This window comes from Paludisphaera rhizosphaerae (assembly GCF_011065895.1).
In the GTDB taxonomy this organism is placed as follows: domain Bacteria; phylum Planctomycetota; class Planctomycetia; order Isosphaerales; family Isosphaeraceae; genus Paludisphaera; species Paludisphaera rhizosphaerae.
Window position 1 is genome coordinate 57,672 of sequence record NZ_JAALCR010000022.1, and the last position, 57,671, is coordinate 115,342.

The following is a 57,671-nucleotide window of genomic DNA, read 5'->3' on the forward strand; positions in this document are numbered from 1 at the left end:
CCAAAGGCGACTGAATGAACTCCAGGCGAGCCCGGTCCTGGCGACCGTCGATCGGCTTCGGCAGGCTCGCCGACGATACTTCCCCGAAACTCGCTTGCATGGCCGTTGTCTGAGACTTACGCTCCGTTTCGTTCGAACGGCGGCGACCGATGGACTACGCCCGGCCCTTGGTCGGGTGTCTCGGCGTTTCCAGAGCAAGGCCCGGAAGTCGCTGGGACTGACGCCTCCGCCTGCGCCACCGGTCGAGACCGCCCCGATCTCCGAGGACGCGCAGCCGCTTGCGACCACGCCCTTCGAGAGCCTCCCCTGGCGATGGACCGGCGAGGAGTCGCGCGACGGGACAGCACGAGCGCGGGCCTCTTTCAAGATCCTCTTGGTGTCACACTCGGCCTGCCGCACGGGGGCTCCGCTCTGCTTGCTGAGGCTGTGTGAGGAACTCTCGAAACTCCCCGACTTCGAGTGCTGGATGGTTCTCAAGACCGGCGGCGAGTTGGAGGACGAGTTTGCGAAGGTCGCCCCGACGCTCCACGTAGGTGACCTGGTCCATGCGGGCCTCTGCCCCTGGAGCGACACCCCGTGGGCGGTGGCGTCACGGTTTCGAGAGTACGCGCCGGACGGGATCGCCGTTTGCAATACGATGGCCGTGAGCCATTTTCACGAAGCCCTGGCCGCCGCCGGCGTTCCGGTTTTCTCCTGGATTCACGAGCTGCCGACGTTCATCGACATCCTCGGAGGCGACGAGGCCATCGCCCGAATCAAGGCGGCCAGTCGACGAACGATCGTCCCGGCCGACGTGGTTCGGGACTCGCTCGTCTCGGGATTCGGGATCGATCGTGAGCGGGTCCAGACGGTCCGTTACGGTCTCGACGCCCGGACGCCGGACGTCTCACGCGAGGAAGCGCGCCGAGCCGTGCGCGCTGAACTCGGACTCCCCGACGACGCCCGGATCGTCCTCGGCTGCGGAACGATCGACCTCCGCAAGGGCGCGGATGTCTTCGTGCAGGTCGGCGTGAAGTATCTCGCGGAGGCTGAGCCGGGAGAGAATACCTGGTTCGTGTGGTTCGGGAAGGTGGTCGACAAGAACTTCGCCCGCTGGATCCAGCACGACGCCGAAATCGTCGGGGTGGCGGATCGGGTCGTCTTCGCCGGCGTCCGCGAGGACCTCACGCCGTACCTCTGCGCGGCCGACCTCTTCCTGCTGACCTCGCGCGAAGACCCCTGTCCCTTCGCCAACCTCGAAGCGATGGAGGCGGCGCTCCCGGTCGTTGCGTTCGAGAATTCCGGCGGCGCGCCCGAGGTGCTCGGCGGCGGCGGCGTGGTCGTCCCGTACGTTGACGTGATCGCCATGGCTCAGGCGGTCCGCAAGCTCCTTTCCGATCCGAACGGCCTTCTGGAGATGGGGCGTCAGGGACGCGACCTCATCCGTGGGCAGTTCACCTGGCCTCGGTTCATGGGCGAGTTCCTGGGGATTCTTCAGTCCCACTTCGGCTATCGTCCGAGACCCGAACTCAAGGTGTCGGTGATCGTCCCGAACTACCGCCACGCCCCGTTCCTGGAGGAGCGACTCCGCAGCGTCTTCGATCAGACCGTACGGCCTCACGAGATCATCTTCCTGGACGACGCCTCACCCGACGACAGCGTCGAGGTGGCTCGTCGGCTCGCGCCCTTGGCGCCTGTCCCGATGCGGATCGTCGTGAATGAGAAGAACAGCGGCAGCACCTTCCGCCAGTGGCTCAAGGGAATGGAACTGGCGACCGGCGATCTAATCTGGTTCGCCGAATCCGACGACTCCGCGCATCCCCGGTTTCTCGAGAAGCTGATTCCAGAGTTCCACGACCCCGAGGTCGTGCTGGCCTATTCTCAGTCCGCGCTGATCGGCCCTCGGGGAGAGCGTTGGGCGTCTGATTTCCTGGGCCATACCGACGACCTCAACCCCGGCCGCTGGCGCTCCCGCTACAAGGCGAGCGGCGCTGAGGAGGCTGAAGTCGGGCTGAGTCAGAAGAACACGATTCCCAACGCCAGCGCCGTCCTCTTCCGCAAGCCCGCTCAGATCGATTTCGCCGAGGAACTCTCGGGGATGCGGTTCGCGGGCGACTGGTTGTTCTACGGCCTGATTCTCCGAGGCGGTAAGATCGCGTTCGTCCCGGAATCACTCAACCGCTATCGAAGACACGACCAGACGGTCTCGTTCGAGTCGCTCAAGGCGGACACCCACGCGGAAGAGACGCTCTACGCCAAGTTCCGCATTTTCGAGACGTTCGACGTCTCGTTGAATGCGATGACTCGCAGCCTCGGACAGACCCTATTCGAATACGACTTCCTGACCGAGAACTTCGGTCTCAAGCGTCCGCCGCTCTCCGCCAACGTTCGGGCTGCTGGTCCGCTGGCGAAGATCGTCGCCCGGATGCGTGGGAAGCTCGGCTCGCCCGAGGGCCAGAGAGTCCTGCTGGTGGCCGACGGCCGCGAGACGGGGACGGCCGCCGCCACGACCGCCGATCTGGCGAATGCCCTGGCCGTCGATCATCAGGTCTTCGTCTGCTGCGCCTGGCCGTCGCCTGCGAACGCCGCACTCGCATCGCTGCTGGACGACGGGGTAGCCCTCCTTGAGGGAACTCTGGGCGTTACTCCCTGGTCAGCCGCCCCCGAAGATCCTGTCGCGTCGGCCAGCCGCCTCCGCGAGACGATCCTTCAGGAACTCATCCGCATTCACCAGATCGAGGTGATCCACTCGCGCAGCGATTCGGCCGATCGGCTCGTCGCGCAGGTGGCCGCTGGTTTGAACGTCCCCTGGTTCGTTCATATGAATCCCGGTCGAGACGGCTGGATGAACGATTGGCCGGTCGCCGACCGGATCTCGGGCGTCTTCTACGAAGATCCGTCGGCCCTGTCGGTGTCTGAGACTCGGCCCGAGCTGGCCTCCAAACGTTGGATCCGCCTCCATCCAGCATTTGGAATGGAGACCTCGGCGTTCCCAGCTTCGCCGAAGATCATCCGCCGCGACGGCGAGTTTCTCGTCTATCTGATCGCCGACGACCCCGCGGAAGCCATGGCCGCTGTACGCATCGTCAATCGACTCGGTGCGGCCGAGCTCGGCGGGCGCCGCGTGCGACTCGTCATGACGGGGCCTCCGATCGAGGAGGCGGATCGTGCGACGGCCGTCGCGGTGCCGCATGGCGATCCTCGGGGGCTGATGAGCCAGTGCGATGCGGCTCTCGCGCCCCAGGCGAACCCTGGTCCTGAGGCCCTGGGGCTGGCCGCGCTGGCGTTCTCGTGCCGCTTGCCGATCATCGCTCCCGAAGGAGGGGTGATCCACGAGCTTGCCACGTTGGACGGGCTTACCGCTGGGATCGCCGCGAAATTGGACGGTCGTGCGAGCCTCGACGCCCACCGTATGGCCGCGGCCATCCTCCGGTATCTCGGAGACGCCGACCTGTACGATGCCCATTGCGACCTGGCCGGGGCCGTGTCCGACGCAAACTTCCGAATCGAGCGTGCGGCCGCCGTCTGCTCCGAGGCTTACGCGCACGCTCGCGATTTCGTGGTCTTCCGCCGCGATGGTCGACCGACGATCGCACCGCCCGAGCAGGCGCGAGGGGCCTCGCGAGGAACCGCCTGACAGGGGGGCCACGAAGTCGCCGCTGGCTCTCGAACGCTCGCTCTCGTAGTTTGAAAGACCGGGAGAGCGAGCGTTGGGGAACCGTCGATGCCTCGAATTCGATTCCGGTTGTGGTATCTGGCGATCGCCGTCGGTCTGGCGGCGATGGTCGCCGCCTTGATCCGGAACGAGCTTGACCACGACCGGAACGCCGTTCGGGATCCCGCCTGCCGCTCCCGTGCCCTTTCACTGTATTGCCAGTTGCTCGTGTACGTTAGGTCGCATGGTCGACCTCCGCCGCTGGTTGCGTTGGACGTTGAGGGAACCCCGGCCCATAGCTGGCGAGCACTCGTTTGGGCTGAGGGCCACCCGGAGTTTCTCGTCCATTACGACTTCCGCCTCCCCTGGAGGAGCGAGTCGAACCTTGGCGCGGCGACCTCGGCGGTCAGCGATTTCGCTTGCGAGAACTCGCAGGCGGTGCCGTTTCGGTACACCAACTTCGTCGCCCTCGTCGACGGTGGTCTTTCCTCGCTGGATTTCGTTGGCGCGGGGACGCCTGATGGCGAGGCTCGGATCGTCTTGATCGAGGCGCCTGATTCGAAGATTCGATGGACTGAGCCTCGGGACGTCAGTCCGGCGGATATCGCAAAGTTCTCGGACGTCGCCGAACCGGGCGGCTATGCCGTAGCGCTCTCCGACGGGACTGTGAAGCGATTCACTCGCGAAGAGATCCTGCAACGCTGGGCGCGGGCGAAGAGGGCGGCGGGCGCAACAAAAAACCCCAGCCGATGATCGGCCGGGGTTCGTTTGAGCTTGTCAAGAAGTGATTGGAATCAAGCTTCTTTCTTGACGACCCAGAGGTCCTGGTGATACCACCACTCGGCCTGGCGGTAGTCGACGATCGGAGCGCCGACGTTCTTGTAGACCGTGGGGATCACGTAGCTCGGCAGGCTGAGGGTCAGGCCGTACTCCGCCACGTCCAGGTCGTGCTGTTCGCTGCGAGCCTGGAACCAGAAGCCCTCCTCGTCGGCGTCGTCGACGGTGATCTGGAGGCCCTGGCAGCTCTTCACGCCGTGGGTGGTGAAGAGCAGGCATCCGCCGGGATTCAAAGCGCCGTAGAGGGCCTTGATCCATCGGCCGAAGGTCGTCTTCGGCATGTGCGAGAAGAATGAGAGCGCGAAGATCGCGTCGTACTTCTCGGGCGTCGTGAAGTCCTCGGGCGTGTGGGCTGACTGCAGCGCCTTGACGCCGATCTTGTTCGTGAGGAACTCGATCGCCTCGGGGTGGATGTCGCAGCTCGTCAGGTCGATCCGCGGGTTCTTCTTGAGGTGCCGCGAGACGCAGCCGTAGCCGGAGGCGAACTCCAGCAGCTTGACCTGCTTGTCGGCGCCGAAGTGCCGCGTGAAGTGGCCGTCGAGCTTCGAAGCCGAGCGGGCGCCGTCCTCGAAGTAGTACTTGGTGGCGTCCTCAAGGGACATCTCTGGGTGGGTGGCCACGAACCAGAAGATGTAGTCCTTGGGATGAACGGCGTCCGTCACCTGCTCCTTGTCGGCCCACTGCTTGTTGAAGCGGAGGGTCTCCTCAGAGAGGGCGCCGCCGTTGGGAGGCACCGGGACGCCGGGAGGCTTCGGCTTGGCCGCTTCGGCGAGCTGGGCCTCGCTCTTCACGCCGCCCACGTTCACGACGGTCGAGACCGCCTCGCCCTGCTTGGGGCGGAAGAGCATCGTGTACTGGCCCAGCGCGTTGCCGAGGCGGACCAGGCATTCCATCCCAGCGTCGTCGCACATCTCAACGAAGTAGTCCGGATCGATGTCGATGCGGACCTCGTCGCCCGAGTAACGGGTGCCCGGCGCGGGGTTGATGTGGATCGACGGAAGGAACATGCCGGCGGGGCTGAGGGCTCGCCGCACCTCGCGGAGGTAATGCCGCGCGTCATGCTCGAAGAGGTGGGTGAACAGCGAGATCCCGAACGCCAGGTCGACCGAACCGGTCGAGACCGGGAAGACCACCTCGCTCGGCTTGATCTTCCCCTCGGGGTTGTAGCAGGAGAGGAGGTCGAAGTGGTGGAATTCAAACTTCGGCCCGATCCGCGGCGAGAGCATCTGCTTGCAGAACTCGATGCTCTCTGGGATGACGTCGAACCCGACGTACTTCTTGAGGTGGGGGTGGTGGGCGAAGCAGCGGGCCATCTTGCCCGTTCCGCAGCCGATGTCCAGCATCACGGAGTTGGGCCGGAGCCAGCGGCTCAGCAGGATCTGCCAGGCGTCGCTGCTGAGGAGATAACCCGCCATCGTCGGGCTGCCCACCGACGCACGCCCGACCGAACCGGGGATCGGCGGGACGAAGTTCGCGACGTGCTCGCTCCCCAGGAAGAACGGCTCCGCCGATTCGAACATCGCCTGTTCCTTCTGGAACTGGGCGATCTGCATGTTCAGCCAGGAGATCTCCATCTCCAGGGCCTGGACTTTCGCGGAGGCCCCTGAGCCTTCGCCGGCAAGGCCGACGGGAGTCGTCTTGGGGAAGAACATGCTCAGGATGTTCCGGCGGGGCGGGGCGGTCGCATCGGGGGTCGCCATATGGGCTCTCTGCCTTTCTTGCTCGGGACCGGATGGGGCGGATGAGCGCCGCCCTGTCCCGATGTGCCGCGAAGTGGGAGGGCGGAATGGCGCGGGATTATAGTCTTGGGTCGGTATCCGGCAAGACGGGAATCGGCCCTGGCGAAGCCTCGCCGACCTGACTTGACCCCCGTGCGGGACTGCTGTAAACCTTCCACGACAGACCTCTTCGTCGATTTCTTTTTCGAAGGCTCCGCCAGGACGGCGGGGACCTCGAAACGCCAAGCCTTGATCTCACGGAGGAGATGATGTCCCAGGACCGTTCCGCCGACGTCATCGTGCCCGTCACGCTCGGCGGCCCCGCGATGCTGGGACGCCTCTGCGCGATCCTCGAATGCAGCGGACCGGCCTTGGGGCGGTTGCTGGTCGTTGACGACGGCTGCGGCGACCGTGTTCTCGCGCCCGGACTTGCGGAACTCGCCGAGGCCGACGGCCGGCTGCAGATCGTGCGCTGCCCCCGAGGCTTGACCTGGGCCGACTACGCCAATCGCGGCCTCACCGAACGGCGAGGCGACGTCGTCCTGCTGGCGCCTGATGCTCGACCCTTGCAACATTGGATTGAGCCGTTGGCTGAAGCGGCTCACTCCGAGGAGCGCGTCGCGCTCGCTTCACCGCTGACCAACGGCGATGGACTGGCGTTCGACGAGGCCGTCGACGAGGCCCGTCTCAGGAAAGTCGCCTCCGGGATGCCGGAGTTCCTTCCCGTCGCCCGCTCCGGTCTGACCGCCAACTTCCTCCGCGGCGACGTTCTTGACGCAGTAGGGCTTCTCGATGCGTCGATCGCGTCGCCTCGGGCGGCCCTCGACGACTGGCTGATGCGGGCCTGCGCCTTGGGCTTCTTCGCCAAACGCGCCTCCCGCTCGCTCGTGTTGCGAGACGTGCCTACACGAGATCGAGACGAGTCCGCGGACGAGGCGTCGATGGACGAGGTCTCGCTGTTGGATCGACATGTTTATCTGAAAGATCAGGTGCAACGGCACTCCGGGTCGCTCGACGCTTCAGTCGCCGCGCATGCGGCGGTGGTCGAATCCTCGGGGAGGATCAACGTCGCCGTCGACCTTCGCCATCTCCCGCTTGAGATGAACGGCACGAAGATGTACGCCTGGAGCCTCGTCCGCGCGCTGGCCGCCCGATCCGACGTCGATCTGACGTTGCTGGCCGTCCACCCGCTTCAGGCCGACGGTCTGGAAGGCCGGTTGGTTTCGCCCGACGAGTGGGCCGACGACGTCGCGATCATCCACAAGCCTGCCCAGATCTTCGACCGGACTCACGCCAAACTGCTCGTCGAATCGCGGGCCCACGTCGTGCTGACGTACCAGGATATGATCGCCTATCGAATGGCTCACGTCTTCGAAAACGAGGCGGCGCACAACGAGTATCGGCAAACGAGTCGTCTGACGCTGCTGGCCGTTCAGGCGATCCTCACGTACTCGGAGAACACGGCGCGGGAGGTTGAGGCCGAGTTCGGCGTCGATCGCGAGTTGATCCACCCGATCTTCCTCGGCGTGGACATCGACGATTTCTCGACCCCGGCCACTGAGGCGGAGACCGTTGAGACCCTGACGAACGTCGGGCTGCCGGGGCGGTTCTTTCTCTGTCTCGCGTCGGACTATCCACACAAGAACATCACCGGTCTGCTCGACGCTTACGCCTTGTTGAGACGCTGGTGGACCGACGGCGAGCCGCCGGCTCTGGCCCTCGTCGGTCGGGCGTCGCGGGTGGTCGCCGCGGCCGAGGACCGCTTCGGCGGACCGATTCCGGGCGTCCACGTTCTGGGGCCGGTCGGACACGACGAGCTTCGGGTACTGTACCAGGAGGCCGACGCCCTGGTCTTCCCCTCGCTCTACGAGGGGTTCGGTCTGCCGCCTCTGGAAGCAATGGCCGCGGGGACTCCTGTGATCGCCATGCCCTTCTCGTCGGTGCCTGAAGTCTGCGGCGACGCCGTGCTCTATTGCGGCGGACTCTCTCCGGTCGATTTGGCCAGGGCGATGCAGCGGTTGGCGGTCGACGACGAACTGCGTCGACATCTCCGCACCGAAGGACGACGTCGATCTCGCGAGCTCTCGTGGGAGAAGACGGCGGTGCAGACCGTCGAGGTCTATCGAAAGGTCCTGCTGAATCCGTCGAGCCGCTCGCTCCTCGCTCGCCGAAGTCTCAGCGAGGCCATCGCGCATTGGTCCCAACCGTACGTTCCCCCCGCCGCCGCTGCTGCCGTGCAGCCGAGCGAAGCGCCGGAGGACACGGCTGAGATCGAGGTCGCCGAGGAGATCGTTTCGGACGAGAATCTTCAACCCTGCGAGGACATGCTGGACTTGGAACCTTCGTCCCAGATTGAGGTTGACCCTGCGGCTGACCCCGAGGCCGGGTCGGCGTGCGAGGACGAGGTCGATCCCGCACCGATCCATGAAGAAGAACCTGAAACGGCGACGGCCTTGCCGGTCGCGGTCGAACCAGAGCCTGTAACGGTCTCTTCAACGGTCATGGTCGTTAGCGAAGCTCCCGCTCCCTATTTCGAGCCCGAGCCCCTCGGGATCGTCAACGCTTGCCAGGCTCTGAAGAGCGCCGTCCGTAGGCGGATTCGTCGCGATCTCGTTCGGTTCGCCGGCAGGCAGCGATCCCGGCTGGGTCGGGCCAAGCGTCTCACGATTCGATTCATCCAGGTGGTTCGAACCGACGGGCTCTCTGCCGCCGCGGGGAAGGCCGCCCGCAAGGTCAGGAACAAGGCCCGGCACGTCTCCCGCCGCTTTGCGCCGACGCGTCTCCGAGCCGAAGCCGGGTGCCCTTACTTCCAGCCGCCAACGATGCTGGAGCCCTACGAGGCCTGGCGACGAACCAACGGTCACTCGGATTTCCGCGCCGAGCGGCTTCGGGAGCAGGTCGCCCAGATCGGCCGCCCGGTCAAATTCTCGATCCTGGTCCCCGTCTACAACACTCCGGCGCACTTTCTCGCCGCGGCCGTAGAGAGCGTGCTGGCGCAGACCTACCAGCACTGGGAGCTGATTCTCGCGGACGACGCAAGCACGGATGCCGCGACGCTCGGCTATCTTGCCGGTGGGCTGCCGCGCGACCCGCGCGTGATCCTGGTGCGACGCCCCGTCAACGGCAACATCTCGGCCGCGACGAACACCGCCGCGGAGCACGCGACGGGTGATTTCGTCGTCCTCCTCGACCACGACGACGTGCTTGATCCCGAGGCCCTGTCACATTTCGCCCTTCGGATCGATCGCGAGCCGGAAGTCGACTTGCTCTACAGCGACGAAGACAAGCTGGGAGTCGATGGCGTCCGATTCGCCCCGCAATTCAAGCCCGACTGGTCGCCCGAACTGCTTCTGAACTTCTGCTATACCGGCCATCTGACTGCGGTCCGCGCCTCGGTCTATCGCGAGGTCGGCGGCATGCGATTGGGGTTTGAGGGCTCGCAGGACTTCGACTTCTGGCTGCGGGCCTCCGAACGGGCGCGCAAGATCGTGCACGTCCCTCAGGTCCTTTACCACTGGCGAGTTCTTCCGGGGTCCACAGCGGCCAGCGGGCATGAGAAGCCGCACAGCTTCGAGGCCGGCCGTCGCGCCGTCGAGGAGGCCTTCGCCCGTCGAGGCGCGGCCTGCCGCGTCGAGCAGCCGGGATGGGCGCTCGCTGCCGGATGTGGCATTTTCCAGCCCGTCATGCCTGACGACGGCCCCTCGGTCGCCATCGTGATTCCGACGAGGAATCAAAAGAGGCTGCTTCAGAACCTGCTCAAGTCGCTGCTCAAGACGACGTACCACAACTATCGCGTCTACATCATCGACAACGACAGCGACGATCCGGAGACGCTGGCCTTTCTGGCGAAGGTCCCGCATCAGGTTCTGCACATCCCCAACCTCGACGGCAAGTTCAACTACGCGGCCGTCCACAATACGGCCGTCGGCCGCATCGAGGAGGACCTGATCCTCTTCATGAACAACGACATCGAGGTCGTCGAGCCGCGCTGGCTGAGCCAGATGGTCGGTTGGTCGCGACTGCCCGGAATCGGTGCGGTAGGGGCTCGGTTGATGTACGCCGACCGCCGGATCCAGCACGCGGGCGTCACGCATGGCGTCCACGAAGGGATGGCGGGGCACACGTTCAAGCTGCTCCCCTGGTGGGACGGCGGGGAGATGGGGCTGGCTCGAGCGACGCGCGACTGCCTCGCCGTCACCGCGGCCTGCATGTTGACCCCTCGCCGGCTCTTTCAGGCGATGAACGGCTTCGACGAGGTCGACTTCGGGGTCGCGTTCAACGACGCCGATTACGGCTATCGTCTGCATGACGCCGGCTATCGCAGCGTCGTCTGCGCCGAGGCGGAACTGTTCCACCACGAGGGAGCGACGCGAGGCTTCGCCGACGACCCGCGCGAGGAAGCGAACTACCGCCGGATCCACGGTCGACGCCGCGATCCCTACGTCAGCCCGCACTACGACCCGATGGTCGAGGCGTTTACCATCAAGCCGACGGTCGTTCCCGTCGCCGATGCCGATCGGCCGGTGCGGGCGATGGCGTTCAGCCACAACCTGAACTGGGAGGGCGCCTCGCGGTTCGAGCTGGAATTGACCATCGGGCTGAAGCAGGCCGGCGCCATCGATCCCGTGGTGGTCAGCCCCGTCGATGGGCCTCTGCGATACGAATATGAGAAGGCCGGAGTTCCGCTCATCGTCGATCCGTCGCTAGTCTCGATCTTCGGCGGCCAGGCGGCCTATGAGGACTCGCGACGGCGCACCATTGACTTGCTCGCCCGCGAGGGGTGCCGCGTGGTCCACGCGAACACACTCCACGGCTTCTGGGCGGTCGACGCCGCCAGAGAGGCGGGACTGCCGTCGATCTGGAGCATCCACGAGAGCGAGGCCTGGCAGACCTACTTCGACCAGTTCCCGCGCGAGATCGCCACGACCGCCCTGGGCTGCATGGAGTCCCCCTACCGGGTCGTCTTCACGGCGAAGAGTTCCGCCGAGGTCTGGAAGGAACTCGACACGCGGCGCAACTTCGGACTCGTCCGTTACGCCCTCAACATCGAGCGGTTCCACGCCGAACTCGACGGCCACCCTCGCGACGAGGCTCGGGCCGAGTTGGGGCTGGCGGATGACGACGTCTGCTTCCTGCTGCTGGGGACTGTCTGCGATCGGAAGGGCCAGCACGACCTGGTCCACGCTTTCCGAGCCCTCTCGGCCGACGCGGCGACGAAGGTCCGTTGCGTCGTCGTCGGAGCGCGGGACAGCCTTGAGTACAGCCGAGAGTTGAAGCGTCTGGCCGGCATGCTCCCCGAGGATCGGCGATCGCGATTCCAGATCGTTGACGAGACCGGAGCGACCGCCGTTTACTGGCAGGCGGCCGACGTCTTCTGCTGCACGTCGCGCGTTGAGAGTTATCCCCATGTGATTCTGGAGGCTCTCGGCCGCGGTCTACCGATCATCACGACCCCCGTGTTCGGCATTCCGGAGCAGGTCCGCCCAAACGTCAACGGGTTGTTCTACGAGCCCGGGGACTTCCGCCTCTTCGCCCGACACCTGGAAGCTCTGGCCCGTGAACCGGTTCGTCGCCGGGCGATGGCCTCGGCGTCTTCCTGGATCCTGCGAGCCTTGCCGAGCCACAGCGACATGATTGAGCAGTACAGCGGGCTCTTCCGGGCCGCGGCTGAGAGTGCTCCGGACCGGCGGCTGGTAGCCGCCGCGCCGAGTGGACCGACGACCTTGGGCTCCCGCATCTTCCACGGTCCGCATGATCGGGCGAAGCAGGGGCACGCGGTCGGGGCGCGCTATCGTCGGTCGATCGCCCTGGAGGGCTGACGTCTCGCCTTGCGTCCCGCCGTTTCGACGAGGCAAGTTTCCATGAGCGAGATTCCGGCCCCGATGCAGGCGAAACGCCGTCGGTTGAGCCAACGGCACCTGGTCGGCGAGGGCGTCGAAATCGGCGCCCTCCACCACCCGATCGAACTGTCTCGACGAGCGCGAGTTCGCTACGTCGATCGGATGGATGCGACAGCGCTTCGCGCCCACTACTCCGAGTTGGCCGACTACGAATTCGTCCCCGTCGACATCATCGACGACGGAGAGCGTCTGGACACGCTGCCGGACGAGTCGCTCGATTTCCTGGTCGCCAACCATTTCCTGGAACACGCTGAGAACCCGCTAGGAACGATGCGTAGGCATCTGAGCAAGCTTCGCCCGGGCGGGACGCTCTTCTACGGGGTGCCGAACAAGGATTTCAGCTTCGATCGACCACGGCCGCTCACAACCTTCGAACACCTGGCCCGGGACGATGCAGCAGGCCCGGAGGTCTCACGCTCCGAACACTTTCGAGAATGGACGCGCGTCATCGAGCGCGTCGACGGCGCTGAGGCCGTCGAGGCCCGCGCCCGTCTGCTGGAGAGCATCGGCTACAGCATCCACTTCCACGTGTGGGACGCAGCCAGCTTCGCCGACTTCCTCGATCGAGCCTGCGAACATCTCGAGGGCTCGTTCGAGATCCGGGAGTTCTCGCTCAACGATATGGAGCTGATCGCGGTGCTCGGGCGGACCGAGACGGACGCCATCGTCGAACCGTCGCGGTCGCGTCGACGGGCCTCCCGGCCCATGCTCAACCTGGCTTCGAGGCTGGGACATCTACGGGCGCGCCTGGTCGCTCGCTGAGCCTCGCCGCTTGACTCAGAAATGCAAGACGCCGGCCTCCTCGGCTGTGGATTCCGAGGCAGCCGGCGTCTTGCGTATCCATCAATCGAAACGCGCTCAGGAGGAGATGGTGCGGTCGTCTCGTTCAGTCGAGACCTCGGTCTGAGCGACGATCGAGGGGGCGGGCACGGCTGGCTCGCTGGGGTCGAGGCGTTCGCGCTTGCGACCGATGCGGAGCCAGGTCGGCCGATGCGGGGACGAATTCGCATCGGCCGCGGCGTCGGCTTGGCTTGCGGCGGCGGCGCCATCGACGGCGATGTTGACGATCAGCAGGAGGAAGAGGACGAGGCTGGAGGCCAGCGCGGCAGCGGCCGTGATCGTGGAAAGAAACCAGGGCTGGAGGGTCGAGATCCGTTGCAAGGCCTCCATCCCGGTTCGTCCGCCCGAGTAGACCGGCGGCATCTGGATCCACCAGGTCGTCTGCTCGGCGACGATGCTGAGGCCCACGATCATCGTCACGAACCCGACGGCCGCGAAGCGAGACCATCCCATCGCCCCCACGCCGGCGAGGAGGCAGAGCCAGGGAATCGCGGGCGCTGCGTACCATGGACCCGTCGTCGTGATCCCCCAGGCCATGGCCGACTGCAAGGCGTGGTAGAGCAATGCCGCGAAGAAACCGGCGACGACCCCCAGGCAAAGGACCGGGGTCGCGACTGAGTCGACGGTGAGAACCTCACGGCCGAGCTTGATCCCAAACCGCTCCAGTCCTCGACGCCCCAGGTACGTGCCCGCGGCCAGAACCAGGCCCCAGGCCGCTAATTCCACGCAGTAGCGGTGGTAGGTCGCGATGTCCGCGATCGGGAGGACCCACGACCAGTTCCCCTGAATGAAAACGCCCTCGCCGAACAGCCAGCGGGCGTACACCAGCGGGTGGAATTCACTGTAGGCCTTGTACAGATCGTGAAGTCCCCGTCCCTTGGCGCGGTTCTCGATGGCCTCCTGCATCGGAGTGGCCATACCGTAGACGCTGAAGTTGTGCGCAAGGTCGGGGCCCATCAGACAGGCGATCACGCAGGCGATCGCCGCCGCCGATCCGGACGCGACGCCCCAGGAGGGCCGCGTCCGCACCACGCCGATCAGCCATGCCAGTCCCAGCGCCGGGAGAAGTGCGAAATTCGTGGCTTTCATCACGATGGCCAGGCCGGTCAAGAGCGCGGCGAGAGCCGCCTGGCGGACCAACCTGCGGCTGTCGATCGCCATGGAGAGCATCGCCGCCACGGCGGCCACGGAGAAGAGCAGACCGGCCGCGTCATTGGAAACGCGGATCGCGTTCATTACTAGCAGCGGCTGGACCCCGATCATCAGGGCGATCCAGCCGGCCGTGCGGCGATCCGGGACTCGTTGAGCGACCACTCCGAGCGCGATCCAGACGGCCCCCGCGACGAACGCGAGGTTCAGGAGTCGCACCCCGGCGACCGAGGATCGGAGATTGTCCAGGCCGCCGAGGGCCCTGAACAACGGCCCGACCATGATGTAGTACCACCAGGAATGCTGAGCCTGGTAGAGCCGCACGCCGTGATTGGCCGGCACATGCGCCGCGTCGACGCGGCCCTTCTCACGGTCGGGGTTCCAGTACGACTCGTAGGAATGCGGCTTGATCGGCTGGGGGAATTGAACGCGCGCCGATTCGGGCTGGGGGAAATCGCGGTGGATGGCTGCGATCAGGTCGGCGGGAACCTGCGTCTGATTCAAAATCGCCCGCTGACCGGTATCGTGGATGTATCCGATGTAGGCGACGTGCTGATACTCGTCCCAGCCCTCGAACGGCGGGGTCTGGGTGAGTCCCACGACGCCTCGCGCAAGAACCAGCCCGACGACGATGAGGCGCAATCGATTCGAGAGGGACGGACTTCGGAGGTTCCTGGGGGTTTCCACCGTTGATTCCATGACCCGATATGCCTCCTGCACGCGTTTCCTGGCGACTTCCTGTCGCTACGGGCGGATCAACGCCTATTCACCGAATAACCATCGGCATCGGCGCCACGATACTCCAGTCACGCCGTCCCTTTCGAGGAGGGGGGCACGCGGTTTCGTGCTCAAAAGGCCATTTCTCTCGGGCTGTATCGATCGGCCTGGCCGTCGTCTCGATCGCCGAACTCGAGGGCGTTCTATTAGTAATGCAAACGTCCTGGTTCTGGAATCGAGAATCCCCGCGATCAGAGCGGTCGTTCAGCCACTTGGGCTCGAGCACGTACTAGGGTTGAATTGGGTCTCACGAATATGAATTTGATTGACTGACGCTGTTCCGATTGCGAGCAGTCACGGTATCGTGGTGGCTTCGCGGGATCTTGAGGACGACGCCTCCTCCTGATCCAGGTCGAGTGGGCCTGCGGGCCTGAAGCGGTACGGCGTCGCGATGCAAATCGCATTTTGGAGGAAGCAGCATGATTGGCTCCGAATTGGGCAACTGCGGTTTGCGTCCGGTGGGTGGGAAGCGGCGACGGCGGAGAGTCACGCCTCATCTGGAACCCATGGAAGGGCGGCTCTGCCTGTCTGGACTGACTCCTGGGCTCGGAGTCGCCACACCGGTCAACGGCTCGCTGATGTTCGTGATCGACAGTGACGCCAACGGCAGTTCGGACATCTCGCGGCCGTACGGAAGCGACACCGACATCCCGATCTTCGGCGACTTCACCGGCTCGACGCTGACGAACATCGGGATCTATCGTCCGTCAACCGGAACGTGGGCGATCGACACCAAGAACAACGGCTCCGTGGGCCTGGTCGTCTCGTTCGGGGGACCGAACTGGAAGCCGGTGACCGGCGACATCAACGGCGACGGCCGGACCGACCTGGGGCTCTACGATCCAAACACGGGAACGTGGGCCTTCTGCACCGACCTGAGCGGCCGCGTCAATCTGTCGTTCCATTACGGCGGGAGTCGCGGCGACGTTCCGCTGCTGGCCGACTTCAATCACGACGGATTCGACGATCCCGTGATTTACAACGGCGGCAACTGGCTTGTGGATACGAACTCGGACCGGGTCCCCGATCAGACCTATCGCTTCGGCGGCGCGAGCCTCGCCCCCGCCGGCGCTACGCCGCTGGCCTTCGACCTGTACGGCACGCACGACCCGGTTCTTGCTCTGGTCGCCCCCCAGTCGAACGGCCAACTCAACTGGTACATCAACCCGAGCCGCGACGGCAAGAACTACCAGACCTATCGACTCGGCCTGAACGGAAGCACTCCGTACACTGGCTACTTCTCGACGGCGAATTCTCTGTTCGTCAACTCTGCAACGGGGGCGGACGTGGCGGGGGCGGGGTCTTACGGGGCTCCGTTCAAGACCATCACCGCCGCTGTCAACGCCGCGACGCCCGGAACGACGATCCGACTGGCGTCGGGCGGCTATTCCGAGAACGTCATCCTCAACGCCAAGTCGAACCTGAAGATCGTCGGGACCGGGATGTACTCGACGGTCGTCTCCCCGGCGAGCAAGGACGCCTTTCTCGTTTACATGTCGTCGAACATCCACTTCGACGACCTCTGGCTCCGTTCCGCGGGGACCGACGGTCGCGGCATCGTTGCGCTGGGGTCGTCTGTCGTGACGAACCTCATCCGGACCAACGACACTCGCTGGATCGGCCTGCTGGCCGGCGGCGCCAATGGGCAGGTCACGACGGTGACCTCGCGCTACAGCCGGTTCGACGGAATTCAGACGATCTCCGGGGTTTATCTCGACGACGCCGCGATCGGCAGTTTCTACGGGATCTCGGCCTCTGAGATCGGCTTCGCCACGGACTACACCGGCGACGGTGCGGGGCTCGTCGTTCAGGGAACGTCCGTCGCCCGGGTCGACAGGTCGACGTTCTACCACAACCGGGACTGCGGCGTGACGGCCAACACCGGTGGACGGTTGGAGATGAGCAACTCCTACTCCGGGAATCACATCCAGGGGTTCGGCGCGAGCCTGTTCAACAACTCGACCGGCATCTTCAATAACGACACGTTCGCCAACAACGGCGTGACCTTCGGGGCGGTCGGCGGGATGAACGGGATCGAGTTCGCTTACAACTTCACGGGTTGGGGCTTCGTCGCCAACAGCCGCTTCCTGAACAACACGGCGAACGGCGTCTTCATCGAGAGCGCTCCCAACCAGATCCAGATCGTCAACAACTACTTTTCGGGCAACTGGGCTGGAGTCACCGTGTTTGCGGATCAACCCCAGGACATCAACGTCCTGGTGAAGGGGAATACGTTCGCCACGCCGGCGGACGCGACCTATGAGACGTTCGGCGTCACGGCCATCGGGAGCAAGGCCCACATGGTCCTGGGCGGTTCGGGGGCGGACCAGAACACCTTCGACGGCTTCTGGGACTACCGCTTCGTCGGCCTCAACCACGTGGGAGGGTTGCAGAACAAGGAGTTGGGCTGCCCAGACATCACGGTCCTTGGCAACGTCTTCCGGCGCAAGGGGCAGACGATTTCCACCAGCCTCGCCGTTGCTCCCTGCTGATTCTCGCGAGGTCGGCGGGCGGGGATTTACGCCCGCCGGCCTCGGACGATCGCGCGGACGCATTCAATCCGAATCGAAGGCTTCTGACCAGGCGCCACCCGGAATCCGCGCGCGTCCAGGCCGGCCAGCAGGACCTCGCGAACGCTGTCCTTGGATTCGCTTGGCGAGCCGCGATCGAACCACTCGTCGAAGTCCAACTCGAACTCTTCCTCGACGCAGCGGATTTCGGTCAGCCCGGCGGCGGCGAAAAGGTCGACGAGTTGACCGCCGGTCAGGTTGCGCGTGTGGGTGCGGTCGCGGGCGACTTCCAACTCCTGATGCTTTCTGGCACGGGCCGGATCGGGGCTGCAAAGGTGGTCGCAGAGAACGACGAAGCCCCCGGGCCGGACCAACTCGATCTGACGTGCGAGGAAGGCTCGCGGGTCCAGCACATGGTGCAGGACGTATCGCGAGTAGGCTCCGTCGAACGGGCCCAGGGCGGCGATTTCGGGCGAGTGGATTGAAGCCTGGACGAATCGCGCAGCATCCCCAAAAGGGGCGCAGCGAGCTTGCGCCCGCTCGATCATGACAGGGGAGAGGTCGGCGCCGACGACCTGGAAGCCGGCCTTGAGAAAAGCCTCGGCGACAAGGCCTGGTCCGCAGCCTGCATCGAGCAGGCGCGAGCCGGGCGGGAAATCGGCGGCTCGGACGAGGCGTTCGAGAGCGGCTGGATCGCTCTGGACGGGGGCTTTCTCGAACTTGGCCGCCTGATCGTTGAAGGCTCCGGCCAGGTCTTCGTCGTGTCGTTCGCCCATGGGTTTCGCTTTCGTACTCGGAGACTTCCATCGTCTGGCCGGCTCACTCGTCGGCCGACTCTTCCTTGATCCGGCGATAGGTTGCGCGGGCGACGTCGTAGGCCTGCGCGGCCGCCTCCTTCTCGCTCTCGCGAATCGCCGGGGACTTCTGCTTCCAGCACTGGTCGACCGACTTGAGGCACCATTCGGCCGACTTCTTCGAGGCCCGAATCGGCTTGTCGCCGACCAGAACGAAGACTGGGTTCGTGTGCGACGAGGGGAAGATCCGGGCGGCGATCCAACTGGATTTCGTGATCGGGGCCTCAAGCTCCAGGTCCTGGACCGATCCGTCAGCCTCGATCTCGCGACGAGCCACCGGCTGACCGTTGACGATGATCTCGACGGGAACCCTACGCGAGCCGCCCACCCGGGCGCGCTCGACGTGCCAGTACGGCTGCGACTCCAGCGGTTTGCTTCGGATCGATTCCGTTTCCAGCGTCGGCGTCGGAGCGAGCATCGCGGCGGCTTTCACGCGAACCTTGACAGCCCCCGGCTGCGGAAGGTTCAACTCGCTCCCGTCCTCGCCGACGTTTCGACCGCCGACTTGAAAGTCGACGAGGTGGCTGTGACCGTCGGAGACGTAAGACCGGCCTTCCTTGAGCTTCTGACACCAGGCGTCGAAGTCGAGCTTGCCATCGAGTTTCACGTAGACGCGACCCAGGCCGACGCGTTCGCCGTAGATGCAGGGGAAGTCGGTCTCGCCGCTGATCCGCGTCCGATATCCGCAGTTGAGCGTGTGATACCAGACGTTCAATTCCCAGGGAATCGGTGTGTCGACAGTCGAGATGAAGTCGACCGCGTCGTGAACAACGTCGACGACGTATTCATTGGCGCCGACTCCGTCATACGGCGGAATCTCGTCGTTCGGGATCGCGTTCGACCGTGTTTTCATGCCCCAGCCGCTGTGAGAGAAACCGACGACTCCGCCTTGTTCCTTGCCCCACTTCAGCACGGGGAGATCCCAACTCGGCCATTCCTCGATCCGGGTGGTCCCTGGGTAGTCGTCTTCCTTCAGCCGAAGGAGGCAGAGGTGGCCGGCGTGCGACGAGGGGAAGCCCGACACCTCCACGTCGTATCGCATCAGGTTCTCGGCCGTCGAGAGCTTGTGGACCTTGCCGTCGAAGAATGCTTTCTGGGCGTACCAGCAAGGCCCCCAGCTCAGGACGCAACCGACGTCCAGATCCTCGCCCAGGATGTGCCGCCACATGTCGTCGGGGGTGACGCCCTCGGTCGGGCTCTCGTAATGGGCGCAACCGGCGGCGTGAACGTGGTGGTCGCCGGAATACCACTTCATGGCGGCCAGATTGATCCAACGTTCCAGCTTGAACCCTTCGTGATGCCTCGTCCCTTTCGGCACAACGATCGTCTTCGAAGCGACTCGATACTCCGGTCCTCGGCCGAACTCGACCTGATATTCGCCGGGAGGGAGGAGAACGGTTTCGCCGTCGGCTCGATAGATCTGGGGGTGGAAGAAGAAGTCGGGCGCCAGCCGCCGGCTGGGGGAGGGATAGACGCGGCCCAGGCGGTCGCGGAAGAGAAACGTTCCCGTCGTGGGACGGCCGTCCCAGTCGCGAACTTCAAGCGTCACGGCGACGGCCGGCTCGACGCTGAAGAGGATGTCGACGTCGCTCCTGAACCCGAGGTCCTGCGATCCCTGGCCGACGCTGAAGGTCAGCTTGGCCTCGCGCCGGCCTTCGTCCCGAGCGGCGATCTGGACGATTCGATATTCGAGCGGCAGACCGGAGAGCCTGCGCACCATCGGCCGATCGTCGTACATGGCGACGTCGCACCATCGCTGAAGGACGTCGGCCTTGCCGATGCTCGGTTTGGGCTCGGATGCGTTGGTGGATCGTTTGAAGATCGGCCCGGCGTTGGGGCTCTCCACGACCAGCGGGGCCGTCACGCCGGCCTCGTTGTGTACCTTGACGAGGAAGACGCTCCAGCCGTTCTGGATCAGCTTTGGCTCCGCCGGGCCGGGGGCGGATTTGACGCGGCTCTCCGGGTTGATCTCCACGCCGACGAGGCAGCGAGCGTCGAGAATCTGCTGGATCGCCTTGACCGCCGCTGGACCTCCGGTCGAGTCGACGGCGGCGTCCAACTTCGCCTGCTCGTCGACCGTGAGCGGCTGGCCGAGAAGCTTGAGCGACTGGGCGATGCGTCTCGCCTGGGCGCCGAGGGGCTGGAACTCCACCTCCTGGACGATCGGGAGATCGTCGGCGCGCGCTCCCAAAGGGGCCATCCCAATGGTTCCAAGGGCCGCGGCGAGGAGTGTTTGAACAACGAGGCTCGCGCGTGGGTTCATGGTAGGCGGGCTCGACGAGTACGTCGGGAATCGTTCATGCGACGCCGAGGTCGATTCTGTCGCATCCCGAAACCAGCCGCAACCAGTCGGCGAGACGGCTCGCCGGGCGTCGCCGATTCGCCTTGAGCGGGGAGGGGGCTGCCGCTATCGTGTGCGGGCCGTTTCGGGCTGCTTTCTCTGGCCACGGAGGGCCGATCGCGTGAAACGCCAACGCGGATTCCAGGGCGACCGTCTGCGTCGTCTCTTGCAGAGCGGATTCAAGAAGCCGGCCGTCGCCGGCCGTTCGCCCCATATCGAGGTCCCAGGCGCATCGCGATCGCATCTGAATCACCCATCCGAGAACCGTCGGGAAGACTCCCGCGCGCGGGTCGTCGCGACGCTGGAACGCTGGGCGCGCTTGAAGGCGTATCTCCCGGAAGAGCTGATCCGTCACGGGCTCGTCGCCATGAGGGCGAATCGCGAGGCCCTTGGCGCCGCAGTTCAGTTCGGTGACGGCTGTCAACGGGCCTGCATCTTCGCCTGCGAACACTTTGAAGTCCTCGTCGCCTGCCGGACCTCGGGGCAGGGGGGGCCGATCCACGATCACGGCGGGTCGATCTGCGGCCTGCTTGTCGTCGAGGGGACGGCCACGGAGATCGTCTTCGAGGAGACGGGGGCCGGGCTGCTTTCTCCTTCGCGGTCTCACAACATCCCCGAGGGAGCGGTATCAGTCTCACGAAACGGCGATGTCCACATGCTCGCCAACTTGCAATCTGAGGGGACGCCGCTCATCACGCTTCACGTCTGCTCGCCGCCTCTGACCGCCCGTCATCGATTCCGGCTTGGGGAGACGGCCTTCAGCGGACTTGACGAGGTTGTAGACGAACAGACCTCCACTCGAAGTCTCTCGATCTGAGAAACGCCACATGCTCTGAGTCTTCAATCGGAAAGCTTACGAGTCCTCCACCTCCAAAGGGGCCACCCGATGAGTCGCAACCTCCGACAGCACGGGTTCACGCTGATCGAGCTTCTCGTCACAGTCTCGATCATCGGCCTGCTGATCGGGTTGATTCTGCCGGCCGTGCAGATGGCTCGTGAGTCAGCCCGAAGGCTGCGGTGCTCTAACAATTTGCGACAGATCGGGCTCGGATTCGCCGGCTATTCCACGGTCCACGATGCACTCCCGCCGACGTTCGGAGGGCTGGGCTTCTCGTCGTTTGCAGCGACCTTGCCGTTCGTGGAAGGCGTGACGCTGTATGCGTCAGTGAACTATGCGTTGATGCAAGACAGCCGTGCCAACGGAACGGCGACTTATTCCCTGGTCGATATCCTGCTCTGCCCCTCGGATCCTCCGATGAGTCGCATGGGGTGGACGAATTACGCGGCAAACATCGGGTGGAAACGCCAGGATATCCAGCGATGTAATGGGCTATTCGTCCTCTTCACAGAACCACTCGTTCGGTCGGCGTCGGTCCTGGATGGATTGTCGAATACGGCGATGGTCTCGGAATGGGTCTGTGGCCAGGGAGGTGTGATCGGTGTCGGCGATCGCCTCGGCTCGGCATACGACATCGAAGCTGACTTTTGGAGACCGGGACAGTTCGAGGCGGCGATGAAAGCCTGCAACAACCTCAAACTGGGGGAGCCGTTACCTCACGCTGGAAAAGGAAGACCTTGGTTGAACGGCTCACCAGGCTTCAGCGCCTACTCTCACAACCTGGGCATCAACTTTCCGAGTTGTATCCATACGGAGAATCCATCCTCCTCATGGACCGCCGGTAGTCGGCACGGTTCGGGGGCGAACGTCCTATCGGGCGACGGCCACGTCGCTTTTCTGAAATCCTCCATGGCTCTCCCGGTCTGGCGAGCCTTGGGCACTCGCGATGGTGGCGAATTGGTGGGGACTTTTGAGTGAATTACTCCCCATCGCCTTGCCATGCGGAGCTTGGAGCACGGCTGGAATCAAACTGTCCTTGCAGGCCTTGGGCGATTCGCTTATCGTTCCGGGCCGATTGGAGACGGCGGCCGTCGATCTCCGACGCGTTCGTCGCTCTGGCCAGGAAGGCCGGGGAAGGGCCGAGCCCTGCGGGCGCTCGGGAGGGATTCCGATGAAATGCCGATGGTTCCGCCGGCTGCTCTTGATCCTGCCCGGGATCGCGGTGGCGCCGGTCCTGCTCTGGTGTCTGATCGTCCTGCTGGCCCCCACCAACTGGGCTCGCAAGCAGGTCGTTGCGGCGTTGGAGCGGTCGAGTGGACGAGCCGTCGACCTCGATCGCCTCACCGTCTGTTTCAGCGGCGGCCTCGACCTGACCAATCTCCGGATCGGCGCTCCTGGTTCTCAGGACGATCCCTGGCTTGAAGCCGGCAACCTCCATCTGGACGTCGGCGTTTTTCAGATCCTCTGCGGCCGATTCGACGCGACGGCCCTCGACATCGACGGACTCCGCCTTCGGATCCGTCGACGCGCGGACGGGACCTTCGAACTCGCCGATCTCGTCCGCGCTCGAGGAGCTTTAAACGCGACCGACACTCAGACTTGCTCGGGCCCGACGAACCTGCAGATCCACGTCAGCCACGCCGAGATCCACCTGATCGACGAACCCACGCAGGGGGACGTCGTCCTGAAGGGGGTCGACGGCGAGGGGACCTGGGAAGAAGGCCGCACGATCACCGGAACCATGACCGGCATGGTCAATCAGGGTGAGTTCCGCTTCTCGGGCTCGCTCAACCGCATTCCGGGCCGGCCGAGTTTTGAGGGGCAAATCTTCGCGGATCGCGTGGTCCTCGACGACGGAATGGCGTTCCTCCGCTACCTTGTCCCCGTCCTGGCCGGGTCGAACTTCCGGGTCGGCGGCGACATGACCATGGAGATGTATCTCCGAGGCGACGGAGAGACGCGCGAGATGCTCCGTCAAACGCTCGTCGGCGACGGCCGGATCATGATCGACCCCATTCAACTCGACGGCAGCGAACTCTTCGCCGAGGTCGAGAAATCCGTGCCGATGCCGGTCAAGAACCGCGGAGGATCGCTCCGGACCGAGTTCACCGTCAAGGAGGGGCGGATCACCACCAATCGGCTCTCCCTCAACGTGGCCAAGGCTCCCCTGGTGGTCACCGGCTGGACCGATTTCGACGGCCGGCTCGACTACAGGATGAGCCTCGAAGGACTGGCCGAGCGAGTCCCCGACCGCGCCCGACGGTTGCTCGCCGACCTGGACCTGGACGTTGAGGCCCTCAGCGGCCTGCGACTCAGCGGAACGGTCGACGACCTGAACGTCAGCGTTCTGGGCCGGGGTGCAGACGCCGTTTCCCCGGTCGACGGTTTCCTTGCTCCTCCCGATAAACAACGGCTCAAAATGCTCGGCCGGGAGATCCGAGACAAGATCCTTCGTTGACGACGGTCCTCCCGGTCGTGCGTCCTGCACCGCCCACCCCTCCCACTCCCCCTCGATTCGCCTGATGCGCCGCCCCGCACCGTCCCGATCTGTTCGAGGCCGAAACCTCGCTCGGGGCGATGGTGTTTGATTGCATGTGTTTGGTTCTTGATTCAGGCGGCAACGGAACATACAATCAGGAGGTTCGGGCCTCGGTTCTCGAGGCGCGAGTATCCAAGGAGGAGCCGACGGTGCCGAGGCGAGCTTGGATCGGGCTGTTGTGTTTCTGGCCGGGCCTGCCGCAAATCTGGACCGGGCAGGAGGTTTTCGGGCTGCTGCTCGCCGGCTTCTTCGCCGCGACGATCAATCTGGCAGTCGTCGCGCGATGGGTCTGGGTCGAGGCTTTCGCCCCCGGTTGGGCTGATTTCTTTGCGGTCACGGCGATCTTGACGTGGTCGGCGGCCTTCGTCTATACGACCTGGTGGGTCTGGCTTTGCCATCCCGATCGCCACCGCGCCGAGATCGAGAAACTCTATCGAGAGGCCCTGGATCTCTATCTGCAAGGCAAGTGGAACGAGTCCCGGCGGCGGATCGAGCGGATCCTGGCGTTGGACGAGACCGACGTCGACGCTTTAATGCACCTGGGGGCGATCCACGTCCGAACTCACCGTCCCGATCTGGCGCGACGGGCGTATCGTCAGTGCCTGGAGCAGGACGGAGGGGCCAAGTGGCGGTGGGAGGTCGAACGATCGCTGGCAGCACTGGAGCGACCTCACTCCTGAGAGATCAGTCGGCTCTTTGGATCGCCGCGGCGAGAGGCTCGCGACCCCCGAGGAGACCCGGCGGGACGCGAGCCGCCGTCGTTTCAGGAAGGGGCGGCGAATCTCAAAACTAATCGGTCGGGGCGGTCGTATTGAACGAATCGCGGCGTCGGGGTGTACAATGCTAGGCAAGAGAAGGCTCGTCGCCTAGGCGGGAGGATCGGCCCGTCGCCGCTATGAACGTCGGATCGGAGTAGACCGCATGTTTGAACGCTTCACCGATCGTGCCCGGAAGGTGATGCAGCTGGCCAATCAAGAGGCCCAGCGCTTCAACCACGAGTACGTCGGCACGGAACACGTCCTGCTGGGGCTGATCAAGGAAGGCAGCGGAGTCGCCGCCAACGTCTTGCGGAACCTTGACGTCGATCTCCGGAAGATCCGCAACGAGGTCGAGAAGATCGTCCAGGCCGGTCCCGAGATGGTCACGATGGGGAAGCTCCCCCAGACCCCCCGGGCCAAGAAGGTCATCGAATACGCGATCGAAGAAGCTCGCAACCTGAACCACAACTACGTCGGCACCGAACACCTTCTACTCGGCCTGTTGCGCGAGCAGGAAGGGGTGGCGGCCCAGGTCCTGATGAACCTGAACCTGAAGCTCGAAGAAGTGCGCGAGGAGGTGCTGAACTTGCTCGGTCACGGGATGGACGCTGGCGGCGAAGGTGGTGAGCGCGGCGCCGCAGCAAAAGGCAATAAGTCCAAGACCCCGGCCTTGGACTCCTTCGGACGCGACCTGACCGATCTGGCTCGGCAATCCAAGCTCGACCCGGTCATCGGCCGCCAGAATGAAATCGAGCGCGTGATCCAGGTGCTCTCGCGCCGCACCAAGAACAACCCGGTCCTCCTCGGCGAGGCGGGCGTCGGCAAGACGGCGATCGTCGAGGGCCTGGCCCAACTCATCGTCGACGGCGGCGTCCCCGAGTTGCTGCGCGACCGGCGGATCGTGGTGCTCGACCTGGCGATGATGGTCGCCGGCACGAAGTACCGCGGCCAGTTCGAGGAGCGCATCAAGGCGGTCATGAACGAGGTCCGCCGCGCCAAGAACACCATCCTGTTCATCGATGAGCTGCATACGCTCGTCGGCGCGGGCGGGGCGGAGGGGGCCATCGACGCCTCCAACGTCCTCAAGCCGGCCCTGGCGCGCGGCGAGGTCCAGTGCATCGGCGCCACCACCCTCGACGAGTACCGCAAGTACATCGAGAAGGACGGCGCTCTGGAACGTCGGTTCCAGATGATCATGGTGGAGCCCCCCAGCAAGAGCGAGGCTCTGGAGATCCTCCGCGGCCTCCGCGACCGCTACGAGGCCCACCACCGCGTTCAGATCACCGACGACGCGCTCGAGGCGTCCGTCGAGCTGTCCGACCGCTACATCACCGGCCGCTGCCTGCCGGACAAGGCCATCGACGTGGTCGACGAGGCGGGTGCCCGCGTCCGACTCAAGGCCATGACCCGGCCCCCGGATCTGAAGGAGCTCGACGAGCAGATCGAGCGCCTCAACCAGGACAAGGAAGAGGCCGTCGCCAACCAGGACTTCGAGCGGGCCGCCGCGCTCCGCGACCAGGCCGACAAGCTCAAGAAGAAGAAGGAGACGATCACCCGCGAGTGGCGCGAGCGCTCACGAGAGATCGACGGCACGGTCGACGAGGAGGTGATCGCCGAGGTCGTCTCCAAGATGACCGGGATCCCTCTCACCCGCCTGGAGACCGAGGAAACGGCTCGTCTGCTCCGGATGGAAGAGGAGATCCAGAAGAAGGTCATCTCCCAGACCGAGGCCATCAAGCGGATCAGCGAGGCCGTCCGCCGCAGTCGCGCCGGGCTCAAGGATCCCAAGCGGCCGATCGGCAGCTTCGTCTTCGCCGGCCCCACGGGCGTCGGCAAGACGCACCTGGCCAAGGCCCTGGCCGAGTTCATGTTCGGCGACGCCGACGCGTTGATCCAGATCGACATGTCGGAGTACATGGAGAAGCACAACGTCTCGCGGCTGATCGGCGCCCCTCCGGGCTACGTCGGCTACGAGGAAGGCGGCCAGCTCACCGAGAAGATCCGCCGCCGTCCCTACGCCGTGGTCCTGCTCGACGAAATCGAGAAGGCCCACCCGGACGTCTACAACATGCTCCTCCAGATCATGGAGGAAGGTCGGCTGACCGACAGCTTCGGTCGCAACGTCGACTTCAAGAACACTATCATCATCATGACGACCAACGCCGGCGCCGAAGTCACCGCCAGCACGAACCTCTTCGGGTTCGAGCGCGGCCGCGACGAGGCCCACTCCTACGAGGAGATGAAGGAACGGCTCAAGGTCGCCATCGAGAAGTACTTCCGGCCTGAGTTCCTCAACCGTCTGGACGACGTCATCGTCTTCCACTCGTTGACCCAGGCCGACCTGAAGCGGATCGTCGACATCGAGCTGGCCAAGATCCGGGGCCGCATGGCCGAACGGGGTCTGGAACTGGCCCTGACCGACGCTGCCAAGGAACTGATCATCGCCAAGGGCTACAACCCCGACTACGGCGCCCGCCCGCTTCGCCGTGCGATCGAGAACATGATCGAGAACCCCATGGCCGAAGAAGTCCTCCGGGGCACCTTCGCCGGTAAGGATCTCATCACGGTCGACGTCGAGGGCGATAACGAGAGCAAGAAGCTCAAGTTCACCGCCAGCAAGAAGGGCGACGAGGCCAAGGGCCCGGCGCTGGCTGCGGTCGGCGGCGACGCCTGATCGTCGGCTCCAGGTTTAAGACCGCAAGTGGGGAGGGCTCCGGTCCTCCCCACTTCGTTTCGAAGCGAGGGACGTCGGGAGACGCCTGATGGGCCGCGACCAGAGTCCTCCATCGCTCTGCATCGTGACGCCGACCTTCGAGCGTCGCACGCTGCTGAAGCGGTTCCTGAAACAACTCCCGAAGCAAGAGTTCCAGGACTGGAAACTGGTCGTCGTCCATGACGGGCCGAACGGCCGGATCAAGTCGCTCGTCGGTCGCTTCGAGGCCTCCGATCCGCGGATCGTCTTCGTGGAGACGCCCGACTGGAACAACGACTATGGGGCGACGCCCAGGCTGGTCGGCGTGCAGGAGGCGAGGGCTCGCTTCGCACCCGACTACATCCTGTTCTGGGACGACGACAACTCGTTTGAGCCCGACGCCCTATGTCGCATTCGGGACTCGCTGGTCGCCCACGATTACCCCGAGGTCCTCATCGTCTCCGTGGACTACCGCGGCCGTGAGATGCTGCCGCCGGAGGGCGTCTCGGGCTATCACCTCAAGATCGGCCAGGTCGACATGGCCTGCATCATTGTTCGGACCTGGCTGGCGCAGGCGGGCTACGAGGCGGTCGTCCAGGCGAAGTGGGACAATCCCGGTCGCGACCTATTCGTCCAGGACTGGATGCTCCTGGCCCACGTCCGGGAGCGTGTCCCGACGCCTCGGATCGTCGTGGATCGAAGCATCAAGGTAGGGACGATGGACGGTCTGCGCCGACTCCATACGTGGCGACGACGATGGGGGCTTCCGTCCCTGGGCCTGACGAGCCAACGTTGGTTTCGAAGGCTGACCGAGGGCGTGTTCTGACTCGCCGGCCCTGGATTTCGGCTCACTCTTCGTAGAGGTCGCCGATGCACGAGTCGACGGCGTCGGGAACCAGAGCCTTCGCCGGTTCCTCGTGGTGAACCTTGCCGTTTGCGGACGGTTCCGGCTTGAGGGCTGGTACGTGCTTCGGCTTCTTCGGCGGCGGAGCGTCGTTCCAGAGCTTGTCGGCGACGACCACGAAGGCCGGCACCAGGATCGGCCGGACGAGGAAGGTGTCCAGCAGGATGCCCAGGCCCAGCGAAAAGCCCAGTTCGCGCAGCGAGGTCAGGCTGCCGGTCAGCATCGAGCCGAACGTGCCCGCCATGATGAGGCCGCACGAGCTGATGATCCCGCCAGTGTGAGCCACAGCCCGGCGCGTCCCTTCGACGACGCCGTGCTTGGCTTCCTCCTCGATCACACGCGCCATGAGGAGGATATTGTAGTCCTCTCCCACGGCCACCAGGATCACGAACAGGAAGAAGCCGACCGTCCAGTCCAGCCCCGCCCAGGGTTCAGGGCCGTGGTGCAGGTTCTTGAAGACCAGCTCGGTGATCCCCAGCGACGCCAGGTAGCCCAGAACGACCGTGAAAATCAGGTAGAGGCACGTTCCCGGTCGCTTCAGCAGGGCGACCAGGATCACGTACACGCCGAAAGTCACCAGGAAGTACATCCGGTGCTCGTCGCCCGTCGTGACCCGCATGAGGTCATTCACCGCCGATGTGGAGCCGGCCAGGCCGACGCCCACCGCGCCGTGGATCGGCCCCTCGGGCTTGCTGGCGGCGTCGAGCGTCTCCTCGATCCGGGCGAGCGCTTCCAGACTGGCCCGCGAGAACGGGTCGGATGAGAAGACCACGTCGAACCGACTGATATGGTTCTGGTCCTTCGGCTCGGCCGGCTTGACGCTGATGTAACGGCCCTCGGCCGCCGCGTGGAGCGCCTTGTCGGCCATCCGCTGGAGGAAGTTCATCTCCGAGGCCGGCGGCGAAGGCCTGCCGAGCGGCTGCGTCAGCGAGCGGACCTCGGCGACGCCCGGAACGGCCAGCAGCCGCTTCGTCATCTCCGCGACCTTGTCGCGGCCTTCGGGCGATCGGAAGTCGAGCTTCGGATTCTCCACCACCGCGATCGTCGGGCTCAACTCCCCGACCGCGAAGTATCGCCGGATGACCGAGGCTCCGATGACGCTCGGCCGATCGGGCGCGAGGTCGGCAAGCTGGCTGTAGTTCGACGTCGTCTGGGCGCCGATGACGGCCAGCGGCACCAGAGCGGCGAGGCTCACGAAGAGAATCCATAGCGGGTGGCGGACGACCAGGCTCGACACCGCCACCCAGAACCCCGTCATCGGGGTTTCATTCAGGCTCTCCTGCTCGCGGTCAGCCCCGGGAGTGTGATGGGGGGGCTTGAACGGCCAGAAAATCGCGCCGCCGAGCCAGGAAAGCATCATCGGTGCGAGCGTCAGGGCGGCCAGCAGGGCGATCGTCAGGCTGAGTGCGATGGCCGGGCCGGTGTAGCGGATCTTGGCGAAGCTGGAGAAGATGAGCATCCCCAGCCCGATCACAACGGTCCCCGCGCTCGCGACAAGTGCGCCGCCGACCTGTTCGATCGACTCGCGGAGTGCGTCACGGCGCGAGCGGCCTCGGGCCAATTCCTCGCGGTACCGGGCGATCAGGAAGAGGCAGTAGTCGGTCCCTGCTCCGAAGAGGACGACCACCACGAAGACCCTGGTGATGTTGATGACCTGAAAGCTCAGCCAGGGAGCCTCCCAGCGTGTCGCCAGGTCCGACGAGACGGCCGCCAGGGAGGCGATCGCCTTCATGGAGACGACGACCGAGAAGGCGATCGTCACCAGCGGCACCATGGCGAGCAGCGGGGAGCGGTAGACGACCAGCAGAATGGCGACCACCAGGACGATGGTGGCGACGGTCGTGGCGTCGATGCTCTCCTGGGCCGCTCGGTTCATGTCGTGGCCGACGACCGCGGAGCCAGAGACGGATCGGACCAGGCCCTCAGGGAGGGGCGGCTGCTTGGCGAGGTACTCCAGAATCTGGTCGACGGCGATTCGGGTTCGCCGCGAAAGGTAGGTGCCGTTGAGCGAGGCGATGGAGAGGACGGCCTGCCCCTTGCCGTCCTTCGCCGTGCCGATCAGCCGCTGACCGATGACCGGCGAGCGGTGGGTGTCCAGCTTCTTGACCCCCAGCGTCGGCTCGGCCTCGCTCCATTTGTAGAAGTCGGCCGCGAACTTCTCGACGAAGGCGAGGTCGTCAGGACTGAGCGCGGCGTCCTTCCGTTCGTGGATGAAAACGACCTGTGAACTCGCCGCGTCGCGCGGGAAGCCGCGCTCCATCAGGTCCTGGCCGACGACGCTGGGATATTCGCGGGGGAAGAACCGGACGTCGTCGTCCTTGGTCACGTTCTCCCATCGCGGTGCGTAAAGAAACAGCAGCGTCGTCGCTGAAATCCAGAGCAGCAGCACGATCCAGGATCGACGCTGAACCAGTCCGGCGAGAAAAGAGAACATATTCGGATCGTGTTCCCGTATAGGATCCGGGGACGTTCATCCTGAACTGGTCCGCCGGTTGGCGTCCGGCCGATCCCAAGTCATCCAGCAGCAAGCATTTTGGTTGAGAGGGATGAGTCTAGTCGATCCCCATCGCCCTGTCAAAGCGTAACGCAAACCCTGGGCCTGGGCGAGCCCCTCGCCTGGCGGTCCATCGGAAGAGATCGGACGATCCGGACGTCGGGTTGGCCTGAAACTTGCCGTGACGCGTATTATCCTTTAGAAGATTCCAAGCGGGCCGTCGATCCGGCCCGGAAATGGTGTCCTGAGGAAACCTGCCTTGTCGCCCTCAACGCTCCGAGAACTCAGCATCAACTGGACGGGCCGGCTGGCCCACTTCAACACGCATCGAAATGATGAGCATCTGAACGCGCTGTACGAAGAGTGCCTCCGTTTCGTCGGCCTGCACCTAGAGAACGACCTGTCCCGGTCCGACTACTGGTCGCGGAGGCCGCTGGACCGACGCCTGGCAGTGCTCCTCTACCTGGTCGATCAGGGTGTGGTTGAAATGGCCGCGAAGCACGGCCGTCACCAGTTCATTCCGACGACCGACGCCGAAGCGTGGGTCGCCTCCAACCCGGCCATGCGTCCCTTTTCCAAGGCGACGCTCGAGCTGATCGCGGCCCTCCGGCATTACGCCGCCCGGCTTTCCCGGCCGCGCAAGTCCTCGTCCTAACCTGGACGTCGACGACGTTTGGGGCCCCGAGATCCAACCTCCGGGCCCCGCGAGATCCTTCTCCAGGCTCCCCACTCACCCCGTACCGGCGAGGGTGCCGCAGGCGGCCTGGATGTCCTTCCCGCCCGAATAGCGGCGGACGATCGGCTGGCCGACGTGGCGTGTGAGTGCGTCGCGGAAGGATTGCAGCTCGTCAGCGCCTGGAGGCGAGTAGCGGCCGGTGGGGTCGGTGACCTCGATGAGGTCGACGCGGACGGGCGTATCGCCGATCAGTTCGCCCAGGGCTCGGGCGTCGTCCTCGCCGACGTTCACGCCGCTGATGCAGACGTACGCCAGCGTGACGCGGGTCCGCCGCGCCAGGGCGTACCTGCGCGCGGCGGCGACAACCTCGGCGACCGGCCACCGGGCGGCGACGGGGACTAACTCGCGACGTTTCTCGTCGGTCGCGGCACCCAGGCTGACGGCCAGACGGTAGCGACGGCCTTCGCGGGTGTAGCGGTCGATCTCCGGAACGAGGCCCACGGTGCTGATCGTGATCGCCTTGGCGGCGACCGAGCCGGCCGAGGAGCATCGCATGAGGTCGGCGGCCGTCATGACGTTGTCGTAGTTCAGGAAGGGCTCCCCCATCCCCATGAAGACGGCCCCCGTCACCCGGCGGCCCTGGGAATGGACCACGTCGCGGGCCTGGAGGAACTGGTCGATGATCTCCCATGTCTTGAGGTTGCGCCGAGTGGTCATGCGGGCCGTCGCGCAGAAGGTGCAGCCCATCGCGCAACCTACCTGCGAGGACAGGCAGAGGCTGACCGCCCCCTCCTTGTGCAGCGGGATCAGGACCGTCTCAAGAGCCAGGTCTTCGGCCGTCCGGAATCGGAGCTTCTGGAATCCGTCGCCCGGCGAAACGACCGAGGCGTCGAGTCGAAGCCGGGGCAGGGGGAGGGGCCCGATCGACTCGGCCAGGCGTTTGGGGATCTGAGACTCAGCCATCCAGCGGTCAGGTTCCAGCACCCCGCGGCGGAAGATCGCCGAGAGCAACTTCCGCACGACCACGGCGTCGCAGCCGCGTGCTGCGGCCCACGTCTCCAGTTCACCCGGCCCTACATCTCTCGGATCGATCGTCACGTCCACCACTTGCTTTCCTCGACGGCGGTCCCTGGTGCGTTCTCGCCCCAGGATATCAGAGTGGGACCCCTCCGCAGAATTCCACCTTGCACCAGCCGAGACGTCCGCCAAAGAAATCCAATAGGGAGTAACATCCAGGTAAGGAGAGTGAGCGTGCGGGCTTGGCTCCTGCTTTTCGAACTGAGTGATGGACGACGCTTGTGCGCCAGCGAAAAATGGTCAATCGAAGCCAATCCTCCAGCAACGCCGGGCGATCGGCCGAGGGGAACTCGGCGGATTGGTATGGGCTTGTTAAGTTGTTTTGTGAAAAAGCCTTGTGTTTCGTGGGTGAAGGGCGTCCCAGGGCCTCGGAGGCTCCGGTCGGTCGAACGAAAGGCGTGCGAACGAACCCGAGCAGACCCAGTCCGCTTCAATATCGCGATCAGGCCGGCGAACATCCAAGATGAGGCGTCCGGCGTCGAAATCCAGATTTCGATGGTGTTGAAAATTCCTTAGATTCTCGAACAAACCAACGGGATGAACGCGGCGTAGGAATTGAGATTCGCAAGCGATCAAGCCGGCCGTCGAGGGGATGAGACGTCGTCCTGGAGCGGTCCGGATCGGAATGGACGAGGGGGTTCAACGGGACCCTCTCAGGGCCGTCGTCGGTCCCACCATGGACATCGAAGAGGAGAGATTCGAGTATGAAGCGAAATCCAGTCGCCTGGGCGGCTTTGGTCGTTTCTTCCGCCGCTCTGGTTAGCTCGACGGGCGTACTGCGGCCGATGCCCGCCGCCCCCAAAGTTGCGCCCGAGAGCCAGAAGGTTGCCGAGGCGCTTTCCCAGGCCTATGAGGCCGTGGCCGAGTTCGTGAAGCCGTCGGCCGTGCAGATCAGCGTCAAGAAAAGCTCCGCCGGGCCGAACGTGCGGAACTTCCAATTTCCGTTCCCTGGCGGGCCGAACGGTCCTCGCGGCCGGAACCCGCAGGGTCAGCCCGACATGAAGGACTTCGAAGAGATGCTTCGGAAGTTCTTCGGTCCCGACGGACTGCCGGAGAGGAACCAGTTCGGCGGCCCCACGCCTGGCACGGGGGTCGGCTCGGGCTTCGTGTATGACGACAAGGGCCACATCCTGACGAACAACCACGTGGTCGAAGGGGCGGACAAGATCGTCGTCACCTTCCACGATGGGATCGAGGTTCCCGCGACCGTCGTTGGGCGTGATGAAAAGTCGGACGTGGCGGTCATCAAGGTTGAGACCAGCAACTATCCCGCCCTGCCTCGCGGCGACAGCGGCAAGCTGAAGGTCGGCGACCTGGTCATGGCTGTGGGCTCGCCCTTCGAGCTGAGCCAGACCTTCACCACGGGCATCATCTCGGCCACCGACCGGAACAACGTCCGGATCAACGACTACGAGTCGTTCCTCCAGACCGACGCGGCCATCAACCCGGGCAACTCGGGCGGGCCGCTGGTGAACATGGCGGGCGAGGTGATCGGCGTCAATTCGGCGATCGTCACCGGCGGCCGCGGCAACGACGGCATCGGCTTTGCGATCCCGATCGACATGGCCGCCAACGTCGCCGACCAGCTCATCAAGTCCGGCAAGGTCAGCCGGTCGCGGATCGGCGTCCAGATGGAGCCGCTGACCCCGGTCCTGGCCAAACAGCTTGGCCTGGAAGACGGCGTCAAAGGGATTCTCGTGAGCCTGGTCGCTGACGGCTCTCCCGCCGAGAAGGCCGGGCTGAAGCAGGGCGACGTGATCGTGAGCTTCGGCGGCGAGAAGCTTGACGGCAGCCTCCCGGTGTTCCGCCTCAAGGTGGCCGCCAGCGCCGTCGGCAAGGGGGTCGATATCGACTACTACCGCGAGGGCCAACGCAAGACGACGACCATCGTCCCGGTGGCCGAAGACAAGGTGGTGTTCGACATCGAGCAGAATGCCCAGAAGGAAGGTCGGGAATCCGAGAAGAAGGAGCCCGCGTCAACGGCCGTCGCCGACTTCGGCCTGGAAGTCCAGCCTCTGACCGCTGAGCTCGCCGAGTCGCTCGGCCTGCCCAAGGATCAGAAGGGCCTGCTGGTCGCCGCCGTGAAGGAGAACAGCACGGCCGAGGCCGAGGGAATCCAGGAAGGCGATGTCATCACCAAGGTCCTCCGCGACAAGCGTGTTCAGCCGATCGGCGACGTCCGCGCGTTCCAGGACCTGGCCTCCAAGAGCGAGGTTCTGTCGTTCTACGTTCACTCCGCCAAGTCGGGCAGCCGCTTCGTCTCGCTGACGAAGGCCGCCCTCCCGGCCGGCAAGTGATCCACCTACCGCCGCCCTCCTCGGGCGGCGGCTCTCAAAACGACGAACGGCCGCGCCGAGTGAACTCGGCGCGGCCGTTCGTCATCTATGGTGATCCAGAGTGACCGGGTCCGTGGGGTCAATCGGGTGGGCGGCTACGAAGTCGGTGGGTCGTCCTGGTGGTAGAACGAGTTATCGACCTGCAACCCTTCACGAATCACTCAAACCAATTGGGCCGATTGGATTCAAGCCGGTCGCTCGGACGGCCGAAACTCGTCCGGTCGTCCGACGCCTGCGGGTCGGCGAGACAGATCCGCGTGGGCCGTTGGATTGGATCTGCCCGTTCGCGAGGTTCTGTTGTATTGTAGTCGATAGAGGGGGGCCGGGCGCGTCCGCGAGGGGTCGTCCCGGCGGTGGCCAGCTCAGGGAACACGAAGAAAAGACACCCACCGGCGGTCAGGACGGGCGATGCGACTTCGTCGCCGTGGCCGACGCGTGTCGAGGATGAAGGTCGCGATGAACGATCCGACGACGAACACCGGATCCGAAGAACACGAGTCGACCGAACGCTACGATATCGAGGTCGCGCCCCGGGTCCGGAACCTGCCGCCGTACCTCTTCGGCAAGATCAACGAGCTGAAGTATCGGAAGCGCACCGCCGGGGACGACGTCATCGACCTGGGCATGGGCAACCCGACCGACCCCCCCGAACAGTGGGTCGTCGATAAGCTCTGCGAGGCCGCCCAGGATTCGCGGAACCACCGCTACAGCGTCGCCACGGGGATCTACAACCTCCGTCGCGAGGTCGCTGCGAAGTACGAGCGGCGGTTCGGCGTGAAGCTCGACCCCGACCAGGAGGTCGTGGCGACGATCGGCTCGAAGGAAGGGTTCAGCCACATGTGCCTGGCCCTGCTCGGGCCTGGCGACACCGCGCTGGTCCCCGCGCCCACCTTCCCGATCCACAGCCACGCCGTCGCGCTGGCCTCGGCCAACGCCATCTCGCTGGACGTCCGCGACCAGCAGGCGTTCCTGACAAACATCGCCCGGGTGTGCGACAGCCTGCTCCCCCGGCCCAAGATCCTGGTGCTGAACTACCCCCACAATCCCTCGTCGGCGGTCGTCGAGCCGGCCTTCTTCGAGGAGATCGTGGCGCTGGCGAAGAAGTACCGCTTCTTCGTGATCCACGACTTCGCCTACGGCGACATCGGCTTCGACGGCTACCAGCCGCCGAGCTTCCTGTCGGTGAAGGGGGCGACGAAGGTCGGCTGCGAATTCACGACCATGTCCAAGGGCTACAACATGGCCGGCTGGCGGGTCGGCTTCGCGGCCGGCAACCGCGATATGCTCGGCGCTCTCAAGGCGATCAAGGGCTACTACGACTACGGCATCTTCCAGGCCGTGCAGGTTGCCGCGATCGTCGCCCTTCGCCACGGCGAGGAAGGGCGGGCCGCGCAGGTCGCCGAGTATCAGGAGCGCCGCGACGTCATGGTCCGCGGCCTTCGGCGACTAGGATGGGAAGTCGAGCCGCCCAAGGCCGGCATGTTCGTCTGGGCGAACATGCCTGAGCCCTGGAGGAGCCAGATGGGCTCGATCGACTTCGCCATGAAGCTGCTGGAGGAGGCGAACGTCGCCGTCAGCCCCGGCCGGGGCTTCGGCGAGGCCGGAGAGGGCTGTCTGCGGCTGGCTCTCGTCGAAAACTCCCACCGTCTCCGCCAGGCGATCCGCCAGATCGGCCGCTGCCTGCGGGTCGAGCCCGCCGTCAGCTAAGCCGATCTTCGGTCCGACCCAGGCCGGGACGCTCAGGCGTCCCGGTTCCGGCCCTGCGGGGCAGAGGGCGGGTTGTCGTGGTGGGCCTGCTGGTTCGAGACGCCAGCCCCCTTGGGGGGCGGCACCTGGTCCAGTCGACCGAAGATCATCCGCCCTGCGCTGGTCTGCAGGACGCTGGTGACGGTCAGCCGCACGTTTTCGCCCAGGTGGTAGGCCCCCTGTTCGGCCACGACCATCGTCCCGTCGTCGAGATAGCCGACGCCCTGGCCTGACTCTTCGCCCCGCTTGATGAGCTTAACGCCCAGATTCTCGCCCGGCAGGACGATGGGCTTCATCGCGTTGGCCAGGTCATTGAGGTTGATGACGTCCACTCCCTGGAGTCGGGCGATCTTGTTGAGGTTGTAGTCGTTGGTGACGACCTTGCCTCCGAGATGCTTCGCGAGGATCACCAGCCGCTGATCGACCTCGCGGACTCCGGCCAGTTCGGGGATCTCGGCGTCATCGATGCGGACCTCCACGCCGGGCGACTTCTGGAGTCGATTCAGGATGTCCAGCCCGCGCCGGCCGCGGTTGCGTCGGAGCTTGTCGGAGCTGTCGGCGATCCCCTGCAGCTCCTGAAGGACGAACCGGGGGACGACCATCGGCTGGTCAATGACTTTGGTTTCAGCCACGTCGGCGATCCGCCCGTCGATCACGACCGAGGTGTCCAGCACCAACGGCCGCGCTCCCTTGACCTCCTTCGAGAACTCGACGTAAGGGATGACGAATCGGAAGTCGTCCTTGGTCTGCAACAGGGTCGAGATGCAGATGTAGGTGATGAAGACCATGATCACGCTGGAAACCACTGGGTGGATCAGCGGGTTGAGAGACTGGTGCATCGCCGGCTGGAGGGCGTCGTTGATGAGGTTGCTCAGGAAGATGCCGACGATGACCCCGAAATATATGGCGGAAATCGTCTGGATCTTCTTGCGGGGGGTCAGCAGGTCGCCGATGACGAAGGCGATCGCCGCCAGCATCAGACCGACGAAGAAGACCGCCGGCTTTCCCAACTCATTCTCGCCGACGACTCCAGCCAGCTTTGAACCGACGGCTGCGACGACGAGGATGAATGCGATCCGGATGAATACAAGCAACATGGGAGGATGACCTCTGGCGAATCGGAGCGGGTATGAATCGGTTCGGGGATCAACGACACAAGATAAGGCCGTTGCGATAAAAAGCTAGATGGAGGAATTGTTTCAGGGGCGAGCGCCGGAGGCAAGGTCCGCCTCGATCTCTCTTCGCAGGCGTTCGTGGAAGGACGAGAGGCTTTCGGTGATCACCTTGGTCTCGCCGAGGATCGGCATGAAGTTCACGTCGCCGTCCCAACGCGGGACGATGTGCCAGTGGAGATGGCCGGGGAGCCCTGCGCCGGCCGCGCGACCCTGGTTCAGGCCGATGTTGTAGCCGTGGGGCCGCATCATCCGGTCCAGGATGGTGGTCATCCACCGGATCGTCTCGATCGGTTGGGTAAGCTCTCGGCCCTCAAGCTCGGCGAGGGTCGCCTTGTGCGCGGTGGGGGCGATCAGAAGGTGCCCATTGTTGTAGGGGTAGCGGTTGAGGACGACGACGGTCTCATCCCCCCTCCAGGCGATCAGGTTCTCGGCGTCTCGGTCCTGAGCCAAGCCCGCGCAGAGAAAGCAGGCCGGAGCGTCGGTCGCGCGGACCTCCCCCGTCACATATTGCGCACGCCAGGGCGCCCAGATTCGGTCGAGCAAGTTCGGCGAACCTCGGCCGACCGCCGCGTCGCGATTCGAGCCGCGAGGCGCAGTGTCGGCACGGACGAGATATTTGTGGGGAGCGAGCGGACGGTTCGCACAGGTGTCGCGTCCGGGGGAGACTCGCGCAGCCGTACCTCGATCATAACACCCAGCCGGTCGCCTCTCCAATCCGCCCTCGGAAATCGAGAGACGAAATGACCAAGGCGAGCGAGGTCTAAAGAATCCCTCGCTCCCAGAAGGGAGTGCAACGGGCCCAGACTCGTCCGGCGATATGGTCGACTTCGACCAGGACGAACTGTGAACGCATCTCGCCGGGACGGACGTTGGAGCCCGGGTCGATCAAGACATGATTGCTGGGAACGCGGAACTCCCAGCGTCGCCCGCCGGCGGGAATCTTGACGACGGCCTCGTTCTCATCCACGAGGCAATGCTTCCCGTCGTACACAACCAGTTGGCCGGGCACGGCGACGACTCTGACGGCGCTCTGAATTTCGGGCGTCGAACCATCCAGCCAGACCCACTGGCCGGGTGCTGGAAGGCGATCCTTGTAAGCGAGGCGATTGACCAGATACGACCCGTCTTGAGGATCGGGTCCATAGCTGGGCCAGGCGATCAAGGTCAGCGTCCCGAAAATCGGCGCGTGCAAGGCTAGGCTGAGTCCGCCCCCGGTGACAGCCAGAACCGGCGTGGGGGTGAGGCCCGAAAACGGGTTCTGCCGGACCGCGTCCACCCAACTGAAGGCCTGAAAGAAGATCGAAGCGAGGAGGAAGAACCACGTCGCCGGATTTCCCCAAAGCAGCAGGACGGTCGCCATCGACGCCAGATACAGGCCCGCCATCACGGCTCCGCGCGTCCGCCGGCCGCCCGTCCATTGCGGGTAACCCGGGAAGAGAAAGCTCAGCCTCGGCACGTTCGGGGAGAAGGCCGGGAAGACGCCGGACCCGCCGGCGGCTTTGCTGGAATGGACGGCGTTTACGGACTTCATGCAAGTCGCCTGGAATCTGCCTCAGGTGGGGGGGGAGCGATCGAGCGAGGGGTGAAGAGGGCCATGTCGAAACCCCGCTTGAGAGGGGGCTCGCGTCCTCTCAATCGCCGTCATCTTGCGCCAAGGGAGCAATCAAGTAAAGAGTACACTGATTCACCCAAATCTCTTCCTTAAATCCCCCTTAAATCCAACGGATCGGTCCTGATTTCTACTCCGATTTCCTTGAGAGAGGACGGGAAGTCGAAACAAAGTCTTTCGTCGCACTGGGCCCGGCGCATATACTAGTTGTGGCGAGTCGGATGTGCCTTGACGGCTTCTGGACGATTGTTAGGATGGTTCGTCCTGGACGCTCGCGAGCCTTCCCCTGGATCGATCCCGATCCCGCATCAAGCCGCCGCCGGCCTTCCTGCTTGATGCGACCGCTTTCCCACGGCTGGACGACGACCCGTTTCTGGAACGGCGGGTCGCGCGGCTCCCTTCTCGATGAGATCAGCGTGCGGTTCCTACAGTCGCGGGGATGGCGTTCCACCCTCCCAGCGCCCGTTGAGATGTAATCGGACCATGGAAAACCTGAGAAACCTGCGGAACATCGGCATCTCGGCCCACATCGATTCGGGCAAGACCACGCTGACCGAGCGGATGCTGTACTACACCGGCCGCACCCACGTGATCAAGGAGGTCAAGGGTGAAGGCGCGGTCATGGACCACATGGAGCTGGAGAAGGAGCGGGGGATCACCATCACCTCCGCCGCGACCACGGTCCGCTGGAACGAGAACGAGATCAACATCATCGACACGCCCGGCCACGTCGACTTCACCGTCGAGGTCGAGCGTTCGCTCCGCGTGCTCGACGGGGCGGTCCTGGTCCTTTGCGCCGTGGCCGGCGTGCAGTCCCAGTCGATCACCGTCGACCGCCAGATGAAGCGGTACAACGTCCCGCGGATCGCGTTCATCAACAAGATGGACCGCACCGGCGCCAATCCGGCCAACGTCATCAGCCAGCTGGAATCCAAGCTCGGGCTGACCACGCTGCCGCTCCAGATCCCGATGGGCGCCGAGTCGAATTTCCAGGGGATGATCGACCTGATCGAACGCAGGGCGATCTACTTCGACGGCGAGAAGGGCGAGGACGTCCGCTACGAGGAGATCCCCGCTGAGTTCGCCGACGAGGCCGCTCGCGCCCGTCAGGGGATGCTCGAGGCGCTCTCGATGGTCTCCGACGAGATCATGGAGCTGCTGCTGGAAGAGCAGGAAATCCCGATCGACCTCATCCACAAGACGATCCGCGAAGGGACGATCGCCCAGCAGCTTTGCCCGGTGATGGTCGGCACGGCTTACCGCAACAAGGGCATCCAGCCCTTGCTAGACGCCGTCTGCCGCTACCTCCCGAGCCCGCTCGACCGCGAAGTCTTCGCCAAGGACAACGACAACGGGATGGCCGAAGTCCCGCTCGCGCCCGATCCTGAAGCCCCGCTCGTCGCCATGGCGTTCAAGCTGGTCGAGGAAGCGTTCGGCCAGGTCACGTACATGCGGATCTATCAGGGAACGCTCCAGAAGGGAACGTTCTACTACAACTCGCGTCAGAAGAAGCGGGCCCGCATCAGCCGCATCCTTCGGGTCCACGCCGACCAGAAGGAAGACATCGACGCCGCGACGGCCGGCGATATCGTCGCCGTCATGGGTCTTGAGTGCGCCACCGGCGACACGTACTGCGCTGAGGGGACGAACCTCTCACTCGAAAGCATTTACGCCGCCGAGCCGGTCATCGACCTCTCGATCCAGCCGAACAAGCGGGCCGACTACGACAAGCTGTCGAAGGCCCTCAACCGGTTCATGCGCGAGGACCCGACCTTCCGCGTTCACGTCGATCCGGAAACCAGCGAGACGATCATCTCCGGGATGGGCGAGCTCCATCTGGAGATCTACGTCGAGCGAATCCGTCGCGAGTACAAGGTTGAGTGCACCGTCGGCATGCCGAAGGTGAGCTATCGCGAGGCCCCGACCCGCGAGACCGCGTTCAACTACAAGCACAAGAAGCAGACCGGCGGCTCGGGCCAGTACGCCCACGTCGTCGGCAAGCTCGTGCCGCTCGATCCCGAGGCTCCCGAGCCGTTCGTCTTCGAGAACAAGGTCACCGGCGGCCGCATCCCGACCGAGTACATCCCCTCGGTCGAGAAGGGCTTCCGCGAGTCCATGCACAAGGGCCCCGTCGCCGGCTACGAGGTCATGGGCGTTCAAATGGTCCTGGAGGACGGCTCGTACCACGACGTCGACTCCTCGACGATGGCCTTCGAAATCGCCGCCCGCGACTGCTTCCGTGAGACGTTCCGCAAGGCCGACCCGGTCCTTCTCGAGCCGATCATGCTCGTCGAGGTCGAGGTCCCGACCGAGTTCCAGGGGCCGGTCACTGGCGCCATCTCCTCCAAGCGAGGCGTCATTCTCGGCACCGAGAGCCGCTCGGGCTACACCGTCATCTCCGCCGAGGTTCCCCTCAGCGAGATGTTCGGTTACTCGAACGACCTCCGCAGCATGACCCAGGGGAAGGGGGGCTTCTCCATGGAGTTCCTCAAGTACCAGAAGCTCCCCTCGCGGTTCCAGGAAGAGATCGTCAAGCGGGTCCAGGCCGAGGCCAAGGCCACCGCGAAGGCCTGATTTTCACTTCCTCAAAGTAGCTCGATGATAAAAAAAGGCCGCCGGGTCACCGGCGGCCTTTTTGTTTATTCAGGTGCAAGATATCGCCGAGTCATGCTGTAAATGACTTAATATTGGTTATTTTAAATAATCGGCCGCCCGCTGGACAAACCGATCCGGTCGCCGTGTAATGCCCCTTGGCGTTGACCCTCAGAGTGTTGTTCGATCTCTGGGTCCACGTCGTGCGTGGTCGACGCTGTTCGGCCGCATCGCACCCGGTTCGTGCTCCGGGGTTGCATCCATTAAGTCTTTCCATCGCCCCAGCGGGGGGGGCCGGGTACCCTCGCGCTTTGAGGAGGCTCCCTCATGCGCCGTCGTGGGTTTACGTTGATCGAACTGCTCGTGGTCATCGCGATCATCGCCGTGCTGATCGCCCTGCTGCTGCCCGCCGTTCAGGCGGCTCGCGAAGCGGCTCGCCGGATTCAGTGCACGAACAACCTGAAGCAAATCATGCTCGCCGTTCACAATTACACCGACGTCAACGGCGGCCTGCCCCCCACCGGAAACGCCGGCACGGTGAATTCGCGGACGGCCAACGCGAACGACTTCTCAGTGAATGCCCGGCTGCTCCCTTACATGGAGCAGCAGACCCTCTACGCAACGCTCAACGTCTCCGTGGGTTACAACCTCGAACACAACGGCACGGCTTCTTCGACGAAGATTGCGACCTTCCTCTGCCCATCCGACGGGACCACTGTCGCTCGGGGACTTAGCAACTACCCTGGGCACGACTTCGGCGATTGCAACTACGGTAACAGCGTCGGAACGCTTCACACCCTTTACGGCGGAACGTTTGACGGGCCGACGTACATGACTGGAAAGAATGCAGCCAACTACGGCGGCAACGTGAGCCTCGCCTCGATCACCGACGGTACGTCGAATACCGCGATGTACAGTGAGTGGGTCAAGGGGCCGTTCTCGGTCAAACCCGGAAAGCAGATGGTCTACACCATTGCGGTCACCTACACGCCGCCCAGCACGCCGGCACCTTCCGCTGGTCCGACTGGCGTCTCGGACACCCTGCGCTCGCTCGGAGCCAGTTGCCAGGCGTCCACAACGATCGGCGCTCAGACCTCCAAAGGGTTCTGCTGGGCGTCGCAGGGATGCGGCGTGGGCGGATGCTACAGCCATGTCAACACTCCGAACAAACAGTCCTGCATCTTCAGCAACATGAACGCCAACTATCCAGCGACGTTCGATTACGCTGCGGCGACTCTCGTCGGCGCGGCCTCCTATCACTCCGGCGGAGTCAACGTCGGCTTCCTGGACGGCTCGATCAAGTTCGTCAAGGACAGCATCAGCCCGGCGACCTGGTGGGCCGTCGCTACGAGAGCCGGCGGCGAGGTGATCAGCTCCGACGCCCTCTGAGTCCCGTCTCGGCGCGGTGTTGCCTTTCCTCGACGCGGCCTCGCAAATATTGGTGGCTTGAACATTTCTTAACCCAGACGCCGGCTCGCCGATTGACGCGGAGGCCGGCGTCTGTCATAACGGCGCGTTATCCATCTCTCACGCAACTCGGCGTACGCTCCTGACGGAATCGGAGGGATTCGCGCCATGTTAAACCGTGCTGCCTCTCTGCCCCTGTCTGATCCGACGAGGCCTGATTCGACGGTCTCCTCTTCCAACTCACCATATCGAGCCGTCGCGGCAGGGGTTCTGATCCTGGCTGTTGGTGTTCCGATCAGCCTTCTCGTTCGCCGACTCTGCCAGGAATGGGCGACGCTGAGGGCTGAAGAAAGCGCGGCGGCTTCGAGCACCGTCGTGGGCTATCCCAACATTTACCCCATCATTTCCCAGGCTTCCCGTCCGCAACCCTGGCGACGGGTCGAGGGAGGGGAGATGTTCGTGTGGTCGGGATGGAAGCAGGGGGAGGGCCACCGTTGGTTTAAGCTCGTCAGCGGCGACTGCGATCCGGCGGCCATCGGCGATCCAATGGGCCGGGACGTCGCTCTCTCGATCGACTTCCCGGCGGTGGAAGTCGGCGGCGGTAAGATCTGGGAACGAATCCCGGCCGACGCCGACATCGTCGGCATGTCGATCGGCAGGACCGCTTGCGCCTATCCCAAGGCGGTCTTGGCGAAGGTCTTGATCGTCAACGACGAGATCGACGGCGTGCCGATTCTGCTGCATGACGACCCGTTCATCAGCCAGCGGCAGGCGGACATCGCCGTGTTCGACCCCCGACTCGACGGCCACCGGATCACCATGGGAAGCAGCGGATTTACGGTAGCTGGGCATCACGTCCTCTACGACCGCGGGACGGAGAGCCTCTGGATCGATCGCGGCGAAGGATTGACGGCTTTCAGCGGGAAACACAAGGGTCGGACGCTGCCGTTGGTGAAGCGGCTGGATGTCACCTCCTGGGGCGAGTGGCAGGCCGACAACCCCTCTTCACGGCTGGTCATTGGCTCTCTTGACCGCCATCGGGCGCTTCCCTCCGAGTGAATGGCCTTGCGACCCGAAGCTCGCCTCCGTCCACGGTCGTGCGGATCGACCCGGTGCCTCCTTGACGAAGGGCGTCCGGGTCGCTAACTTGGAACTTTGCAAGAATATACGTTTGTGAACGCCTGCAACGGCGGGCTTGCGTGATTCCGCGCTCGTCGTCGGCCGTCGTTTACCCGTTCAGCGGCCCTCCCGAGCCGCGTCTGCGCTGGACGCGACCGGCTCCCTCCCTCTCCCCAGTAGAGGCGTGCACGCAGGTTTCGAGGCCCCCCGGCTTCGTCCTCGCTAGAGGCCGTTGGACGTTCCCCGCCCGGTCCCTGACCAGGAGTCATCGATTCCGATGTCCACGTCCAAGTCCAAGTACGTCTATTCCTTCGGCGGCGGCAAGGCCGAGGGGCGCTCCGACATGAAGGAGCTGCTCGGCGGCAAGGGCGCGAATCTCGCCGAGATGAGTTCGATCGGCATCCCCGTTCCTCCCGGCTTCACGATCACCACCGAGGTCTGCCACGAGTATTACGAGGGGGGCAAGAAGCTCCCCGAGGCCGTCAAGCCTCAGGTCGAGGAAGCCCTCCTGCACGTGGAGAAGATCGCCGGCAAGAAGTTCGGCGACCCGAAGGATCCCCTCCTGGTCAGCGTTCGTTCCGGCGCCGCGCTGTCGATGCCGGGCATGATGAACACGATCCTCAACCTGGGCCTCAACGACGAGTCCGTCGAGGGTCTGGCCGCCAAGACCGACAACCCCCGGTTCGCCTACGACGGCTACCGCCGCCTCATCGACATGTTCGGCTCGACGGCCATGGGCGTCGACCACGAGCACTTCGAGCACGAACTGACGGCTCTCAAGAAAGAGAAGAACGTCAAGCTCGACACCGACCTTTCTGCCGCCGACCTCAAGGAACTGGTCAAGCGGTACAAGGCGGTCTACTCCAAGCACGTCGGCGAAGGCTTCCCGCAGGATCCCAAGGACCAGTTGTGGAAGGCCATCATGGCCGTCTTCAACAGCTGGATGGGGAACAAGGCGGTCCAGTACCGCCGGATCGAGCGGATCACCGGCCTGAAGGGGACGGCGGTCAACGTTCAGGCAATGGTCTTCGGCAACACGGGCGGCGACTCCGGCACCGGCGTCGCCTTTACCCGCGACCCGAACACCGGCGAGGACGTCTTTTACGGCGACTACCTCATCAACGCCCAGGGCGAGGACGTGGTGGCCGGCATCCGGACGCCTGAGCCGATCTCCAAGCTGCACGAGGAGATGCCCAAGGTCTACGGCCAGCTGATGGACATCCGCAAGAAGCTGGAGACCCACTACAAGGAGATGCAGGACATCGAGTTCACTGTCGAGAAGGGCACCCTGTACATGCTGCAGACCCGGACCGGCAAGCGGACCGGGTCGTCGGCTGTGCGGATCGCCGTCGAGATGGTGAAGGAAGGGCTGATCGACGAGAAGACCGCTCTGAAGCGGGTCAACCCGGACAGCCTGAACCACCTGCTGCTCCCGCAGCTCGACCCCAAGTCGAAGGTCAAGGCCGTCGCCACCGGCATCGCGGCCAGCCCGGGCGCCGCTTGCGGCAAGGTCATTCTCTCGGCCGATGCGGCCGTGGCCCATCATGAGGCCCACCCGAACGACGCCATCCTCCTGGTCCGCAAGGAAACCAGCCCCGAGGACGTCGCCGGCATGCACCTGGCCAAGGGCATCCTGACGGCCACCGGCGGCAAGGCCAGCCACGCGGCGGTCGTCGCCCGCGGCTGGGGCAAGCCCTGCGTCGTCGGCTGCGACGCCATCCACATCGACGAGAAGAAGGGCCAGATCACCATCGGCGATCAGGTCGTCAAGGTCGGCGACTACCTGACGATCAACGGCACCAACGGCGACGTCATGGTCGGCCAGGTTCCGACCGTCGACCCCAGCATCTCCGGCCACTTCGCCGAGCTGATGGGCTGGGCCGACAAGACGCGGACCCTCAAGGTCCGCACCAACGCCGACGCCCCGGCCGACGCCAAGAAGGCCCGCGAGTTCGGCGCCGAAGGCATCGGCCTCTGCCGCACCGAGCACATGTTCTTCGAAGGCCAGCGCATCGTCGACATGAGGAAGATGATCCTCGCCGACGACACCGCCGGTCGCGAGAAGGCCCTCTCCGCTCTGGAACCCTACCAGCGCGAGGACTTCGTCGGCATCTTCGAGGCGATGGACGGCCTGCCGGTCACCATCCGCCTCCTCGACCCGCCGCTCCACGAGTTCCTCCCCCACGACGAGGCCGGCCAGTCCGAAGTCGCAAAGCAGCTCGGCATCCCCGTCGAGAAGGTCAAGCGCCGCGTGGAGCAGCTCCACGAAGCCAACCCGATGCTCGGCCTCCGCGGCTGCCGTCTGCCGATCAAGTTCCCCGAGATCGGCGACATGCAGGTCCGCGCCATCCTCGAAGCCGCCATCGAGGTCAAGAAGAAGGGCAAGAGCGTCCTGCCCGAAATCATGATCCCGCTCGTCGGCACCGTTGAGGAGCTGGCGATTTTGAAGAAGAGGGCGCTCGCCGTCGCCGAGCAGGTCTTCAAGAAGCACGGGACCAAGGTCGAGTTCCTCATCGGGACCATGATCGAAATCCCCCGCGCCGCCCTCACGGCCGACCAGATCGCCGAGGAGGCCGAGTTCTTCTCCTTCGGCACGAACGACCTGACGCAGCTCACCTTCGGGTTCAGCCGCGACGACATCGGCTCGTTCATGCCGGCCTACGTCGACCAGAAGATCCTCCCGGTCGACCCGTTCCAGACGCTCGACCAGAAGGGCGTCGGCCAGCTCGTCGAGGTGGGGACGCAGCGGGGACGCAAGGCTCGCAAGGAGAAGCACGACCAGCACCTGAAGGTCGGCATCTGCGGCGAGCACGGCGGCGATCCCGAGAGCGTCGTCTTCTGCCATAAGGTCGGCATGGACTACGTCTCGTGCTCGCCGTTCCGCGTGCCCATCGCCCGCCTCGCCGCGGCGCAGGCCGCCCTCGGCAACGTCTCGCGCGACAAGTGATCGAGCGACGACCTGAGGTCGGTTGGTAACGGCAAGGCCGTCGGACTATGGTCCGACGGCCTTGTTTTTGGTACCTCCGATCGGTCACCATCGACGGACGGCCGCCAACCTCCCTCCGCAAACCCCGCGAGACGTTGCAATGACGACCCGCCTCAGACACGCCCTCTCGGTCTCCCTCGGCCTTCTGACGGCCGCTCCCGCCGTTCACGCTCAGCAGGCCCCGGCCGTTCTCACGGGCAAGGCCGCCCAGGGAGACTGGACGACCGACGCTCCCGGCGTCCGCCGCAAGATCACGGTGGACGACCTCGCCCCGCCGTTCGACACGGAGTCCGCCCAGAACCACCCCCGGGTCGTGAAGCAGCCGGAAGGCGCCTGGCCGAAGGCTCCGGAAGGGTTCGAGGTTACGAAGTTCGCCACGGATCTGAAGCAGCCTCGGGTGATCGTGACCGCTCCCAACGGCGACTTCTTCGTCGCCGAGAGCGCCGCCGGTCGCGTGCATGTCTTCCGCGACGCCGACGGCGACGGCAAGCCCGAGGCTTCGGAGACTTTCGCCGCCGACCTGAAGCGGCCGTTCGGCATCGCCTTCTATCCGCTGGGCGCCGAGCCGAAGTACGTCTACGTCGCCAACACGGATTCGGTCGTCCGCTTCCCATACGCGAACGGCGACCTCAAGGCCACCGGCCCGGCGCAGGTGATCGTCGAAAGCATCCCCTCCGGCAACGAGAAGGTCGGCGGCGGCGGCCACTGGACCCGCGACCTTCAGTTCTCGCCCGACGGCAAGACCCTGTTCGTCTCGGTCGGCTCGCGGTCGAACGTCACCGACGACGCCTCCGAAACGCGCCGCGCCGACATCCTCGCCTTCGACCCTGAGGGCAAGAACGAGCGGATTTACGCCTGGGGCATCCGCAACCCGGTCGGCCTGGCGATCGATCCCGCGACCGGCAAGCTCTGGACGTCGGTCAACGAGCGCGACGGCCTCGGCGACGACCTCGTCCCCGACTACATCACCCACGTCGAGGAAGGCGGCTTCTATGGATGGCCGTGGTACTACATCTCCGGTTCCAACCAGGATCCTCGCCACAAGGGGAAGCGGCCCGAGCTGAAGTCCAAGGTCATCGTCCCCGACGTCCTCGTGCAGGCGCACTCGGCGTCGCTGGACCTGACCTTCTACGACGGCGCTTCGTTCCCCGATGCGTACAAGGGCGACATTTTCGCCTCCGAACACGGCTCCTGGAACCGCGCCCGACGCACGGGTTACAAGGTGATCCGCGTTCCCCTCGAAAAGGGCGTCTCCAGCGGCGTCTACGAGGACTTCCTGGTCGGTTTCGTCACGCCCGACGGCAACGTCTGGGGTCGGCCGGTCGGAGTCGCCGTGGCGAAGGACGGCTCTCTCATGGTGACCGACGATGCTTCGGGGACCGTGTGGAGGGTCGCCTATGTGGGTAAGAAGTAAGTCGGTCGGGCGGCTGCGGCGAGCTTTCACGTTGATCGAGTTGCTCGTCGTGATCGCGATCATCGCTGTGCTGATCGCGCTGCTCCTCCCGGCGGTTCAGGCCGCCCGGGAGGCCGCTCGGCGGATGCAGTGCGTCAACAATCTGAAGCAGATCGGGATCGCCCTGCACAATTACCACGGTGCGTTGGGCGGCTTCCCGGTCGGCTTCTTGTCGCCGTCCGGGCCGGTGCCGGCGACCACTTCGGTTTCCCAGTATCGCTGGTCGGCCCTGGCGCAGCTGTCTCCATTCCTGGAGCAACAGGCGATTTTCCAGGCCCTGAATTTCGACTACGCGATCGCCTACAAGCCGGCCGGCGGAGCGCTCTTCTGGCCGTTCCACCCCGTCAACTCCACGGCGATGGGGACTCGCGTCGCCCTGTTCCTCTGCCCGAGCGACGGCGCGCCGGCGCCGGCCGACGACTCGGGGCCGACCAATTACGCATTCTGCAGCGGCGACGGCTCGAACGGCGGCGAGGCGACCGGAGCGAACGGCCTCTTTATCCTGGGACCCTCGCTCGCTTTCCGTGACGTCCTCGATGGTTCGAGCAACACCGCCGCGGTCGCCGAGCATCTCCTCGGAACTCCCGGTCCCTATTCGCAGACGACGCCGACGCCGCTCCCGGCCCAGCCCGCTCGCGCATCGGCCCGAGCGGCGGCTCCCCTCGACGATGCTTCCTGTGCGGCAGCGCCTCTCGGATGGTTATTCAACAAAGGGGCGGGCTGGTGGGACGGGAACTACTTGAACACCCTCTATAATCATCACGAGCCGCCCAACAGTAAGCGGCCCGACTGCATCACGTACCACAACCCCGGCTGGACGGCCGCCAGGAGCATGCATCCCGGCGGCGCGAACGTCCTCTACGCCGACGGACACTCTGCCTTCGCGACCGACGGGATCAATCCGGCGGCCTGGCGGGCCGCGTCCACGAGGGCGGGTGGGGAAGTCGTCTCGGGCGCGTTCTAAGAGCGCCTCCGTGAGAAACTCCCCCTGGGGAGAAAACCCGGACCGCGACGGCGGGTCTGTCTTGCAGTCGCGGTTTCCGGATCATTGTCGCCAGGGAGTAAGTGGATGGATGGCATGGCCGTCGAGCAGGAAGCAAGTCCGACACCTCCGGCGGTCGTTCACGATCCCGCCGCAACCGTAGCGACCGGAGAGGACCAGGCCGCCCAACGACGTCGCGAGTTGATGTTGGTCTTGATGCTGGCCTCGGTCCAGTTCACCAGCATCGTCGATTTCATGGTCGTCATGCCCCTCGGGCCGGAGTTGGAGCGTGTTCTGGGGCTCAATGAAGCCCAGTTCGGCCGGGTCGTCGCCGCATACACGGTGGCGGCGGGACTCGCCGGTTTCGCGGCCTCGTTCGTGATGGATCGCTTCGGCCGTAAGTCGGCGTTCCTCACGCTCTACGCCGGCTTCTTGCTGGGAACCTTGCTCTGCGGCCTGGCCTGGAGCTATCCGACGCTCGTCGCCGCTCGACTGGCGACGGGGACGTTCGGCGGGATCCTCGGTGGGCTGGCGTTGGCGATCGTCGGCGACGTCGTGCCCGAGAGCCGTCGAGGCTGGGCGACGGGGATGCTGATGACGGCTTTCGCAGTCGCCTCGGTCGTTGGGGTGCCCGTAGGCCTGGACCTGGGGCTTCGCTTCGGCTGGCAGGCGCCGTTCCTCGTCCTGGCCGCTCTCGGCACCCCGATTCTCTTCGTGGCGATGCGGGTTTTGCCGCCGCTTCGAGGACACATCCACCGTGGCGAACCCGTGTCGCTCGCGCGCAAGACCGTGGAGATGTTTGGCCACGCGAACCATCTGCGGGCGTTTGCACTGACGGTCGCGGTAATGTTCGGCGGATTCACAGTGATCCCCTTCATCAGCGTTTACCTGGTCCGCAATGCGGGGATCAGCCAGTCGCAGTTGAAGTGGATCTTCGTTTCGGGCGGGGTGTTGACGCTTTTCGGCGCCCCCTTGATCGGCCGCGCAGCCGACCATTTCGGCAAGCTGCCGGTCTTTCGCGTGGTCGCGTCGGCGGCGATGGTCATGCTGATCGCGATCACGAACCTGCCGCACGTCTCCATCCTGGTTGCGGCGTCGGTATTTGGCCTGCTGATGCTTTGCAACGCAGGCCGGATGGTGCCGGCCATGGCGATGATCACGGCCAGCGTCGAACCCTCGAAGCGCGGCGGCTTCATGAGCGCGAATGCGGCCGTCCAGCACCTGGCGGCTGGAGTCGCGGCCGACTTCGCGGGTTCCTGGATCCTGGGCAAGGCGGCCGACGGCTCGCTGCTGCACTTCGACCGCGTCGGCTATTTCGCGGCAGCCTGCACGCTCGGGAGCCTCTGGCTGGCCGGCCGCCTTCGTCCAGCGAAGGCGACGCGGCCGTCCTCTGAGGTTCAGTCGGCTCCCAGCGTATAGTGCTCGCGGGTCGTCGCGACAGCTTTCCGCCAGCGCTCCAGGGCCTTATTCCGCCACTTGTCGTCGCGAGTGGGATCGAACGTCTTGCCGCCGGAGGCAAGCAACGCGAGCGCGGCCTCGCGGTCGGGCCAAACTCCGGCGCCCAGGCCCGCCAGAAGAGCTGCCCCCAGAGCCGTTGACTCGGTCTCCGGGCTACGGCGAACCGGCCGGCCGAGGACGTCGGCCTGGAAGCCGAGGAAGGCGTCCGAACGTGACATCCCGCCGTCGACGTTCAGACCGGGCAGCTTCTCTTTGAGGTCTTCCTCGATCGCCTTGATAAGGTCGGCGACCTGGAAGGCAACGCCCTCCAGCGCGGCCCGGGCGATGTCGGCCAGGGTCGTCGCGCGGGTGAGGCCGTAGAGCGTCCCTCGCGCCGCGGGCTGCCAGTGGGGTGAGCCCAGTCCGGTGAACGCCGGGACGAAAACGACCTCGCTCTCCGGGTCGCCCTTCAGGGCCAGATCGCCGATCTCGGGAGCGGAGTGGATGACCTTGAGCCCGTCTCGGAACCACTGCACGGCGGCGCCGGCGATAAAGACGCTCCCCTCCAGGGCGTACTGGGCAGGTTCGTCGCGGATCGTGGCCGCTCGGGTGGTCAACAGGCCGTGGGCCGAGGGGATAATCCGCGAGCCTGTATGAGCCAGCAGGAAGGCTCCCGTGCCGTAAGTGCACTTGGCCTGGCCCTCTCGGACGCAGCCCTGGCCCATGAGCGAGGACTGCTGGTCGCCGGCGACGCCCGTGATCGGGATGCCGTCGGGGAGGTAATCCAGGCCCTTGGTCCGGCCGAAATCACCCGCGCTGGGACGAATTTCGGGCAATAAACGCCTGGGAACTCCGAAGACCTCGCAGAGTTCGTCGGACCATTGGTCCGTTTCAAGGTCCATGAGAAGCGTGCGTGAGGCGTTGGTGGAGTCGGTGAGGTGCTCGCCTCCGGTGAGGTGCCGGATCAGGAGGGTGTCGACCGTCCCCGCCGCCAGTTCGCCGGCCTCGGCCTTGCGCCGGGCGCCGTCCACGTTATCCAGGAGCCAGGCGATCTTGGTGGCCGAGAAGTACGGATCGATGACCAGGCCGGTTTTCCGGGAGATCCAAGACTCCTGGTCGCGAAGCCGGTTGCAGGCTTCTGCGGTCCGGCGGTCCTGCCAGACCAAAGCGGGGGCGATCGGCTCTCCGCTGGCCCGATCCCAGACGATGGTCGTCTCGCGCTGGTTGGTGATGCCGATGGCCGCGATCTGCTCGGCTCGCACGCGGGCGTTGAGCAACGCGGTGGTGACTTCGGCGCCGACCGAGGCAACGACGGTTCTCGCGTCGTGTTCGACCCATCCTGATCGCGGATACGAGGGCGGGATCTCCTCCTGCCCATGCCCGACGGGACGGAGATTCAGATCGTAGACGATCACGCGCGTGCTGGTCGTTCCTTGATCGATGACGAGCAGGTGGTCGCGAGCCATGGGAGAGGACCTCGAACCGAGTGGACAGTGGTCGCTGGAGCGGTCCCCAAATTAACATGCTGTGAAGGCCGAGTCGCCAGGCTGGAAAGCTTTCAAACGAGGTCGAAGTCATGCCCCCATCAACGGTCGTCCCCCTGGCCGGCATCGCCCTCCCGGCGATCATCGTCCCGCTCGTAATCTTCGCCAAGCAGGCGGGGAACAAGCGATACTACCGTCACCTGGAGCGAATGGCGGCGATCAAGGCGGGCGTTCCGCTGCCGGAATCCGCCCCGCTGCCCGGTCCGGGCGCGATCGTTGCGATTGGCGCCGGCGTTCCGATCGCGGCCGTCTTCGGGGCTCTGCTGGCTACCGCCAACCTGCCCCAGTTCAACGACGATACGGTGCCGCTGGTGGCGATTATCTGGAGCTTTGCGCTGCTGATCGCGCTGGTGGGACTGGCGACGGCCCTCGTCCTGAGCGTCATGCTCCATAGGGCCCATCGGCGGACGGCGGAGACGTCCCAGCCGTCAACCAAGCCGGCCTATGACCCGGACATGTTCGAGCCTGCCGGGCGTCATTTCTGAACGCCGCGGACTGAGAATCGCGATCGTCTCCATCAACCAGGTCATCCCCACGCCCGCCCAGACGGCCATCAGCGGCTCGATCGGGATGTGGAACCGGGCGGAGACGATCGTCAGCGCGTGGAACAGGCTGATCGCGGCTGCCGTCGCGATCAGCGGGATGAACCGCCGCCGCATTCCTGGTCCGGCGGTGGCCAGGCCGAGCAGGGCCAAGCCCGTCAGGGCCAGGTGCGACGCGCGGTAGACGAGGACTCTGGACCGAGGATTGGTCTCGTCGAACAGCCAAAACGCGCGGAATCGCCTGAGGCAGAGCCCGGCGTATCGAGCGGGGTCGCGACGAATGTCATCGATCGCTCGTCGCAGAAGGACGCGGGAACGCTCGGGCTCGGGAAGCGTCCCCAGCCATCGGCGATCCTCCTTCGTCAGCGCAATGTCGTCGATGTAGCCGGCGGTATGGCGAGCCTTCCAGATCGTCTGGTTGTACGACGCAAGATCGCCGGTCTGGCGAGCGTCGTTCATAACGTTCTCGACTGAGGTACGGACGACCTTGTCGGTCCCTTCGCTGATGGCGCAGTTGCCCTGCCAGAAGGCATAACCGAACGTGCTCTTGATGGGGACGAACTCCCCGTGGATGTATGCGTTTCGGATGACCCAGGGCGTGATTCCAAGAGCAGCGGACACGATGACGACGGCGCTGAGACGCCAGACTGGCCGTCGGTTTGTCGCCGCGTTCGTGAGGAAGAGCGCCGCCAAAACGCCGAGGCCGACGAGGCTCAGAATCGGGTCGGTCAGCGCGCAGATCGCCAGCAGCAATCCGCACCCGACGGCGTCGCGCGTGCGTCTCGTCTCTGCGAGACGCGTGGCCCAGACGAGCGTCCAGACGACGAGCGTCGCGGCGAGCAAGGCGACCTGAACGTGCGTGGCTGCGTAGACGAGCGTGGGGTGGAACGCCGCGACGGCCGCCCCCCACCAGGCGACGGCCGGTCGATCAGGCGAGATCCATCTGGCGAGTCGAAAGACGCCCAGGACCATCAACCCGCCCAGGAGCGCCTGACCCAACTCCAGGATCAGCAGCGCCTGCGGCTGATCGACCCCGCCGACAGCGTAGGCCGCCGCGACGATCAAGGGATACATCGGCGCCTGCTGTGAAGTCGGTCCGTCGGCGCCGAGGAAGTGCATCGAGAAACCCCGCCCGGCGACGAGCGACGCGGCGATTTCGCCGTGCTCGTAGGTCGATCTCGGGACGTGGTGGCTCTGGAGCACGAGTACAGCGGCGGCCCGCGCGAGGATCGCCGTTGCAACCAGACCCGCGAGCCATCGCTCTCCTCGCTTCACAGCCTTCTCCCTTCGGTGGAACCAATCACCGTCCATGATCCGTCGCCGGCGCGCGGCGATCATGATGGAGGAGGCCAGGATGGTCAACGTCGACCGCCGAGGATAGGCTCGAGGAATGATCCGTCTGGCCGACGACCTGGAGCTTCTCCGCGGGTTCCCGCCGTACGCGTTCAACGTGTACCTGATGGGGGGAGTCCTCGTCGACGCCGGCCCGAGGCAGGCCGTTCGGCGGATTTTGCGGCAACTCCAGGGACGGACGATCCACGCCCATGCGTTGACGCACGCGCACCCCGACCACCAGGGAGCCAGCCGCGCGGTCTGCGAGACCTTCGGGGTCCCGCTCTGGTGCAGCGAGGCCGACGCCGAGGCCGCCGAGACCGAGGGGCTCATCATGGCACGGATGCCCCCCCACTGGCTGAGCCGGGCCGTCGGTCCCTACTGGACCGGCCCGCCCTATCCCGTGGCTCGAAGACTCCGCGAGGGGGACGAGGTGGGGGGATTCAGGGTCATCGAGACGCCCGGACATACGGCCGGCCACATCTCCTTCTGGCGCGAGTCCGACCGGACGCTCGTTCTGGGAGACGTCGTCTCGAACATCCACATCTACACCGGTCTACCGATGCTCCGCGAGCCCGAGCGATTCTTCTCGCTGGACCCCATGGAGAATCGGAGGTCGGCGAAGCGGTTGGCCGAGTTGGAGCCGCGATTGATCGCATTCGGACACGGACCGCCATTACGTAATCCGCGAAAATTCGCGGCCTTCGCAGCTCGACTTTCCGTTTGAAGTCGAAAACACGATCGATCTTGCCGGTTTTCCCGATTTCGATTGAAGTGCCGCCGGCCGACGGCCGATCCATCATCTACGAAGCAATTCTTGAAGCGCCCGCTGCTGCGCATTCAGCGCCCGGCGAGCAGGATCGGACGATTCGCATCGAGACCGCTCGCTTGGCATGGATGCCGCGACCGCGGTCGAGGCCGGCTCACGACTTGATGGGGAGGGGCGACGTAGGGCTCATGCGCAGACGAGGGCGCGAAGTCCTGGCGATTCTGACGACGTTCGCGACCTGGGCGGCGACCCTTGGCGCGACGTCCGATCACGCCCATGCCGGCGAGGAGACAGTCGCGCGCCCCGCAATGACCGTCGAATTGACCTGGAGCGTTCCTGGCACAAACGAGCACTCCCCAGCACTCGTGCCGCCGCGCCAGGACGTGACGCTCGAGGTCGTCGACGGCCGTCCGCTCGAGGCCGTCGCCTGGCCCTGGGATGCGGATCCCGATGCAGGGGGGCCGGCGCCTACGCCTTCAGGGGCCTGGCGGCTCGGCTCCGAGGCCAAAGGTCGCGTTCGCGTGCGGCTTGAAGCCAGCCCCAACGCAACGCTGGTGGTTCGACGCGGCGACCAGACGATTCGGATGACGGTCGCCGCGATTCTGGAAGGAAGTCCAACGCCGCCGTCTCCTGGGTTGAACGTCACAGTTCAGCGCCTCCCCTGGGACGCTCTGGCGATCGACTTCGGCCCAGGGGCCGAGAACGGCGTGGCGGCCCCAGGAACCGCCGTGCCGGTTACGATCGGATATGACATTCTGCAGCAGGACGCCGCCGAGGTGACCGTCCGGACGACGGCCGTCCTTCGTCCCATCGGCAAGGCCGAGCCAGTCTGGCAGTTCGAACAGCGCGAGGTCTTACCCGCGAATCTCCCCGAGCCGCCGTCCCGCCTCTGGTCGGTCCCGGCTCCGGCTCGCGAGGGTGCCTACATTTTGGAGGTTCAGGCGGCATGGGAAGCGGCCGGGCCTCGTGAAAACTCACGCATCAGCCGGTTGATCCGGCGTCGAAAGACCCCGGGAAACGTCGGTTCGGCGTCGCGCCGGGTTGTCCTGGCCGTCGTCTCGCCTCAAGTCGCCAACCCGCCTGCGATTCTGGGTGCGGCGGATTCGTCGGCGCGAGCGACCGAGGTCGATTCGCTCGATCTTGGGCGTATCCGCAACGCCCGATTTTCGGCGTTCGGCCGTTCTCCGACGACGTCGGCAGGCGGCGTCTGGGAAGTTCCCGCTGAGCTTCTCATTGATGCCTCACGACGTGAGAAGGAGCGGGAATGGTTCCGCGGTTTCATCGGCAAGGCCGGGGCGGAGCCCGCTCGGCTGGGCGCGGCCGACCCCTCTGGGCTCGCCTGGTCGGCCGTCGCTCTGCGCTCCACTCACCCGGATAAACCCCATCGGCTAACGGCGACGGTAACCGCCGGCGATGCGGCCTCGCTCGGGGTGATGATCCTCGACCCCGGATCAACCGACCGCCGGCCGCGGGTTCTCCTGGACGCATGCGGCGGAGGAAGCACGGGGAACGTGCCGCTTGAGTGGATCGTTTGGCCGGGGTCGACCGAGCCAATCCTGATCCTTCTCAACCGGAGTCGCGAATCGGACGTCACGGTTGGGACCGTCCGCCTGAGCGAGTTAGAGCCGTCGACCTCAGGCGAACCCACCTCGTCGGAGGTCGGTTCGCGAGCGATCGGCGTCCACCTCGGAGAGGCTGGCGCGCTCGAAAGGTTCGTTGCGTCGAACGAGCAGGGAATTGACGACTCCCTGGCGACGGCCGAAAACCTGGCCAGCTATCTCGCGACCTGCGGAGCCAGGTTCGTCGTCTTGCCCGATGGGCTCGCCGAACGAGGACGCCGACGAAGGCTCGCAGGCCGTCTCACGGAAGATCCAACAGGGCCCGACCGGTTGGAGGTGATCCTCCGCGTTCTCCAGCGTCGAGGGATGACGGCCTGGCTGGAGCCTAACCTGAGAAAGCCTGGCGCTCTCCGCGATCTGCCGCCACCGGAATCCGCTGAGGCGACTCAACAGAGCCTGACACGTATCGGCCCCAGCGGCGAGGCCGAGGAGGGGGTGTACCAGCCCTTGCATCCCCGTGTTAGGGAAGCGCTCAAGCGTCGGGT

General features: G+C 65.0%; 35 protein-coding genes (2 of these 35 cut by a window edge). 24 read left to right on the plus strand and 11 right to left on the minus strand.

Going from position 1 to position 57,671, the window contains the following annotated elements; translation table 11 throughout:
- Together G5C50_RS24105 and G5C50_RS24110 are read left to right on the plus strand one after the other, a co-directional pair.
- Positions 1–3,616: the 3' portion of a glycosyltransferase gene (locus G5C50_RS24105; protein ID WP_165073527.1), read on the plus strand. It extends 947 nt beyond the left edge of the window; the window shows 3,616 of its 4,563 coding nt (coding positions 948–4,563); its start codon lies beyond the left edge, outside the window; its stop codon occupies positions 3,614–3,616.
- Between the two features lie 87 nt (positions 3,617–3,703).
- The gene (locus G5C50_RS24110; protein WP_165073528.1) at positions 3,704–4,387 is read left to right on the plus strand and encodes a hypothetical protein; all 684 of its coding nucleotides are present in this window, start codon (positions 3,704–3,706) and stop codon (positions 4,385–4,387) included.
- Positions 4,388–4,428: 41 nt separating this feature from the next.
- Here the strand turns inward: G5C50_RS24110 and G5C50_RS24115 are convergent, their stop codons facing one another.
- Positions 4,429–6,171, minus strand: a complete 1,743-nt coding sequence (locus tag G5C50_RS24115) for a methyltransferase (RefSeq protein WP_165073529.1) — start codon at positions 6,169–6,171, stop codon at positions 4,429–4,431.
- Positions 6,172–6,458: 287 nt separating this feature from the next.
- Here G5C50_RS24115 and G5C50_RS24120 point away from each other — a divergent pair, with 287 nt between their 5' ends.
- Together G5C50_RS24120 and G5C50_RS24125 are read left to right on the plus strand one after the other, a co-directional pair.
- On the plus strand, positions 6,459–12,008 hold the full coding sequence (locus G5C50_RS24120) for a glycosyltransferase (protein WP_165073530.1): 5,550 nt from the start codon (positions 6,459–6,461) through the stop codon (positions 12,006–12,008).
- A gap of 42 nt (positions 12,009–12,050) precedes the next feature.
- A complete protein-coding gene (locus G5C50_RS24125) occupies positions 12,051–12,851 on the plus strand; it encodes a class I SAM-dependent methyltransferase (protein WP_165073531.1) in 801 nt (266 codons plus the stop codon).
- 96 nt (positions 12,852–12,947) lie between these two features.
- On the opposite strand, the gene G5C50_RS24130 is transcribed toward G5C50_RS24125, so the two are convergent.
- Positions 12,948–14,777 carry a hypothetical protein gene (locus G5C50_RS24130; protein WP_165073532.1) on the minus strand — a complete coding sequence of 610 codons (1,830 nt, stop codon included), beginning with the start codon at positions 14,775–14,777 and terminating at the stop codon, positions 12,948–12,950.
- Between the two features lie 497 nt (positions 14,778–15,274).
- On the opposite strand from G5C50_RS24130, the gene G5C50_RS24135 reads away from it, so the two are divergent.
- The gene (locus G5C50_RS24135) at positions 15,275–17,347 is read left to right on the plus strand and encodes a right-handed parallel beta-helix repeat-containing protein (RefSeq protein WP_165073533.1); all 2,073 of its coding nucleotides are present in this window, start codon (positions 15,275–15,277) and stop codon (positions 17,345–17,347) included.
- 26 nt (positions 17,348–17,373) lie between these two features.
- On the opposite strand, the gene G5C50_RS24140 is transcribed toward G5C50_RS24135, so the two are convergent.
- Together G5C50_RS24140 and G5C50_RS24145 are read right to left on the minus strand one after the other, a co-directional pair.
- Positions 17,374–18,141 (minus strand): class I SAM-dependent methyltransferase, encoded by a 768-nt coding sequence (locus G5C50_RS24140; protein WP_165073534.1) that lies wholly within the window; start codon positions 18,139–18,141, stop codon positions 17,374–17,376.
- 43 nt (positions 18,142–18,184) lie between these two features.
- A complete protein-coding gene (locus G5C50_RS24145) occupies positions 18,185–20,419 on the minus strand; it encodes a CehA/McbA family metallohydrolase (RefSeq protein ID WP_240907342.1) in 2,235 nt (744 codons plus the stop codon).
- 262 nt (positions 20,420–20,681) lie between these two features.
- Here G5C50_RS24145 and G5C50_RS24150 point away from each other — a divergent pair, with 262 nt between their 5' ends.
- The 6 genes from G5C50_RS24150 (at position 20,682) to G5C50_RS24175 (ending at position 28,213) form a co-directional block, all read left to right on the plus strand.
- Positions 20,682–21,377 (plus strand): cysteine dioxygenase, encoded by a 696-nt coding sequence (locus G5C50_RS24150; protein ID WP_165073536.1) that lies wholly within the window; start codon positions 20,682–20,684, stop codon positions 21,375–21,377.
- A gap of 69 nt (positions 21,378–21,446) precedes the next feature.
- Positions 21,447–22,376, plus strand: a complete 930-nt coding sequence (locus G5C50_RS24155) for a DUF1559 family PulG-like putative transporter (protein ID WP_165073565.1) — start codon at positions 21,447–21,449, stop codon at positions 22,374–22,376.
- A 193-nt stretch (positions 22,377–22,569) separates the two neighbouring features.
- Positions 22,570–23,856, plus strand: coding sequence for an AsmA family protein (locus tag G5C50_RS24160; RefSeq protein ID WP_165073537.1), 1,287 nt, complete (start codon positions 22,570–22,572; stop codon positions 23,854–23,856).
- Between the two features lie 230 nt (positions 23,857–24,086).
- Positions 24,087–24,617 carry a tetratricopeptide repeat protein gene (locus tag G5C50_RS24165; RefSeq protein ID WP_165073538.1) on the plus strand — a complete coding sequence of 177 codons (531 nt, stop codon included), beginning with the start codon at positions 24,087–24,089 and terminating at the stop codon, positions 24,615–24,617.
- 241 nt (positions 24,618–24,858) lie between these two features.
- The gene (locus G5C50_RS24170; RefSeq protein WP_165073539.1) at positions 24,859–27,369 is read left to right on the plus strand and encodes an ATP-dependent Clp protease ATP-binding subunit; all 2,511 of its coding nucleotides are present in this window, start codon (positions 24,859–24,861) and stop codon (positions 27,367–27,369) included.
- An 88-nt stretch (positions 27,370–27,457) separates the two neighbouring features.
- A complete protein-coding gene (locus G5C50_RS24175; RefSeq protein ID WP_165073540.1) occupies positions 27,458–28,213 on the plus strand; it encodes a glycosyltransferase family 2 protein in 756 nt (251 codons plus the stop codon).
- Positions 28,214–28,235: 22 nt separating this feature from the next.
- Here G5C50_RS24175 and G5C50_RS24180 read toward each other — a convergent pair whose 3' ends face one another.
- On the minus strand, positions 28,236–30,725 hold the full coding sequence (locus G5C50_RS24180) for an MMPL family transporter (RefSeq protein ID WP_165073541.1): 2,490 nt from the start codon (positions 30,723–30,725) through the stop codon (positions 28,236–28,238).
- Positions 30,726–31,044: 319 nt separating this feature from the next.
- On the opposite strand from G5C50_RS24180, the gene G5C50_RS24185 reads away from it, so the two are divergent.
- Positions 31,045–31,440, plus strand: a complete 396-nt coding sequence (locus G5C50_RS24185; protein ID WP_240907343.1) for a hypothetical protein — start codon at positions 31,045–31,047, stop codon at positions 31,438–31,440.
- A 75-nt stretch (positions 31,441–31,515) separates the two neighbouring features.
- Here the strand turns inward: G5C50_RS24185 and rlmN are convergent, their stop codons facing one another.
- The gene (gene rlmN / locus G5C50_RS24190; protein WP_240907344.1) at positions 31,516–32,565 is read right to left on the minus strand and encodes a 23S rRNA (adenine(2503)-C(2))-methyltransferase RlmN; all 1,050 of its coding nucleotides are present in this window, start codon (positions 32,563–32,565) and stop codon (positions 31,516–31,518) included.
- A gap of 677 nt (positions 32,566–33,242) precedes the next feature.
- Here rlmN and G5C50_RS24195 point away from each other — a divergent pair.
- Complete coding sequence (locus G5C50_RS24195; RefSeq protein WP_165073542.1) at positions 33,243–34,835, plus strand: trypsin-like peptidase domain-containing protein; 1,593 nt, start codon at positions 33,243–33,245, stop codon at positions 34,833–34,835.
- A gap of 495 nt (positions 34,836–35,330) precedes the next feature.
- Positions 35,331–36,581 (plus strand): aminotransferase class I/II-fold pyridoxal phosphate-dependent enzyme, encoded by a 1,251-nt coding sequence (locus G5C50_RS24200; RefSeq protein WP_165073543.1) that lies wholly within the window; start codon positions 35,331–35,333, stop codon positions 36,579–36,581.
- 32 nt (positions 36,582–36,613) lie between these two features.
- On the opposite strand, the gene G5C50_RS24205 is transcribed toward G5C50_RS24200, so the two are convergent.
- From G5C50_RS24205 to G5C50_RS24215, 3 genes are all read right to left on the minus strand, one after another.
- Positions 36,614–37,717 carry a PIN/TRAM domain-containing protein gene (locus G5C50_RS24205; protein WP_165073544.1) on the minus strand — a complete coding sequence of 368 codons (1,104 nt, stop codon included), beginning with the start codon at positions 37,715–37,717 and terminating at the stop codon, positions 36,614–36,616.
- A 102-nt stretch (positions 37,718–37,819) separates the two neighbouring features.
- Positions 37,820–38,338 carry an HIT family protein gene (locus G5C50_RS24210; protein ID WP_165073545.1) on the minus strand — a complete coding sequence of 173 codons (519 nt, stop codon included), beginning with the start codon at positions 38,336–38,338 and terminating at the stop codon, positions 37,820–37,822.
- 217 nt (positions 38,339–38,555) lie between these two features.
- Positions 38,556–39,326, minus strand: a complete 771-nt coding sequence (locus G5C50_RS24215; protein ID WP_165073546.1) for a hypothetical protein — start codon at positions 39,324–39,326, stop codon at positions 38,556–38,558.
- 561 nt (positions 39,327–39,887) lie between these two features.
- On the opposite strand from G5C50_RS24215, the gene fusA reads away from it, so the two are divergent.
- The 7 genes from fusA to G5C50_RS24250 all read left to right on the plus strand — a co-directional run bounded on the left by fusA (position 39,888) and on the right by G5C50_RS24250 (position 51,362).
- Positions 39,888–41,978, plus strand: a complete 2,091-nt coding sequence (gene fusA / locus G5C50_RS24220; protein ID WP_165073547.1) for an elongation factor G — start codon at positions 39,888–39,890, stop codon at positions 41,976–41,978.
- A gap of 345 nt (positions 41,979–42,323) precedes the next feature.
- Positions 42,324–43,385 carry a DUF1559 family PulG-like putative transporter gene (locus G5C50_RS24225; protein ID WP_165073548.1) on the plus strand — a complete coding sequence of 354 codons (1,062 nt, stop codon included), beginning with the start codon at positions 42,324–42,326 and terminating at the stop codon, positions 43,383–43,385.
- A 471-nt stretch (positions 43,386–43,856) separates the two neighbouring features.
- Complete coding sequence (locus tag G5C50_RS24230) at positions 43,857–44,462, plus strand: DUF3179 domain-containing (seleno)protein (protein WP_165073549.1); 606 nt, start codon at positions 43,857–43,859, stop codon at positions 44,460–44,462.
- A 337-nt stretch (positions 44,463–44,799) separates the two neighbouring features.
- Positions 44,800–47,469, plus strand: a complete 2,670-nt coding sequence (gene ppdK, locus G5C50_RS24235; RefSeq protein ID WP_165073550.1) for a pyruvate, phosphate dikinase — start codon at positions 44,800–44,802, stop codon at positions 47,467–47,469.
- Between the two features lie 139 nt (positions 47,470–47,608).
- Positions 47,609–48,922, plus strand: a complete 1,314-nt coding sequence (locus G5C50_RS24240) for a PQQ-dependent sugar dehydrogenase (protein WP_165073551.1) — start codon at positions 47,609–47,611, stop codon at positions 48,920–48,922.
- The gene (locus G5C50_RS24245; protein WP_165073552.1) at positions 48,906–49,925 is read left to right on the plus strand and encodes a DUF1559 domain-containing protein; all 1,020 of its coding nucleotides are present in this window, start codon (positions 48,906–48,908) and stop codon (positions 49,923–49,925) included. Before G5C50_RS24240 ends, G5C50_RS24245 begins: the two co-directional genes overlap by 17 nt.
- 105 nt (positions 49,926–50,030) lie before the next feature.
- On the plus strand, positions 50,031–51,362 hold the full coding sequence (locus G5C50_RS24250; protein WP_165073553.1) for an MFS transporter: 1,332 nt from the start codon (positions 50,031–50,033) through the stop codon (positions 51,360–51,362).
- On the opposite strand, the gene glpK is transcribed toward G5C50_RS24250, so the two are convergent.
- Positions 51,341–52,846, minus strand: coding sequence for a glycerol kinase GlpK (glpK, locus tag G5C50_RS24255; protein WP_165073554.1), 1,506 nt, complete (start codon positions 52,844–52,846; stop codon positions 51,341–51,343). The genes G5C50_RS24250 and glpK overlap by 22 nt on opposite strands.
- A 110-nt stretch (positions 52,847–52,956) precedes the next feature.
- On the opposite strand from glpK, the gene G5C50_RS24260 reads away from it, so the two are divergent.
- Positions 52,957–53,409 (plus strand): hypothetical protein, encoded by a 453-nt coding sequence (locus G5C50_RS24260; protein WP_165073555.1) that lies wholly within the window; start codon positions 52,957–52,959, stop codon positions 53,407–53,409.
- On the opposite strand, the gene G5C50_RS24265 is transcribed toward G5C50_RS24260, so the two are convergent.
- Positions 53,353–54,741, minus strand: a complete 1,389-nt coding sequence (locus G5C50_RS24265) for a glycosyltransferase family 39 protein (protein ID WP_165073556.1) — start codon at positions 54,739–54,741, stop codon at positions 53,353–53,355. The genes G5C50_RS24260 and G5C50_RS24265 overlap by 57 nt on opposite strands.
- 115 nt (positions 54,742–54,856) lie before the next feature.
- Here G5C50_RS24265 and G5C50_RS24270 point away from each other — a divergent pair, with 115 nt between their 5' ends.
- Positions 54,857–55,525, plus strand: coding sequence for an MBL fold metallo-hydrolase (locus G5C50_RS24270; RefSeq protein ID WP_165073557.1), 669 nt, complete (start codon positions 54,857–54,859; stop codon positions 55,523–55,525).
- Between the two features lie 230 nt (positions 55,526–55,755).
- Positions 55,756–57,671 carry the 5' portion of a hypothetical protein gene (locus G5C50_RS24275; protein WP_165073558.1) on the plus strand. 1,894 nt of this gene lie beyond the right edge of the window, so 1,916 of the gene's 3,810 nt are visible here — the first part of the coding sequence; the start codon lies at positions 55,756–55,758; the stop codon falls past the right edge of the window.

Excerpts from the sequence above, each read along its gene's own strand:
- G5C50_RS24110 (WP_165073528.1), top strand. The coding sequence starts at position 3,704 with ATGCCTCGAATTCGATTCCGGTTGTGGTATCTGGCGATCGCCGTCGGT.
- G5C50_RS24115 (WP_165073529.1), bottom strand. The coding sequence starts at position 6,171 with ATGGCGACCCCCGATGCGACCGCCCCGCCCCGCCGGAACATCCTGAGC.
- G5C50_RS24120 (WP_165073530.1), top strand. The coding sequence starts at position 6,459 with ATGTCCCAGGACCGTTCCGCCGACGTCATCGTGCCCGTCACGCTCGGC.
- G5C50_RS24125 (WP_165073531.1), top strand. The coding sequence starts at position 12,051 with ATGAGCGAGATTCCGGCCCCGATGCAGGCGAAACGCCGTCGGTTGAGC.
- G5C50_RS24130 (WP_165073532.1), bottom strand. The coding sequence starts at position 14,777 with ATGGAATCAACGGTGGAAACCCCCAGGAACCTCCGAAGTCCGTCCCTC.
- G5C50_RS24135 (WP_165073533.1), top strand. The coding sequence starts at position 15,275 with ATGATTGGCTCCGAATTGGGCAACTGCGGTTTGCGTCCGGTGGGTGGG.
- G5C50_RS24140 (WP_165073534.1), bottom strand. The coding sequence starts at position 18,141 with ATGGGCGAACGACACGACGAAGACCTGGCCGGAGCCTTCAACGATCAG.
- G5C50_RS24145 (WP_240907342.1), bottom strand. The coding sequence starts at position 20,419 with ATGGCCCCTTTGGGAGCGCGCGCCGACGATCTCCCGATCGTCCAGGAG.
- G5C50_RS24155 (WP_165073565.1), top strand. The coding sequence starts at position 21,447 with ATGAGTCGCAACCTCCGACAGCACGGGTTCACGCTGATCGAGCTTCTC.
- G5C50_RS24160 (WP_165073537.1), top strand. The coding sequence starts at position 22,570 with ATGAAATGCCGATGGTTCCGCCGGCTGCTCTTGATCCTGCCCGGGATC.
- G5C50_RS24170 (WP_165073539.1), top strand. The coding sequence starts at position 24,859 with ATGTTTGAACGCTTCACCGATCGTGCCCGGAAGGTGATGCAGCTGGCC.
- G5C50_RS24175 (WP_165073540.1), top strand. The coding sequence starts at position 27,458 with ATGGGCCGCGACCAGAGTCCTCCATCGCTCTGCATCGTGACGCCGACC.
- G5C50_RS24180 (WP_165073541.1), bottom strand. The coding sequence starts at position 30,725 with ATGTTCTCTTTTCTCGCCGGACTGGTTCAGCGTCGATCCTGGATCGTG.
- G5C50_RS24195 (WP_165073542.1), top strand. The coding sequence starts at position 33,243 with ATGAAGCGAAATCCAGTCGCCTGGGCGGCTTTGGTCGTTTCTTCCGCC.
- G5C50_RS24200 (WP_165073543.1), top strand. The coding sequence starts at position 35,331 with ATGAACGATCCGACGACGAACACCGGATCCGAAGAACACGAGTCGACC.
- G5C50_RS24205 (WP_165073544.1), bottom strand. The coding sequence starts at position 37,717 with ATGTTGCTTGTATTCATCCGGATCGCATTCATCCTCGTCGTCGCAGCC.
- G5C50_RS24215 (WP_165073546.1), bottom strand. The coding sequence starts at position 39,326 with ATGAAGTCCGTAAACGCCGTCCATTCCAGCAAAGCCGCCGGCGGGTCC.
- fusA (WP_165073547.1), top strand. The coding sequence starts at position 39,888 with ATGGAAAACCTGAGAAACCTGCGGAACATCGGCATCTCGGCCCACATC.
- G5C50_RS24225 (WP_165073548.1), top strand. The coding sequence starts at position 42,324 with ATGCGCCGTCGTGGGTTTACGTTGATCGAACTGCTCGTGGTCATCGCG.
- G5C50_RS24230 (WP_165073549.1), top strand. The coding sequence starts at position 43,857 with ATGTTCGTGTGGTCGGGATGGAAGCAGGGGGAGGGCCACCGTTGGTTT.
- ppdK (WP_165073550.1), top strand. The coding sequence starts at position 44,800 with ATGTCCACGTCCAAGTCCAAGTACGTCTATTCCTTCGGCGGCGGCAAG.
- G5C50_RS24240 (WP_165073551.1), top strand. The coding sequence starts at position 47,609 with ATGACGACCCGCCTCAGACACGCCCTCTCGGTCTCCCTCGGCCTTCTG.
- G5C50_RS24245 (WP_165073552.1), top strand. The coding sequence starts at position 48,906 with ATGTGGGTAAGAAGTAAGTCGGTCGGGCGGCTGCGGCGAGCTTTCACG.
- G5C50_RS24250 (WP_165073553.1), top strand. The coding sequence starts at position 50,031 with ATGGATGGCATGGCCGTCGAGCAGGAAGCAAGTCCGACACCTCCGGCG.
- glpK (WP_165073554.1), bottom strand. The coding sequence starts at position 52,846 with ATGGCTCGCGACCACCTGCTCGTCATCGATCAAGGAACGACCAGCACG.
- G5C50_RS24260 (WP_165073555.1), top strand. The coding sequence starts at position 52,957 with ATGCCCCCATCAACGGTCGTCCCCCTGGCCGGCATCGCCCTCCCGGCG.
- G5C50_RS24270 (WP_165073557.1), top strand. The coding sequence starts at position 54,857 with ATGATCCGTCTGGCCGACGACCTGGAGCTTCTCCGCGGGTTCCCGCCG.